Genomic DNA, 55,582 nt, shown 5'->3' with positions numbered 1-55,582 from the left:
TACGGATGACCTGGACGGCCACGATGACGAACAGCCACAGTACGGCGAGGAAACCCAACCGCATGACCGTGAGGGTCAGCTCTGACATTGCCCCCGCTTCACCCTTCGGCTTGCCGGTAAACGATGGTGGTGCTGCCCACGACGATGCGCGAGCCGTCGCGGAGCGTAGCGCGTGTGGTGTGCTGTCCGTCTACCACGATGCCGTTGGTCGAGCCCAGATCCTGGATGGTGGAGGGCGATCCGACCCGGATCTCGCAGTGTCGGCGCGAGACTCCGGGGTCGTCGATCCGCACGTCGGCGTCGGTGCTCCGGCCCAGGACCAGGGTGGGCCGGGAGATCTGGTGGCGGGTGCCGTTGATCTCGATCCACCGGCGGGTCTGCCCGTACGACTGCGCACCGACGCCGGAGCCGCCGGCGCGGGGCGCGGAGCGGGCGCCGGACGGCGGCGCGGCGGGCATGGGGGGTGCGCCCGAGGGCTGCGGGGGGTAGCCGTAGCCGCCGGGGCGCTGCTGGGGCGCGGCGGGGCCGCGGCCCCCTTGCGGGCTCTGGGACTCGCTGGACGCCAGGGTGCGGCTGCGCACGCGGTACAGGCCGGTGTCGAGGTCGTCGGCCTTCTGCAGATGGACCTTGATGCCGCCCATGAACGTGTAGCGCTGCTGCTTGGCGTAGTCGCGCACCATGCCCGCGAGCTCATCGCCGAGCTGGCCCGAGTACGGGCTCAGCCGCTCGTAGTCGGGCGCGCTCAGTTCGACGATGAAGTCGTTGGGGACGACGGTCCGGTCGCGGTTCCAGATGCTGGCGTTGTTGTCACACTCACGCTGGAGCGCGCCCGCGATCTCGACGGGCTGGACCTCTGACTTGAACACCTTGGCGAAGGTGCCGTTCACGAGACCCTCGAGACGCTGCTCGAAGCGCTTCAGTACTCCCACGGGGCACCTCCTTCCTCAGTCGTGCTCAGTGTCGTCCTCATACTGCTTACTGATCGTATCCACGCGTCGGGAAATCGGGTGGTTCCCCTTCCTGGCCCTGCGGAGCAGTGTCACCTCTCACAGGGATCGTAGAGGTGCCTTCATGACAGTGTCCCGCAACCGGGTCGCTATCCGGTCGGGCGGGTGCTGGGGCGTCGGGAACGCGTGTGAATCCACCCTGGACGGCGTGCTAATGTTCTGGATGTCGGAAGGCGCACCGCACAGCTCGGTCGAACCGGAAGGTTCGGTTCGGGAAATCGGCGGTGATTCGGTCGGCAGCACCCATGCGCGGGTGGCGGAATAGGCAGACGCGCTGGATTCAGGTTCCAGTGCCCGAAAGGGCGTGGGGGTTCAACTCCCCCCTCGCGCACCAGTCGGAGCGGGCCTCTCCTGTGTGACGAAAGTCGCGCCGGAGGGGCCCGTTTCGCGTTTGGGCGCGCTGTTTCGGGCGCCCGCTGTTTCGGGTGGGTGGGTTTCGGCGTGCGGGTTTCGGTGCGCGGGTTTTGGCGTGTCTCTTCCCCTGTGCCGCAGGTCACGGCGGTTTCGGTGAACCGGCCCGGTGGCGCGGTGCGTACACCCCGATGCCGGCCGCCAGGACGGCCGTGAGTGGGGCCTCCCCCGCTGCGCGCTGTCGCAGTCCTCGCGGTGCGTGGCGGTGCCGGCGGACGGAGGAGGCCCTGGGGCCCGCCGGGCGGTCGGGCCGGGGCCGGCGGGTGGTGGGGTAGTGGTGCGCTACCCGGTACGGGTCAGGCGGCGAGGCGTGCGGTGACGGTCTTGGCCTTGGCGGCCGCCTCCTCGTGCGCCTTCGCCTTGGAGGCGTCGGAGAGGTCGACCAGGTCGGCCATGGCCGGGTTGGTACGGGCCAGGGTCAGCTCCGGGACGATGAACTCGACGTCCAGAGAGAGCATTTCGGTCAGCGTCTTGCCCAGGTAGTTGAGGACGAATTCAAAGCTCTCGCGCGGGGTGCCGGGGCCGTAGCCGCCGCCACGGCTGGCGACGACGACCGTCGGGGTGCCCGCCGTGGTGGACGGCTGGGCCATCGACGTACGGCCCGCGATGATCACGTGGTCCAGCCAGGCCTTGAGGGAGGAGGGGATCGTGAAGTTGTACATCGGGGCGCCGATCACAACCGCGTCCGCCCGCTCCAGCTCGGAGGCCAGGCTGTCCCGCAGGGCGAAGGCGGCCTCGAGTTCCGGCGTGCGCTGCTCGGCGGGGGTGAAGCCCGCGGCGGCGGCGAGGCCGTCCAGGTGTGGCAGGGGCTCGGCGGCCAGGTCGCGGTAGATGACCGTGCCGTCGGGGTGCTGGGCCTCCCATTCCTTGCGGAAGGTGGCCGTGACGGCGCGGGAGGCGGAGGCGTCGGCAGGGAAGAGGGAGCTGTCGATGTGCAGAAGCGTGGGCATGAGGACCTTCCGGATAACGGGGCTCGGTGCCGGGGCGGCTTGGTGGCCGGACCGGCAGTGAGCGCGAAATATTTCTACGTAGCTATGAATAGCACAGGAGCTTACTTTTCTGCAGTGTGGGTTGGAGTGGCAGTACGCTGTGCTCCATGGCGGGTGGCGGCGGGCGCGCGGAGCACGACGAGAAGACGTGCATGAAGGTCGACGGGACGATGACCCGCGTCTTCGAACTGCTCGGCAAGCGGTGGACCGGGCTCATCGTGACCGTCCTGATGACGCGGCCCGCGTACTTCGCCGAGCTGCGGCGGGCCATCCCGAAGATCAGCGAACGCATGCTGACCGACCGGCTCACGGAACTGGTGGCGGCGGGGCTGGCGCTGCGGGAGGTCGATGCGGGGCCGCCGTTGCGGGTCACCTACCGGCTGACGGAGAGCGGCAGGGCGCTGGAGCCCGCGCTGAGCGAGCTGGCTCGGTGGGCGGAGCGGTACATGGCCGAGGACGAGGAGTGCCGGTAGTCGGCCCTCACCTGCTGAGCGGGTTCTGAGCAGGGCGTTCGTGGCGGTCGGCGAGGTTATCCACAGGCCGTGACGGGTTTTCGCGGCGGGCTGTACGGTCATGGCAGTCGAAGTCTTCGGGCCTGCGTCCGGGGCCGGTTGTCGGTCTGGTCGTCGGTCTCGTCGTCTTCGACGTCTGCGATATCTGCGACATGGCCGGTGGTTGTGCCGGCGGGGAAATGGGGGGCGCGTGTTGAACGGGGGGCGCGTGATGACGGACGGCGGACGCGGCGAGGAGGCGGTGCGGCGGCTGCCGCATGTCCCGGGGTTCTCCCAGTGGCCGGGGAGCGGCGCGGCCCGGCAGGAAGGGAAGGCGCTGCGGGAGCGGGTGCCCCGCTCGGCCCATCGCGAGCTGCCGCGGGGCGCGGGGCGGCCGGACGCGGTGGAGGCGGTCGAGCGGTCCAACACCGGGCGGCTGCCGGAGCTGACCCCGATCCGAGTCGGGCGAATGGCCGCCTCCCCGTTCTCCTTTCTGCGCGGGGCGGCCGGGCTGATGGGCCACGATCTGGCGGCCACGCCGGTGACCGGCGTCGGCGCGCAGCTCTGCGGGGACGCCCACGGCGCCAACTTCGGTCTGTACGGGGACGCCCGCGGCGGCCTGGTCATCGATCTCAACGACTTTGACGAGACCATCCACGGCCCGTGGGAGTGGGATGTGAAGCGGCTCGCCGCCTCGCTGGTGCTGGCCGGGCGGGAGGCGGGAGCGGACGAGGACACCTGCCGGGCGGCGGCCCATGACACGGTGGGTTCCTACCGGCGCACGCTGCGGCTGCTGTCGAAGCTCCCCGCCGCCGACGCGTGGAACGCGATCGCGGACGAGGAGTTGGTCTCGCACGCGGACGCCAAGGACCTGGCCGGTACGTTGCAGCGGGTCTCGGAGAAGGCGCGGCGGAACACGAGCGCGCGGTTCGCCGCCAGGTCGACGGAGGCTGTGCCGGACGGGGAGAATCCGTCCGGGCGACCGGTGGCGCGGCGCTTCGTGGACGCGCCGCCGGTGCTGCGGCGGGTGCCGGACGCGGAGGCTGCGGCCGTGGCGTCGGCGCTGGGCGAGTATCTGGGGACGCTGCCGGAGGACCGGCTGCCGCTGCTGGCCCGTTATGCGGTGCACGATGTGGCGTTCCGGGTGGTGGGCACCGGAAGCGTGGGGACGCGGTCGTATGTGGTGCTGCTGCTCGACCACCGAGGTGAGCCGATGGTGCTGCAGATCAAGGAGGCGCGGCCGTCCGCGCTGCTGCCGTATGTGCGGCAGGTCGGCTTCGAGGTGCCCGCCGTCGAGCATGAGGGGCGGCGAGTGGTGCTGGGCCAGAAGCGGATGCAGGTGGTCAGCGACATCCTGCTGGGCTGGGCCACGGTCCAGGGGCGCCCCTATCAGGTGCGGCAGTTCCGCAACCGGAAGGGAAGCGTGGACCCGGTGGCGTTGGCGGCCGACCAGATGGATGACTACGGGCGGATGACGGGCGCGCTGCTGGCGCGGGCGCATGCGCACAGCGTGGACCCGCGGCTGCTGTCGGGGTACTGCGGAAAGGGGGACGAGCTGGACGAGGCGGTCGCCGAGTTCGCGGTGGCGTACGCGGACCGCACGGAGGAGGACCATGCGCGGCTTCTCGCCGCGGTGCGGGGTGGGCGGATAGCGGCCGAGTTGGGGGTGTGACTCCTCCCCGGCCCGATCGCCGCCGGACGTAGGGTGAGCGGGTGACGAACCCGGAAGCGCAGCAGCAGGCCCGGCAGCCGGTGCCGGAGGCAGAGCCCCAGGCTGAATCGCAGGAGCGATCACACACCCGGCCCGAAGCCCGATCAGAGGAGCCGTCGGAGTCGGCGGCGGGAGTGCCGTCGGACGCGGGTACGGACGCGCATGCGGAGGCCGGGGCGGCGGAGGCAGAAGCCACCGCGCGGCTTGAGCGGGCCGTGCGGGCGGCGGAGCAGGCGCTGATCGAGTTCGAGATCGCGGTGGAGACCTTCCGCATCGAGGTGGAGAACTTCTCCCGGCTGCACCATCAGCGGCTCGGGCCGATGTACTCCCGCCTCGACGAGCTCGACGCGCTGATCGCCGAGGCGGTGGCGGCGCGCACAGGTGACCCCGAGGACATCCGCAAGGCGCGGGAGGCGCGGGGGCTGGTGCTGCCGATGCCGCAGGTCGAGGAGCTGTTCCACGGCTGGCTCGACTCCGACGGGCTGTCGCCCGAAGGGGCGGCCATGCTCACCGAGCAGCCGGTGCAGCCGCCGCCGCGGGTGCGGCCGAGCGAGGAGGCGCGCCGCATCTACCGGGAGCTCGCCCGCAAGGCGCATCCGGACCTGGCGGAGGACGGAGCCGAGCGGGAGCGGCGCGGCGAGTTCATCGTGCGGGTCAACGCGGCGTACGCGGCCGGGGACGAGGAGCGGCTGAAGGCGCTGGCCGAGGAGTGGGCGGCCGGTCCGCCGCCGCCCGAGCGCCGGTGGAGCCGCAGCGAGGAGCTGTACGCCCGGCTGGAGTGGCTGGCCGCGCGGAAGGAGATGCTGGCCCAGGTCGCCGCCGAGCTGGAGTCCGGCGCGATCGGCGCGATGATCAAGATGGCGCCGGAGGACCCCGACGGGCTGCTCGATGAGATCGCCGAGCAGCTGCTGGCCAAGGTCGCCGAGAAGGAGAATCAGCTGGCGGAGCTCGTGCGGTAGTAGGTTTCCCTCAGCTGCCAGGTCGTGTGAGAGGTGTATGTGATGGGATTTGCCCCGCTTCCCGAGATGGAGGTCGCGGCGGTGCCGGCCGATGGGTTCCTGCTGGATGTGCGGGAGGACGACGAGTGGGCCGCAGGGCACGCCGAGGACGCCCTGCATATCCCCATGGGGCAGATCGTGGCCCGGTTCGGTGAGCTGACCGAGGCGCTGGGCGATGGCGGACGGGTGCATGTGGTGTGCCGGGTCGGCGGGCGGTCGGCGCAGGTGACGCAGTATCTGGTCGCCCAGGGTCTGGACGCGGTGAACGTGGACGGCGGCATGCTCGCCTGGCAGGCGGCGGGCCGCCCGCTGGTGAGCGGGCAGACCGCCGCGGCCGACGGGGCCTTTGTGCTCTAGTCGGATGCCCGGACAGGGCCCGCTGTGTACTGGCCGTGTGCGCTAGCCGAGCGGGTGGGCGGCGAGTAGGTCGCCCAGCGCCTCCTCGTGGGCGGCGGCGGGGCCGAGGGACAGCTCCAGCTGTTTGGCCCAGGCGTGGTAGCGGTGCAGCGGATAGTCGGTCGCCGCGCCGAAGCCGCCGTGCAGATGCTGTGCGGTCTGGACGACGCGGCGCACCCCCTCGGCGGCCCAGATCTTGGCCACGGCGACATCCCCCGCGACGGGCAGCGCCCCGGGCGCGGCCGGTGCACCCTCGCGGTCCGTGGCCAGCCGCCAGGCGGCCTGCCAGAGCGTGGCCTCCATCGCGCGCAGATCGATATAGCGGTCGGCGGCCTGGACGGCGACCGCTTGGAAGGTGGCGAGCGGGAAGCCGAACTGCTCGCGCTTGCTGGTGTAGGAGCTGGTCAGGGTGAGCACCGCTTCGCCGAGACCCAGCGCGAGCGCGCAGATGCCGGTGGTGAGGAGATGGCGCAGCCACTCCCAGGCGCCGTCCGCCGTCAGTACCTCTGAGCCGTCCAGCCGTACGGAGTCCAGGCGGATCTCGGCGAGCCGTTCACCGCTGGTGGAGATCTGTGGGCTGAGGGTGACACCGGTGAGGTCGCGGGGGACCAGCGCGAGAAGCGTCTGGCCCGCTTCGGTGTGGGCGGGGATGAGGATGCGGTCGGCGCTGTGGGCCCAGGGCACGGCGGTCTGAGCGCCGTCGAGGACCCAGGGGCCGCCGTCGCCGTCCGCGCCACTGTCTTGGCGGGCCTGTACGGCGAGTTCGGCCGCGTCGTGGCCGGTGCGGCCGTGGGGGGCGACGGTCAGCACGAGCTCGCCCCGGCCGACGCCGGGCAGCACGGCGGCGCACAGCTCCTCCCCGCCGTACCGCTGGACGGCGAGCGCGGCCGCGGTGGACTCCAGCAGCGGCACACGGGCCAGGACCCGGCCGGCCTCGCGGAGCACCAGGCACAGGGCGATGGGGTCCAGTCCGGCTCCGCCGTACCGCGGGTCCAGCAGGAGTCCGAGCAGATCGGCGTCGGCGGCCTTGCCCCACAGCCGGCGGTCGAGGTCGTCGGCGACGGCGCCGGGCGTGAGCGCGGGGCTGGGCACCCCGTCCGGCGGGGCGGAGGAGAAGACCGCCTTCGCCGCCTCGGCGGCCGCCTGCTGCTCCTCGGTGAAGGTGAAGTCCACTGTCCGTCCTCCCGCGCCATGGCTTGGTCTGACGGCCCGTCAAGATAGAACAGGTTCTACAAGAAGGGAACGCCCGCGCAAGCCCGCCCTTTCGGGAACGCCGTCCACCCCGTCGGGCCGCGCTGCGGCGGTTCAGCGGTCGAAGTCCAGCTCCACGCGCTCGTCGACCGGGTGCGACTGACAGGACAGCACATAACCGGCCGCCACCTCGTCCGGCTCCAGCGCGAAGTTCCGGTCCATCCGTACCTCGCCCGAGACCAGGAACGCCCGGCAGGTCCCGCAGACCCCGCCCTTGCAGGCGTATGGCGCGTCCGGGCGGTTGCGCTCCACGGCCTCCAGCAGCGATTCGCCCTCCCGTACCGGCCAGGTGCCCGACCGGCCGTCCAGGGTCGCCGTCACCATGGAGCGGGACGGGGCCGCGGTCGGGCTCGGCCCCGCCGGGACGGCCTCGCTGTCCCCGGCGTCCACATGGAAGATCTCCTGGTGGATGCGGCGGCGGGCGACCCCGAGGGCGCGCAGCGCCCGCTCGGCGCCGCGCACCATCCCGTACGGCCCGCACAGGAACCAGCCGTCCACCGACTCCACCGGCAGCAGCGCCGGCAGCAGCCCGGTCAGCCGCTCCTCGTCGAGCCGTCCGGAGACCGGCCCGGCCTGCCGCTCCTCCCGGGAGAGGACGCTCACCAGCTGGAGCCGGCCGGGCCAGCGGTCCTTCAGATCGGCGACCTCCTCCAGGAACATCGTGGAGGCGGTGGTGCGGTCACCGCGGATCAAGGAGAAGCGGGCCTGCGGCTCGCGGGCGAGCAGCGTCGAGGCGATGGACAGAACGGGGGTGATGCCGCTGCCGCCGACCACGGCGGCGAAGTGGCCGGGCCTGGGGTCCAGTACGAACCGGCCGGCCGGGGCCATCACCTCCATGACCTCGCCGACCGCCAGCTCCTTGAGGGCATACGTCGAGAACTCGCCGCCCTCGACCAGCCGCACCCCGACCCGCAGGGCCGAGGGTCCCTCGGGCGCCGGCGCCGGTGTGCAGATCGAGTAGGTCCGCCGTATCTGGGCGCCGTCGGCGAACCGCCGCACCGCGATGTGCTGTCCCGGAGAGAAGCGGAAGGTCTCGCGCAGCGCGGGCGGGACCTGGAGGGTGACGGCCACCGAGTCGTCGGTGAGCCGGTCGACCGCGATCACCCGCAGTGGATGGAAGGCGCCATGGCGGGGCACGGGCGCCGCCACGCCTTCGGCGGCCATCACAACTCCTTGAAGTGGTCGAAGGGTTCGCGGCAGGTCTCGCAGCGGCGCAGCGCCTTGCAGGAGGTGGAGGAGAAGCGGCTGAGCAGCTTGGTGTCGGTCGATCCGCAGTGCGGGCAGCGCACCGTCAGGTCGACGGCGACCGGCCCGCCCGCGGCGCGGGGGCCGGGCGGTGCGATGCCGGACTCGGCCAGCTTGCGACGGCCTTCCGCGCTGATCTCGTCCGTCGACCAGGGCGGGGAGAGGACGGTGCGGACCGTCACCTCGGGTATGCCGTGGTCGTGCAGCACCTGCTCGACGTCCGCGGCCATCGACTCCAGCGCGGGACAGCCGGTGTAGGTGGGGGTCAGCTCGACCTCGACCCGGCCCGGCGCCATGACGCGCAGCGCGCGCAGCACACCGAGCTCGGCCAGGCTCACCATGGGCAGTTCCGGGTCCGGCACGGCGCCCGCCAGCTCGCGCAGCCGGGTCTCGAGCGGGGTCGCGGGCGCGGGCGTCACCATGACGCCCCCGGGTGGCTGCGGTGCAGATGCTGCATCTCGGCCAGCATCCGGCCGAACGGCTCGGTGTGGACGCCCTGCCGCCCGGCGCCGGCCGCCCAGGCGCCGCGCCGCGGGCCCTCGGGCACGGCCAGGGTGGCCCGGTCCAGCACGGCCGTGATCCGCGCCAGCCACTCGTCGTGCAGGGCGGTCCAGTCCACCTCGCACCCCTCGACCGGCTCGAACAGCTCGCCGGTGAACCGCCACAGCGCCTCCAGGCCGCGCCGTATCCGCTCATGGCTCTCGGCGGTGCCGTCGCCCAGCCGCAGGGTCCAGTGCTCGGCGTGGTCGCGGTGGTAGGCGACCTCCTTGACCGCCTTGGCGGCCAGCGGGGCGAAGGGGCCGTCACCGCGCGCCAACCGGTCGTACAGCAGCTGCTGATAGGTGGAGAAGTACAGCTGGCGGGCGATGGTGTGGGCGAAGTCGCCGTTGGGCTGCTCGACGAGCTGGACATTGCGGAAGGCGCGCTCCTCCCGCAGATAGGCCAGCTCGTCCTCGTCGCCCGCCAGGGAGAGCAGCACCCGCGCCTGCCCGAGCAGGTCCAGGGCGATATTGGCGAGGGCGACCTCCTCCTCCAGCACCGGGGCGTGCCCCGCCCACTCCCCCAGCCGGTGGGAGAGCACCAGGGCGTCGTCGCCGAGGGCGAGTGCGGCGGCGGTCACAGGTGCCGCACCCCCTCGGGGATCTCGTAGAACGTCGGATGGCGGTAGGGCTTGTCGGCGGCCGGCTCGAAGAACGGATCCTTCTCGTCCGGCGAGGAGGCGGTGATCCGGTCGGACGGCACGACCCAGATGGAGACGCCCTCGGAGCGGCGCGTATACAGATCGCGGGCGCTGCGCAGGGCCATCTCGGCGTCCGGCGCGTGCAGGCTGCCGGCGTGGGTGTGGGACAGGCCGCGCCTGCCGCGCACGAACACTTCCCACAGGGGCCACTCACCGCTGGTGCCGCCGCTCATGCTCCGGCCTCTCCGTGCTTGGCCGCGTACGCCGCGGCCGCCTCGCGCACCCAGGCGCCTTCCTCATGGGCCCGGCGCCGCTGGGAGATGCGCTGGGTGTTGCACGGCCCGTTTCCCCGGAGCACTTCGCGGAACTCCTCCCAGTCGATCGGCCCGAAGTCGTAGTGGCCCCGGTCCTCGTTCCACCTCAGGTCGGGGTCGGGGAGGGTCAGGCCGAGCGCTTCGGCCTGCGGGACGCAGATGTCGACGAAGCGCTGGCGGAGCTCGTCGTTCGAATGGCGCTTGATCTTCCAGGCCATGGACTGGGCGGAGTGGGCCGATGCCTCGTCGGGCGGGCCGAACATCATCAGCGAGGGCCACCACCAGCGGTCCACCGCGTCCTGCGCCATCGCGCGCTGCGCCTCGGTGCCCCGGCTCAGGGTCAGCAGCAGCTCGAATCCCTGGCGCTGGTGGAAGGACTCCTCCTTGCAGATCCGGACCATCGCCCGTGCGTACGGCCCATAGGAGCAGCGGCACAGCGGCACCTGGTTGGTGATCGCCGCGCCGTCCACCAGCCAGCCGATGGCGCCCATGTCGGCCCAGGTGAGAGTGGGGTAGTTGAAGATCGAGGAGTACTTCTGGCGGCCGGAGTGGAGCTTGTCGAGCAGCTCGTCGCGGCTGGTGCCCAGAGTCTCGGCGGCGCTGTAGAGATACAGGCCGTGTCCCGCCTCGTCCTGGACCTTGGCCATGAGGATGGCCTTGCGGCGCAGCGAGGGCGCCCGGCTGATCCAGTTGGCCTCCGGCTGCATGCCGATGATCTCGGAGTGTGCGTGCTGGGCCATCTGTCTCACCAGCGAGGCGCGGTATTCGTCGGGCATCCAGTCGCGGGGCTCGATGCGCTCGTCCGTGGCCAGGGCGGCGTCGAACACCGTCTGATACGCCTCCGCGTCAGCCGCCATCGTCGTCATGCGAAGCCCCTTCGCCGTCCCCGCCGGGCTGTCGCCCGCGCCCGACCGACCGATCGTTCGGTTCAATGGTGTGCCGGGGGAACGTGGGGTGTCAAGCCTGTGGATAACTCCGGGGCGCTGTGCCCTGCGCGCGCTCATCGGTACCGTTCCGGGGCGTAAGGGCCGCGGAAAGCGCGGAAGGCGCGGAGAGCGCAGCGTGCTGCGCGCGGCCGGGGACCACGGGATCGGGGCGGGAATGGCGGATACGGGGCAAATCTTGGAGGAAGGGGAGAAGGGGGAGAAAGGAGAGAGAGCGGAGCAGGGGGAGGAAGGGGAGCATGAAGAGGGGGAGACGAGAGCGGGGAGCCTGCTGTCGCTGCCCTCGCAGCTCGTCGTGGCCGTGGGCCTCGCGGTGATCGTGGCCGCCGTGGCCGTCCACCTCGGGATGGCCTTCCTGAACGTCTCCCCGGCCAACACGGCCAGTAAGCAGTACAGCGAGGCGATAGACGACTACATATATCCAGAATTCGAACGGAACTGGAAGCTCTTCGCCCCGAACCCCCTCCAGCAGAACATCGCCGTCCAGGTGCGCGCCGAGATCCGCACCCCCGAGGGCGGTACCGCGACCACCGGGTGGCGAGACCTGTCGGCCCAGGACGGCGCGGCCATCAGGCACAATCCGCTGCCCAGCCACACCCAGCAGAACCAGCTGCGCCGCGCCTGGGACTTCTACCTTCTCTCGCACGACGCCCAGGAGCGGCCGAACGGGCTGCGCGGACAGCTCTCGGCGCAGTATCTGCGGCGGCTCGCGATACTCCGCCTGGGCCTGAAGCAGGACGGCGGCACGGTGCAGCGGATCCAGCTGCGTTCGCTCACCCGGCAGTTGGCCGCCCCGTCGTGGAGCGAGGAGAAGATCGACACCCGCCCCACCCGCCGGGAGCTGCCCTGGTGGCCGATTACCGACGCCGACCTGCCGGAGGCGAAGCGCCGGTGACGACCCCAGCCCTCCCGCCGCAGCCGCCGCTGCCCCCGCACCCTCCCCGCCCCTCCCTGCCCCCGGCGGCGCCCCGCGCCAAGGCCGCCGCCCGCGTCGAAGCAGCCGTCATCCGCGCCCACGGCCGCGTCACCGGATCGGCGCTCGGCCCGTACCAGACCGCCGTGGTGCGGATCGGCTTCTCCTTCACCTGGCTGCTGTTCCTGCTGCGCGAATGGCCCCACCGCCAGGAGTTGTACGGGCCCGAGGGCCCATGGAGCTGGGAGATGGCCCATCAGCTCATGGAGGGCAACGGCGCCTTCAGCGCGCTCATGTGGTCCGACAGCGGCCTGTGGTTCGACACCGTTTACGCCCTCGCCGTCGTCTCCAGCGCGCTGCTCCTGCTCGGCTGGCGGACCCGCACCATGTCCGTGCTGTTCATGCTCGGGGTGATCTCCCTGCAGAACCGCAGCGTCTTCGTGGGGGACGGCGGCGACAACATCATCCACCTGGTGGCGATGTATCTGACGCTGACCCGGTGCGGGCGGGTGTGGTCCCTGGACGCCCGCCGCGCGGCGCGGCGCGGGCCCGGGGCGCCGGAGCCGCGCGACACCACCGGGATCGTGCTGTGGGCGCTGACCGGGTCGGCCCTGCTGTGGGCGCAGCTGTTCACCGAAGCCCGTCTCGACTGGTCGGCCTACGGCCCGCTCCCCGGCGTCGGCTGGGCCATGGCGCTGTGGGGCGTCTGGGCGGTCCACGGCGCCTGGTGGCTCGTCCGGCGCTACGCACCCGGCGAGCCGCGCACCCTTCTGGACATCCTCGCCAACCTTGTGCACAACGGTGCCGTGCTGGTGATCATGGGCGAGGTCTGTCTGCTGTACGCCTCCGCCGGGTGGTACAAGGTCCAGGGCTCGCGCTGGCAGGACGGCACCGCGCTCTACTACCCGCTGCACCTGGACTACTTCTCGCCCTGGCCCGCGCTGGCCGATGTGCTGGCCGGCAGCGGCCTTGTGGTCATGGTGCTCACCTACGGCACCGTCATCGTGCAGGTCGCCTTCCCCTTCACGCTGCTGAACCGGCGGGTCAAGAACGTGATGCTCGTCCTGCTGGTGCTGGAGCACATCGGGATCGCGGTGCTGCTGGGACTGCCCTTCTTCTCCCTGGCCATGATCGCGGCGGATGCGATCTTCCTCCCGACGAACTTTCTGCGCTGGGTCGGGAGGCGGGCGGACAAGGTCCGCGACCGCGTCCGGGCGCAAACGGTCCGGCTGCCGCGCCAGCGGACGGAGAAGGGTGTCGAGGGCCGACCGTAGGCTGTGGGCATGGGTGACGACGAGGCCGTGACGGTCGTGCGGCGGTGGCATGAGGCCGCTGAGGGGACCGTGCTGCTGGATGGCTTCCATGCGCTGAAGCACGCGCTCCGGTTCGGCGCGGAGGTGCGGATCGCGGTCACGAGCGACAAGGCCGCCGCGCTCGCTCTCGCGGACGACCTGGCCGGGGACCTGACCGCGGTGATCGAGGAGCGCCTGGTCGAGGTGGCGGCCAGGACGCTGCGCGACCTTGTGCCGAGGGTCCATCCGACGCAGGTGGCCGCGCTGGCGGTCAGGCCCGATCGGCGGGGGAATCTGGACGAGCTGGCGGGGCCGTCCAGATCGGCGCCGGTCGTGGTGCTGGACAACCCGCGCAACCTGGGGAACGTGGGGGCCGTGGTGCGGCTCGCCGCCGGGTTCGGGGTCGCGGGGGTGGTCACCACCGGCGATATCGACCCCTGGCACCCGAACGCGGTCCGGTCGGGTGCGGGGCTGCACTTCGCCACCGCCGTGGAGCGGCTGGCGAGCGATGACCTTCCGCCGGGGCCGTTGTACGCCCTGGATCCGGAGGGGGAGGACATCCGGTCCGTGGTCATCCCCGATGACGCGCTGCTCGCGTTCGGATCCGAGCGGCACGGGATCTCGCCGGAGGTGCGCAAGCGGGCCAGCAGGCTGGTGGCCCTCCCCATGCGGCCTCAGGTGTCCAGCTACAACCTGGCCACCAGCGTGGCCATGGCGCTGTTCCACTGGGGAGGGCCGGCCCAGACCCCGCCGGCCCAGCCCGGGTGAGCGGCTGAGCCGGCGACGCGGAGAGCACCGGAGGCGCCGCGGTGCTACAGCGGGCGGCGGACCTCGATCATGCGGAAGCGGGAGGCCACGAACGCCCCGTCGCACAAGGTGGCGTTGGCCGAAGGGTTGCCGCCCGCGCCGTGGAAGTCCGAGAAGGCCGCCGTCTGGTTGACGTAGATCCCGCCGGTCAGATTCAGCGACAGCTGGGCGCACTCCTCCAGACACGCCTCCTCGATCAGCCGCTCGGCGTCCGGGGAGGTGGTGTACGCCCCGACGGTCATCGCACCCTTGTCGCGGATGGTGCGGCGCAGCAGGTCGACCGCGTCCGCCGTGGAGTCCATGGCGACGGCGAAGGACACCGGGCCGAAGCATTCGGAGAGGTAGGGCGCTTCCGCGTCGGCCGCCTCCCAGAACTTCCGGGCGCCGTCGGCCTTGACGATCACGGGGGTGCGGACCGTGGCGTCGGGGAAGTCGGGGTGGGTCACCGGGCGGGAGGCGAGGGCGGTCGCGCCGAGGCCGGGGGCGGCCTCGAGCCGCTCCTTGACCCCGGGGTTCACGATCGCGCCGAGCAGGGCACTCGCCCGCGCGTCGTCGCCCAGCAGCCGCTCGACGGCCGCCGCCAGATCGGCGACCACCTCGTCGTACGACTTGGGGCCGGCGTCCGTGGCGATGCCGTCCCGGGGGATCAGCAGGTTCTGCGGGGTGGTGCACATCTGGCCGCAGTACAGGGACAGGGAGAAGGCCAGGTTGCCGAGCATGCCCTGATAGTCATCGGTGGAGTCGATCACGACCGTGTTGACCCCGGCCTTCTCGGTGAAGACCTGGGCCTGGCGGGCGTGCGTCTCCAGCCAGTCGCCGAAGGCGGTGGAGCCCGTGTAGTCGATGACGCGGATCTCGGGGCGCACGGCGAGCACCTTGGCCAGGCCCTCGTCCTGCTGCTCGGCGGCCAGGGCCACCAGATTGGGGTCGAAGCCGGCTTCCCGCAGCACCTCGCGCGCCACCCGGACGGTCAGGGCCAGCGGCAGCACGGCCCGGGGGTGCGGCTTGGCCAAGACCGCGTTTCCCGTGGCCAGGGAGGCGAACAGGCCGGGGTAGCCGTTCCACGTCGGGAACGTGTTGCACCCGATGACCAGGGCGATGCCGCGGGGGACTGCCGTGAAGGTCTTGCGCAGCCGCAGCGGATCGCGCTTGCCCTGCGGCTTGGTCCACTCGGCCGCGGCGGGGGTGCGCGTCTGCTCCGCGAAGGCATAGGCCACCGCCTCCAGGCCGCGGTCCTGGGCGTGCGGCCCGCCGGCCTGGAACGCCATCAGATACGCCTGCCCGCTGGTGTGCATGACGGTATGGGCGAACTCATGGGAGCGGGCGCTGATCCGGGCCAGGATCTCCAGGCAGACCATGGCGCGCGCCTCGGGACCCGCGTCCCGCCAGGCCGGCATCCCGGCCCGCATCGCCGGGAGCAGCACCTCGATGTCCGGGTGCGGATACTCCACCCCCAGCTCGATGCCGTACGGCGAGGTTTCGGTGGCGGTCCAGCCGTCCGTGCCGGGCTGGTCCAGCTCGAAGCGGCGGCCGCGGAGCTCGTCGAAGGCCGCCTGGCCCTCGGCGGGGCTCAGGCTCTCCCGCCCGCTCGCGTCGGCCCCTCCGTAAGCCTTTGGGTGCTCGGGGTGCGGCGACCAGTACGCACGGGTACGGATGGCCTCCAGAGCCTGGTCGAGGGTGGGGCGGTGCTGCTCGGTCAACTGCGCTGTGGTGAGTCCGGCGGTCACGACTGACCAACTCCTCGTCGAGCTGGGATTGAGCTGAGCGTGAGACGACGGCCTGGCCGTCAGAGTTAGAGTAACCGAACGATCGGTCGGGACAAGAGGGCCTGGCGCACCTGTGGATAACTTCGTCCGAGAGGATCAGCGGCATGACTGCGATCGACCGGAGGATCGGACCCGCCGGCACCGTCGCCGTGGTCGGCACCGGCACCATGGGCCAGGGAATCGCGCAGGTCGCGCTGGTCGCCGGGCACCCCGTACGGCTCTATGACGCCGCTCCCGGCCGCGCCGCGCAGGCCGCCGACGCCATCGCCGCCCGCCTGGAGCGGCTGGTCGACAAGGGGCGGCTCGCGCCCGCCGCCCGGGACGCCGCCCTGGGCCGGCTCACCCCGGTCGCCGGGCTCGCCGGGCTCGCGGACGCCGAGCTGGCGATCGAGGCGATCCTGGAGGACCTGGGCGCCAAGCAGCAGCTGTTCACCGCCCTCGAATCGGTCGTCTCCGACGGCTGTCTGCTCGCCACCAACACCTCCTCCCTGTCCGTCACCGCCGTCGCGGGCGCCCTGCGCCGCCCCGGCCGCCTCCTGGGCCTGCACTTCTTCAATCCCGCACCGCTGCTGCCGCTGGTCGAGGTGGTCCGCGGCTTCGCCACGGACCAGGCCGCCGCCGACCGGGCGTACGAGACCGTCGCGGCCTGGGGCAAGACCCCGGTGCGCTGCGCCGACACTCCCGGCTTCATCGTCAATCGGATCGCCCGCCCCTTCTACGCAGAGGCCCTTCGCGTCCACGAGGAGGGCGCCGCCGCCCCGGCCACCGTCGATGCCGTGCTGCGCGAATGCGGCGGGTTCGCGATGGGCCCGTTCGAGCTGACCGACCTGATCGGACAGGACGTGAACGAGGCCGTCACCCGGTCGGTGTGGGACGCGATGTTCCACGATCCGAAGTTCACCCCCTCCCTCGCCCAGCGGCGGCTCGTCGACGCGGGCCTGTACGGACGTAAAGCGGGCCGGGGCTGGTACGACTACGCCGAGGGCGCGCCGCCCCCGAAGCCGCACACCGCCGAGCCGTGCCGGGCCCCTTCGATGGTTGTGGTCCACATGGGACGGCCGGGGTCGGGATCCGGGCCGGCGGGGGAGCTGCCGCGGCTGATCGAGGAGGCGGGTATCACGGTCACCTGGGAGGACCCGGCCGCCGACGCCCCGCCCGGAGGCTTCATCGCCCTGCCCGACGGCACCCGCCTGGCTCTCACCGACGGCTCGTCGGCCACCGTCGGTTCCCCCGTCCCGTGCATCCGGTTCGACCTGGCGCTGGACTACCGCACCGCCACCCGGATGGCCCTCGCCCCCGGCGAAACCGTCTCTCCTGAGGCCGTGCGGGCCGCGACCGGGCTCTTCCAGGCGCTCGGGAAGACGGTCAGCGTCATCCAGGACGTCCCCGGCATGATCGTGGCCCGTACGGTCGCGATGCTCGCCGACTTCGCCATGGACGCCGCCGCGCGCCGGGTGGCGAGCCCGGAGGACATCGACACCGCGATGCGGCTGGGCGTGAACTACCCACTCGGGCCGCTGCGTTGGGGGAGTGAGCTCGGTGCGCGCTGGGTGTGCGACATCCTGTTGAATCTTCACCAGGCCTATCCCACCGGCCGTTACGCCCCGTCCCAATCGCTGATGCGGCGCGCGGCCGCCGAAGAAGAACAGTTCTCATCATGACCATGCCGAAGCGCGACACCTACACCCCCGAATCGCTGCTCGCGGTCGCCGTGGAGGTGTTCAACGAGCGCGGCTACGACGGAACCTCCATGGAGCATCTTTCGCGCGCCGCCGGGATCTCCAAGTCATCGATCTACCACCACGTCAAAGGCAAGGAAGAGTTGCTGCGGCTGGCCATAAGCCGCGCCCTCGACGGGCTGTTCGGCATCCTCCAGGAGCCGGAGGCGCGCGACGGGCGGGCGGTCGAGCGGCTGGAGCATGTGACCCGGCGCACCACCGAGGTGCTGATGGCGGAGCTGCCGTACGTCACCCTGCTGCTGCGCGTGCGCGGGAACACGGACACCGAGCGGTGGGCCATGGCCCGGCGGCGGGATTTCGACCACGAGGTCGCCGAACTGGTCAAACAGGCCGTGGCGGACGGGGACCTGCGGCCGGACGTGGACGCCCGGCTGGCGACCCGGCTGCTCTTCGGCATGATCAATTCGATTGTGGAGTGGTACCGGCCGGGTCGGGGCGGTGCCGCGACCGTGGATGAGGTGGCCGACGCGGTGGTCCGCACGGCCTTCGCGGGCCTGCGTGTCTGAGGCCCTCGCCCTGGCGAGTGAGCCGAAGGGGCGCGGCCGCTGTCGAAAGGGAGAGCGCGCAGAGGCCGCGAGGAACGAGCGGGCGAGCACGGTCGACCGTCGACAGGGGCTGTAGCGCCCCGGAGGCGAACCGAGCCTTAAAAGAGCTCGGAGTCGAGGTCGGTCTCCTCGAAGACCAGCAGCGTCCGCGTGCTCAGCACCTCGGGTATGGCCTGGATACGGGTGAGGACCAGCTCGCGCAGTGAGCGGTTGTCCTCGGTGTGGACCAGCAGCAGCACATCGAAGTCCCCGCTGACCAGGGCGATATGCGCGGCGCCCGGAAGCTGCCTGAGCTGTTCGCGGACCGTGCGCCACGAGTTCTGCACGATCTTCAACGTGATGTACGCCGACGCGCCCTGCCCGGCCCGCTCCTGGTCCACCCGGGCGCTGAAGCCGCGGATCACCCCGTCGTCGATGAGGCGGTTGATGCGGGCGTAGGCATTGGCGCGCGAGACGTGTACCCGTTCGGCCACGGAGCGTATCGAGGCGCGGCCGTCCGCCCGGAGCATGCGCACGATGTCGCGGTCGATCGAGTCCAGCGGACGGGCGGGAGGCTTGTCGTCCGGATTGGCCATCTGTTCGCCCGGCATACCGCCCCGCCTCCCCTTCATGGACGTCCTGGCCACATCTCATGTCCTGCTGAACCGTTTGTCCACAGGCTGAGGCCGCCTGTAGCCAAAATGCGTCATCGACCGAACAATCGGTAGGGAGGGGCCTGCCCGCCCCATCAGCTCTCTGCCCGCAGGAGGTCGCGCCATGACGGTCCTTGAGCAGCCCGGTGCCTATCGGCCTACTCCCCCGCCCGCCTGGCAGCCGCGGGTCGACGCCGCGCCGCTGCTGCCCGATGCCGAGCCGTACCGCCTGCTGGGCACCGATGCCGCGGCCGATATCGACCCGGCCCTGCTGACCCGGCTCTACGGAGAGCTGGTGCGCGGCCGCCGGTACAACACGCAGGCCACCGCCCTGACCCGGCAGGGCCGGCTCGCCGTCTACCCCTCCTCCACCGGGCAGGAGGCCTGCCAGGTCGCCGCCGGGCTTGTGCTGCGCGACCAGGACTGGCTCTTCCCCAGCTACCGCGACACCCTCGCCGCCGTCGTGCGCGGGCTCGACCCGGTGCATGCCCTCACCCTGCTGCGCGGCGACTGGCACTCCGGCTACGACCCGCGCGACCACCGGGTGGCCCCGCTGTGCACCCCGCTGGCCACCCAGCTGCCGCACGCGGTCGGCCTGGCGCACGCCGCCCGCCTCAAGGGCGACGACGTGGTGGCGCTGGCCCTGGTCGGCGACGGCGGGACCAGCGAGGGCGACTTCCATGAGGCGCTGAACTTCGCGGCGGTGTGGCGGGCCCCCGTCGTCTTCCTCATCCAGAACAACGGCTTCGCGATCTCCGTCCCGCTCGCCAAGCAGACCGCCGCCCCTTCCCTCGCCCATAAGGCCGTCGGTTACGGCATGCCCGGCCGGCTCGTCGACGGAAACGACGCGGTGGCCGTGCACCAGGTCCTGGGCGAGGCCGTCCGCCGGGCGCGCGCGGGCGGTGGCCCCACCCTGGTGGAAGCCGTCACCTACCGCCTCGAGGCCCACACCAACGCCGACGACGCCACCCGCTACCGCTCCGACGCCGAGGTGGAGGCATGGCGCGCCCACGACCCCATCACGCTGCTGGAGGAAGCGATGCGCGACCGCGGCCTGCTCGACGACCAGGCCGTACAGGCCGCGCGCGACGCCGCCGAGCGGATGGCCGCCGATCTGCGGACGCGGATGCACCAGGACCCGGCCCTGGACCCGATGGACCTCTTCGAGGATGTCTACGCCGCGAAGACCGGCCAGCTGCGCGAGCAGGCGGACGCGCTGCGCGCGGAGCTCGCCGCGGAGGAGGGCGAGTGATGACGACGACCGCGGTCAAGCCCGCCACCATGGCCCAGGCCCTGGGCCGCGCGCTGCGCGACGCGATGGCCGCCGACCCGGCCGTGCACGTCCTCGGCGAGGACGTCGGCACACTGGGCGGCGTCTTCCGGATCACCGACGGGCTCGCCAAGGAGTTCGGCGACGACCGCTGTACGGACACCCCGCTCGCGGAGGCGGGCATCCTCGGCACCGCCGTCGGCATGGCCATGTACGGGCTGCGGCCCGTCGTCGAGATGCAGTTCGACGCCTTCGCGTACCCGTCCTTCGAGCAGCTTGTCAGCCATGTCTCCCGGATGCGCAACCGCACCCGCGGCGCCCTGCCGATGCCCATCACCGTGCGGGTGCCCTACGGCGGCGGCATCGGCGGGGTGGAGCACCACAGCGACTCCTCCGAGGCGTACTACATGGCGACGCCCGGCCTCCATGTGGTCGCCCCGGCCACCGTCGCCGACGCATACGGGCTGCTGCGCGCCGCCATCGCCTCCGACGACCCGGTCGTCTTCCTCGAACCCAAGCGGCTCTACTGGTCCAAGGCCGAATGGTCACCCGACCACCCCGAGGAGGTCGCCCCGATCGGCCGCGCCGTGGTGCGGCGCCCGGCCACCGGCGGGCGGGCCGCCACCCTCATCTCGTACGGGCCCTCGGTGCCCGTCTGTCTGGAGGCCGCCGAAGCGGCCTCGGCCGAGGGCTGGGACCTGGAGGTCGTCGATCTGCGGTCGCTGGTGCCCTTCGACGACGAGACGGTGTGCGCCTCCGTCCGCCGGACCGGGCGGGCCGTCGTCGTCCACGAGTCCACGGGCTTCGGCGGCCCCGGCGGGGAGATCGCCGCCCGGATCACCGAGCGCTGCTTCCACCACCTGGAGGCGCCGGTGCTGCGCGTCGCCGGGTTCGACATCCCCTACCCGCCGCCGATGCTGGAGCGGCACCATCTGCCCGGCGTGGACCGGGTGCTGGACGCGGTGGCCCGGCTGCAGTGGGAGTCGGAGTGGACCGAGGGGAGGGCGGTGTGATGGCGGAGGTGCGCGAGTTCACCCTGCCCGATCTGGGCGAAGGGCTCACCGGGGCGGAGATCGTGCGCTGGCTGGTGGAGGTCGGCGAGGTCGTCGCGGTCGACCAGCCGGTCGTGGAGGTCGAGACCGCCAAGGCGCTGGTGGATGTGCCCTGCCCGTACGGTGGGGTGGTGACCGCCCGCTTCGGCGAGGAGGGCACCGAACTGCCGGTCGGCGCGCCGCTGCTGACGGTCGCCGTGCCGACCGGGGAGGGCGGGACGCAGACCGTCGGGGGTGGGTCGTCGGCCGTCGGGGGTGGGTCCTCGGCTGTCGGAGGCGGGTCCTCGGCGGTTGACGGCAGGGCTCCGGCTGCCGAGGGCGGGTCCGGCAATGTGCTGGTCGGCTACGGCACCTCGGCCCCCTCCGCGCGGCGCCGCCGTGTCCGCCCGGCCCCGCCGGCCCCGGCCTCCGGCCCGGCCGAGGGCCTTGGCGGGGGAGCCGGCGGAGGCGTTGCCGAGGGCTTGGCCGGGGGCCTCGCACCGACAACGACCTCTGGCCCGGCTGCCGCGAGCAGCCCGGCCGCCGAGGCCAACCCGGTCGCCGCGCACCCCGTGCCTCCCGCGCCGGTGTCCGGCCCGGAGGCCAACGGCGCGGCACGGCCGGCGCCCGGCCCCGTCTCCGTCATCTCGCCGCTCGTCCGGCGGCTGGCTCGCGAGCACGGACTGGACCTGCGCGAGCTGCGGGGCTCCGGGCCCGACGGGCTGATCCTGCGCGCAGACGTAGAAAAGGCCGCGCAGGCCGCGCGCACCGCACAGGCCGCACAAGCCGCACCGGCTCCGGCTGCCGTCGCCGCGGGCGTCGCGCGGACGGGCGCGCGCGAGGCCGAGGGGACGCGCGTCGCGGTGCGTGGCGTACGCGGGGCCGAGAAGCTGGCCCGCAGCCGGCGGGAGATCCCCGACGCGACGTGCTGGGTGGACGCCGACGCGACGGAACTGCTCGCCGCTCGCGCGGCCATGAACGCGGCGGGGCCCAAGATCTCCCTGCTCGCCCTCCTCGCCCGGATCTGCACGGCGGCCCTGGCCCGCCACCCCGAGCTGAACGCGACCGTCAGCGAGGGCGAGATCACGCGCCGCTCCGATGTCCACCTCGGTTTTGCCGCACAGACCGACCGGGGCCTCGTGGTCCCCGTGGTGCACGACGCACACGCGCGGGACACGGCCGGGCTGTCAGCCGAGCTGACCCGCCTCACCGAGGCCGCCCGCTCCGGCACCCTCACCCCCGCCGAACTGACCGGAGGCACCTTCACGCTCAACAACTACGGCGTTTTCGGCGTCGACGGTTCGACGCCGATCATCAACCACCCCGAGGCCGCGATGCTCGGCGTCGGCCGGATAGCGGCGAAGCCGTGGGTGCACCAGGACCAGCTGGCCATACGGCAGGTGGTGCAGCTGTCGCTGACCTTCGACCACCGGGTCTGCGACGGCGGCATCGCGGGCGGCTTCCTGCGCTACGTGGCCGACTGCGTGGAACATCCGGCGGTTCTGCTGCGGTCCGTGTAGGTCGTGGCGACGGAGGCGGTACTCGGCCGTCACCGGGACATACTCATGGGGTGACGTATGACGCTGTGATCCTGGCCGGAGGCGCCGCCCGGCGGCTGGGCGGCGCTGACAAGCCGGCGCTGCGGGTGGGCGCCCGGCCGCTGCTCGACCGGGTGCTCGACGCCTGCCGGGGCGCCGAGCGAACCGTCGTCGTCGGCCCGCGCAGACCGACCGCGCGGCCGGTGCACTGGATCCGCGAGGAGCCGCCGGGCGGCGGGCCGGTCGCGGCCGTCGACGCCGGACTGCGCCGGACCACGGAGCCCGTCGTCCTGCTGCTCTCCGCGGATCTGCCGTTCCTCACGGGCGAGACCGTCGGGGCGCTCGTCAACGGCCTCGGCGAGGCCGAAGGGGTGCTGCTCACCGACTCGGACGGCCGCGAGCAGCCGCTGGTCGCGGCGTACCGGGCCGAGCCGCTGCGCCGGGAGATCGCCCTGCTCGCGGCGGAGCACGGCGGCCTCGCCGGGCTGCCCCTGAGGCTGCTCACCGCCGACTTGAAGCTCGGCCGTCTGCATCACCCCACCGCCTCCTTCGACTGCGACACCTGGGAGGACATCACCACTGCCCGCGCACGGATCAGGGAGCATGGACACGTGTTGGACGAATGGATCGCCGCAGTCAAGGCGGAGCTGGGCATCGACCTCGATGTCGACACCGCCGCCCTTCTCGACCTCGCCCGCGACGCCGCGCACGGCGTCGCCAGGCCCGCCGCGCCGCTGACCACCTTCCTCGTCGGCTACGCGGCCGCCCAGCAGGGCGGCGGCCCCGAGGCGCTGGCCGCCGCCACCGGCAAGGCGGCCGCGCTGGCCGCCCGGTGGGCCGAAGAGGCCGAGTCGACGGGATGACGGACCGGGAGCCCCGCGGCGGCGACGCGCTGGACCGCGAGTTCGACGAGGCCCTGGCGCTGGCCAAGGACCAGGGCACGTATCGGCGCCGTCCTGAGACATGGCCCGAGCAGCCCGAGCCCTCCGGCCGCCCAGAGCGCCCAGAGCGCCCCGAGCCCCCCGAGTGGACCGATCCTTGGGACCCGACACCCCAGGACGCGGCGCCCCAGGCCCCGGCATCCCAGAGCCGGGGGGCGCTGCACGAACCGCCGTCCACAGACCGGACGCTCCACGACCCGACGGCGACAGCGACAGCGACGGACCGGGCACGGGCACCCCGGGGCCCCGGCCCCACCTCCCCGGCCCCAGCCCACCACCGGCCCGGCACCTCCTGGCCCGACGCCCGCGCGATCGCGGCCCGTGCCCCCCGGAAGGCCCGCCCGTCGCCCACCACCACCCTCAACGGAACCCCCCTGGCCCGCCCGCTCGCCGACGCCCTCGGCCACGTCCTGGCCGCCCCCCTCACCGCCCTCACCGACCTGCCGTCCTTCGATACCTCCGCCATGGACGGCTGGGCCCTCGCCGGCCCCGGCCCCTGGCGGCTCCCCGCCGCAGGGCACTCGATCCTGGCCGGCCACGCCGAGGCCGATCCGCTCCCCGACGGCCACGCGATCCGTATCGCCACCGGAGCCCGCGTCCCGCCCGGCGCCACCGCCGTGCTGCGCACCGAACACGGCACCGCACACGGCAGCGCGGGCGACGGCTGGCTGTACGCCGCCCCCGCCCACCCCGTCAGCCCCGGCCAGGACATCCGCCCCCGCGGCCAGGAGTGCCGCAGCGGCGATCTGCTGCTCCCCGCGGGCGCCCTGATCACCCCCGTGATACTGGGTCTGGCCGCCGCCGCCGGATACGACGAGCTGCCGACCGTGCCCCGGCCCCGCGTCGAAATCCTCGTCCTCGGCGACGAACTGCTGCGGCAGGGCCTCCCCCACGACGGCCGCATCCGCGACGCGCTCGGCCCGATGCTCGCCCCCTGGCTGCGCGCGCTCGGCGCCGAGCCGCTGGCGACCCGTCGGCTGGCCGACGACGCGGAGTCGCTGTACGAGGCCGTGGCCGGATCGACCGCCGATGTCGTCCTGACCACCGGCGGCACGGCCGCAGGACCCGTCGACCACGTCCATCCCACCCTGCGCCGACTGGACGCCGAGCTGCTGGTCGACGGGGTGGCGGTGCGCCCCGGCCACCCGATGCTGCTGGCCCGTCTGGCCCCGGACAAGCACCTCGTGGGGCTGCCCGGCAATCCGCTGGCCGCCGTCTCCGGCCTGCTGACCCTCGCCGAGCCGCTGCTGCGGACGCTGACGGGCCGCCCGACGCCCGCCCCCTGCCCGGCCCCGCTGACCGCCGCCGTCCACGGCCATCCGCGCGACACCCGCCTGGTCCCGGTGGTCTTCCAGGACGACGAGGCGCGTCCGCTCCGCTTCAACGGCCCGGCCATGCTGCGCGGCGTCGCCGTCGCGGACGGCCTGGCCGTCATCCCGCCCGGCGGCGCGGACCGGGGCAGCGAGGTCGAGGTCCTTGACCTGCCCTGGTCCACAGCCTGGCCCGGAACGTGAGGAGTAGCCTCGCCGCCATGTATGCGATCACCATCCCCGAACCCGGCGGCCCCGACGCCCTCGTGTGGGCGGAGGTCCCCGATCCCGTACCCGGCGAGGGCGAAGTCCTGGTCGATATCGCGGCCGCCGGCGTGAACCGCGCCGATCTGCTGCAGCGCCAGGGCCACTACCCACCGCCCCCGGGCGCCCCCGACCACCCCGGTCTGGAGTGCTCGGGCCGGATCGCGGCGCTGGGCCCCGGTGTCAGCGGCTGGGCGGTGGGCGACGAGGTGTGCGCGCTGCTCGCGGGCGGCGGTTACGCCGAGAAGGTGGCCGTGCCCGCGGGGCAGGTGCTGCCCGTGCCTCCCGGCCTCGACCTGGTCACGGCGGCGGGCCTCCCTGAGGTGGCCGCGACCGTCTGGTCCAACGTCTTCATGCTCGCCCACCTCCGGCCGGGCGAGACCCTGCTGGTGCACGGCGGCTCCAGCGGCATCGGCACCATGGCGATCCAGCTCGCGAAGGCGGTCGGCGCGCGGGTCGCGGTCACGGCGGGCAGCGCGGACAAGCTGGCGGCCTGCCGTGAGCTGGGCGCCGACATCCTGATCGACTACCACGAGCAGGACTTCGTCGAGGAGGTGCGCACGGCCACCGAGGGCGCCGGAGCCGATGTGATCCTCGACATCGTCGGCGCGAAGTACCTCGCCCGGAACGTGGCGGCCCTCGCCACCAACGGACGGCTGGCGATCATCGGTCTGCAGGGCGGCGCGAAGGCCGAGCTGAACCTTGGCGCGCTGCTGGCCAAGCGCGGCGCCGTCATGGCCACCAGCCTGCGCGCCCGTCCCCTCGAGGAGAAGGCGGCGATCGTCGCGGCGGTGCGCGAGCACGTCTGGCCGCTCGTCGAGAGCGGCCGGGTGCGCCCGATCGTCGACCGTACGATGCCGATCCGCGAAGCGGCCGAGGCGCACCGCGTGCTCGAGCAGAGCGGCCATATCGGCAAGGTGCTGCTGACGGTCTGAGACGGCTGGATGGTCTAAATCTTCGGTGGCCCCGGGTGCCGTGCCCATGCCGTCGTGTGACGCTGAAATCGTCATGCGACGGCTCGGCACGGGAGGGTGACGACCGTGAGACCTGCGCTTCGTAGGCTGCGCACGCTGCCGGCGGTGCTGGTGATGGCCGGTGTGGCGCTGCCGGCCGTACCCCTCGTGGCGCGTGCCGACGACAACGACGAGCTGGCCGGGACCCGCGCCGGAGAGGGCCGGGCGCACCCCGGGCGCACCGATGCGCCCGATGCCGCACCGCCCGCCGCGTCGGTGGGGCCCGCGCCCTCGCGGCGGGCCGGCGAGGGCGCGGGGGAGGGGCGGGAGGGGCAGCGCAAGCAGGGCGAGAGGACACCGACGCAGGGGCCGCAGGGCTCGTACGAGGACGCGTACGACCCCGCCGACGCCGCGCGGACCGACGCCGTGCCCACCGGGCGGACGCTGCGCGTGCTGCCGCTGGGCACCGGCCTGGCCCTGATGGGGCTCGGCCTGGGGCTGGCGTTCCTCGGGCTGAGGCTGCGCCGTCAGTGAGGTTGCCGTCAGAAAGACCACAGCAGCCACGGCGGTTGCCGAAGGCGCCGGAGAACGGTGCCTGATCCTGACCACCCTCCCCCTCCGCACGGGTGCTCGTGCGGAACAATGGGGGTTATGAACCAGCCGATGAACGAACGATCGCAGGAGAGCCCGCACGTCCTGGTCGTCGGCCCGGACGGCATGGCCCTCGGGAGCGCCACTTCTGGCGACGGCGGCGGTGACGACGAGTCGCGCGAGGTTCCCGTGACGGACATGGTCGAACAGCCGGCCAAGGTCATGCGCATCGGCAGCATGATCAAGCAGCTTCTGGAGGAAGTCCGCGCGGCGCCTCTCGACGAGGCCAGCCGGGTCCGTCTCAAGGAGATCCACGCCAGCTCGGTGAAGGAGCTGGAGGACGGCCTCGCGCCCGAGCTGATCGGCGAGTTGGAGCGCCTTTCCCTTCCCTTCACCGATGATGCGGTGCCGACCGAGGCCGAGCTGCGGATCGCCCAGGCCCAGCTGGTCGGCTGGCTCGAGGGCTTGTTCCACGGCATTCAGACGACGCTGTTCGCCCAGCAGATGGCGGCGCGCGCGCAGCTGGAGCAGATGCGCCGGGCCCTGCCGCCGGGCCTCGGCGGCGAGGACGGGGAGGGCGGGCCGCAGCACGGCGGGGCCCGTTCGGGCCCGTACCTTTAGCCGTCAGCCGACCCCTTTTACCCACGGCTTTACCTACAGCGGGCCGTCTCCGGGACTCATGAGCCCCGGAGACGGCCCGCAGCCGTCGTGCCCCGCGCCGCGAAATGGCCCATGGCCCCGCCCCCGGATTGTCCCCTGACAGTGGTCCGATCGCTTTCTAGCCTGGGCCTGGTCGTTGATCAGCCCAGAACAGAGAAACAGAGAGAGGTCCGCCACCATGCGCATCTTCGTCGCGGGAGCCACAGGCGCCGTCGGCCGCCGCCTCGTCCCGCTTCTCGTCGCGGCGGGACACGAGGTGACCGGCGGTACGCGCACCCCGCAGGGGGCGGAGCGGCTGTGCGCGCAGGGGGCCTCGGCCGTACGCGTCGACGTCTTCGACGCCGACAGCGTGCACCGGGCGGTCGCTGCCGCCGCCCCCGAGACGGTCGTCCACCAGCTGACCGACCTGGCGCACGGCGACCGCGCCGCGAACGGGCGGATCCGCAGGGAGGGCACGCGTCACCTCGTCGACGCCGCCAAGCGCGCCGGGGTGACGCGTATCGTCGCCCAGTCGATCTCCTGGGCCTACGCGCCCGGCGACGCCCCGGCCGACGAGTCCACCCCGCTCGATGTGGCGGCGGAGCCGCCGCGGGCCGGGATGGTCGGCAGTCTGCGGGCGCTGGAGGAGGCGGCGGCGGAGATCGAGACGCATGTCGTACTGCGCTACGGGACCTTCTACGGCCCCGGGACCTGGTACGCACGGGGCGGGCCGCTGGAGGCCGCGCTGCGGGGCGAGCAGGCGACGGGGAATCCGGCGACGGGAGATCCGGCGGTGAGGGATCCGGTGACGGGTGGTCCAGTAGCGGGGGACCCGGTGGCGGCGCTGATCGGCCCGGTCGTGGCGGGCGACGCGGTCAGCTCGTTCGTCCATGTCGAGGACGCCGCCCGCGCCGCGGTGGCCGCGCTGGACTGGCCGAGCGGCACGGTCAACGTCGTGGACGACGAACCGGCGCCGGCCCGCGCATGGCTGCCGGCGTTCGCGGCCGCGGTGGGCGCGCCGGCGCCCGTGCCCGCAGTGGACGGCGGCCGGGCGGGCTGGGAGCGCGGGGCCGACAACACCCGCGCCCGTAGGCTCGGTTGGCGGCCCCTCCACCCCACCTGGCGTACGGGCTTCACCACACTGTGATGCGGAAAGGGGCCCGGCGGATGCCGGGCCCCTTCGAGCCGGAGTCTGAGGAAGGAAGCGGGCTCAGCCCGGCAGCCCCGTGGAGACCGTCAGCTCGATGGTGTCGGTCTTCGGGTCGTACGGCTCGTAGTTGCGGTATGTGTAGTTGAGGACGGTGCCCTTGCCCCACAGGTTCTCGTCCTGGGTGGTCACGCGGTACTTCCAGCCCGCGTCCCGGATGCACTTCTTCACCGAGTCGATGTAGAGGTTCTGGAAGTCGGGCACGTTGTAGGCGCCCTTCTGCTCGTACGACTCCGAGGCGTCCTTGCACTTCTCCGGGTCGATGACCTTGCTCTTGTCGCCCTCGCGGAACCCGGACGGGGTCGAGGACGCCGTGGCGGTCTTGGTGTCCTTGCCGTCGTCGCGCGCCTGCCCCCCGTCGTCGGAGCCGCCGCCGCTGAGGGCGATCACCAGGACAACGGCGATGACCGCGATCGCCGCGACGACCGCCGAGCCGATGATCACGCGCTTGTTGCCGTTGTCACCGCCCTGGCCGCCGCCCGAGGCCGGGGCCGAGGCGGGCGAGACGGTGTACGGCGGCGGGGTGTTGGCGCCGCCCTGCGCGTACGGCGCGGGGGTCGGGGCCGGGGTCGGAGCGGGCGCCGGGGTGTTGTAGCCCTGCTGGGCCATCGGCTGGCCGGGCGGCGGCGGGGTGGAGGGGCCGAAGCCGCCGAAGCCGCCCGAGGACTGCGGCTGGTACGGGGTCTGGACGCTCCCCATGCCCGGGCCGGGCGGCTGCTGGTTGATCGGCGGGAAGACCGCCGAGCCCACGCCGGAGCCGCTGCGGGCGGGCGGGCCGCCGCTGATGATGATCGGGGTGGCGCCGGTCTGGCCGGTGCGCGAGACGCGGTCGCATTCGTCGCGCATGGCCTCGGCGGTGGGGAACCGCTCGTTCGGGTTCTTCTTCAGGGCGCGGGCGACCAGCGCGTCCACCGCCGGGGGGATGGACTGGTTGATCGTGGAGGGAGCGACCGGCTCCTCCTGGACATGCGCGTACGCGATGGCGAGCGGCGAGTCCGCGTCGAACGGCAGCCGGCCCGTCAGCAGCTCGAAGAGCATGATGCCGACCGAGTACAGGTCGCTGCGGGCGTCCACGCCGCGGCCGAGGGCCTGCTCGGGCGAGAGGTACTGCGGGGTGCCGACGACCATGCCGGTCTGGGTCATGGAGGTCACGCCCGACTGCATGGCGCGGGCGATGCCGAAGTCCATGACTTTGACCACATTACGCTTGGTCATCATCACGTTACCGGGCTTGATGTCGCGGTGGACCAGCCCCATCTCGTGGCTGATCTCCAGCGCGGCCAGCACGTCGGCGGTGATTTTCAGCGCCTTTTCCGTGGGCATCGCGCCGAACTGCCGGGCATCGGCGTCGAGGACGGCGCGCAGCGGCTGGCCCTCGACGTACTCCATGACGATGTACGGCATCACGGAGCCGTCGATCGTGTCCTCGCCGGTGTCGAAGACCGAGACGATGTTGGTGTGGGTCAGCTTGGCGACCGACTGGGCCTCGCGGCGGAAGCGCTCCCGAAAGGACTGCTCGCGGCCCAGTTCGGTGTGCAGGGTCTTGATCGCAACCTGGCGGTCGAGGACGCTGTCGTAGGCCAGGTGGACGGAGGCCATACCGCCCTCGCCGAGCAGGTCCCGCAGTTGATAGCGGCCGCCGGCGAGCGACATCCCTTCGTAGCGGCCTGGTGCGCCCTGCTGGCTCATTTCTTACGTCCCCCTCGGCGCACTCACTATCTTGACGCGCACGTTCTGACCCGTTGATCTTTTTGTAGTCGATACCCTGGCCCAGTCTGCCCCAGGCCGCGGACACGTCAAGCGACGTGCCCGTTCCGTGACCGGATGTGCAAGAACCCGTCACGCGATTTGCATGGCCTCACCTACAACAGGTTGGATGGCCGGTCCATCAGGAACCGGCGAGTGGCACGGACCCTGTAGCGTGCCCTAGCAGGAAACCGTACCGCCCGCGAGCGGGGCGATCACGAAGACCCCCACCCAGATCAGACGGCGAGGACCGATGGCACAGACCCAGAGCGCCCAGGGGCCCTCCGAACCTGACGCCACCGGGTCCGGAATGTCGGACTCCCCGGAAGCGTGGGGTAACGGCGGACTGGTCGGCGACGGACGCTACCGGCTCACCAGCCGGCTCGGCCGCGGTGGTATGGCCGAGGTGTTCGCCGCCGAGGACGTGCGGCTCGGCCGTACGGTCGCGGTGAAGCTGCTCCGCGCCGATCTGGCCGAGGACCCGGTCTCCAAGGCCCGCTTCACCCGCGAGGCCCAGTCGGTCGCCGGGCTCAACCACCACGCCGTCGTCGCGGTCTACGACTCCGGCGAGGACGTCGTCGGCCAGCCTGGATCCATTCAAAGCACTGTGCCGTACATCGTCATGGAACTGGTCGAGGGCCGTACGATCCGCGATCTTCTGGTCAACGCCGAGGCGCCGCCGCCGGACCAGGCGCTGATCATCGTCTCGGGGGTGCTGGAGGCGCTGGCCTACAGCCATCAGCACGGCATCGTGCACCGCGACATCAAGCCGGCGAACGTGATCATCACCCACAGCGGCGCCGTCAAGGTGATGGACTTCGGCATCGCCCGCGCCCTGCACGGGGCCGCCTCCACCATGACCCAGACCGGCATGGTCATGGGCACCCCGCAGTACCTCTCGCCGGAGCAGGCCCTCGGCAAGGCCGTCGACCACCGCTCCGATCTGTACGCCACCGGCTGTCTGCTCTATGAGCTGCTGGCGCTGCGCCCGCCGTTCGTCGGCGAGACCCCGCTGTCGGTGGTCTACCAGCATGTTCAGGACATGCCGGTGCCGCCGTCGGAGGTCTCGGGCGGCGTGGTGCCGCCGGAGCTCGACGGGCTCGTGATGCGCTCACTCGCCAAGGACCCGGACGACCGGTTCCAGAGCGCCGAGGAGATGCGCGGCCTGGCGCAGTACGCCCTGCAGATGCTGATCGACGCGGGCGGCCACACCGGCACCTGGAACACCGGCCCGGTCACCCAGCACCTGGGCGGCTCCACGGGCGCCATGGGCATGGCCGGCACCACCGCGCTGCCCCACCCCGGGCACGGCGACACCACCCAGCAGCCGATCCTGGGAGGTCGGCACCACGACGATGGTGCCGGTGGCTACGACGGCGGGTACGACAACGGCTCCGGGGGCCGCGGCGGCCGCGGCAAGCTGTGGCTGCTCGCCGTGCTCGCGGTGATCGCCATCGCGGCCGGGGTCGCGTTCGCCATGGACTTCGGTGGCGACAAGGGCGGCGGGAAGCAGCCGGGCAAGCCGGAGACTTCGACCTCGCAGACCCACTCCAAGGAGCCGACCGAGAAACCGACGGACGAGCCGACGGAGACGTCCTCGCCCACGGAGACCTCCGGGGACACGGGCGGCGGCTACCCCGGCAGCGCGGAGCCGTCCTCGCCCACCTACACCGAGCCCACGACGGACACGCCGACGGACGAGCCGACGGACACACCGACGGACACGCCCACGGACGATCCGACGACTCCGACCGACGATCCGACCACCCCGACGACGACTCCGCCCACGACGGACCCGGCCACGGATCCCACCGATCCGACCGCCGGGGGCGCCGGGCTCGGCGGCTGACGGGCTCACTGATCCTCCGATGGGGCGCGCCTACGCGTAGGCGCGCCCCATCGTGCGTTGTCCCGCTGTTTAAAGGGACTCAGCCGCAGAAGGCGTCGCGGACCGCCTCGTACTCCCGCGTCCACCACACTGCCAGGGCCGCCGCCGCGGGGAACAGCGGATCGGCGCGCCGGTCGCCGTCCTGGTAGCGCCAGCGCAGCATCCAGAAGTCGTTGAGCCGTTCCCACCACACCCGGTGTACGGCCGCCGCCATCTCGGCGGCTCCGGCGCCCGTCGCACGGCGGTACGCCCGCGCGTACGGGCGCACCTTGCCCAGCTCCAGTGGGCCGCCGGGCCGTACGAAGAAGATCGCGGCGGCGCGGACCGCCTCCTCGGCACGGGGCTGCACCCCGAGCCGGTCCCAGTCGACGATCGCGGCGGGTTCCGTACCGCGGTAGAGGAGATTCAGCGGGTGGAAGTCGCCATGGACCCAGCCGGTGGCCGGGATGGCCTCGGCCTCCGGGCGGCGGTGTGTGTGCCGCTCCAGCAGCGCGCGCCGTTCGACCAGGCGGTGTTCGGCGAGTTCGTCGAAGGGGTCACGCCGGCTGCGGCCACGGGTGAGGGTGAGCAGCCGGTCGATGAGCGCGAAGGTGTACTCGGGGTCGGCCGAGGCCTCGGGGGGCTGGCGGTCGGCCGCGCGGGCCACCACGACCTGCTCAAGGCAGGTGTGGACGCGTCCGAGCAGCCCGCCGAGCCGCGACGACTGGGCGGCGGTCAGCTCGCCGCCGACCCGGTGCCGTCCGTCGACCCAGGGGTGCAGGGCGTAGCAGCGGCCGCCGATGACCGCGACGGTGCGGCCGTCGGCGTCGGGGACGGCCGGGGCGACGGGCACCCCGAGCTCTTCCAGTCGTTTGGTCACGCGGTGCTGGTGGTCGATGGCGGCGCGGTCCCCGTCCAAGTGGTGCTTGAGGAAGAACCGACCGCGGGTGGTGGCCAGGCGGTAGCCGCGGTTGAGCAGTCCTTCGGCGACGCGCTCGCAGGACACCGCCTCGCCGGGGCCGTCGTAGCGGCGCAACAGCGCGCTCAGGGTTTCCCCGTCGGGAGCGGTCTTCTCGGCGGAGGTTACATGTGAGCGCGGCACGCGCCAGATGTTAGATCAACGGGCGTGGGCGGTACGGCGCGAGTTGACTCGGGGGTCCGCTCAGTGCTTCGGCTCAGTGCTTCTGGCCAGTGCGGTTCAGCGCTTCAGTTCAGTGCTTCTGCGGCTGGGTCTTCCGCTCCTCGGCCCGGGCCCGCTCCTGATCCCGCTCCTGATCCCGCGGTTGCGCCTGCGGCTGCGCAGGCGGGGGCGGCGGGGCGTGTGCCTGCGCCTGGGCCTGGAGCCGGGCCACGTACGCGGCGGCCTGCGAGCGGCGCTCCATGCCGAGCTTGGCCAGCAGCCCGGAGACATAGTTCTTGATCGTCTTCTCGGCCAGATGCAGCCGCTCGCCGATCGCGCGATTGGTCAGCCCCTCCCCGATCAGCAGGAGGATCCGGCGCTCCTGCACGGTGAGATCGGCGCTCCGGTCGTCGCCCAGTTCACCCGCGCCGGCGCCCACGCCCGTCGCAGCGTCTGTGCCGGTCTCGGAGTCCGTACGCATCCGCTCCAGCAGGCGGGCCGTGGCGGCCGGGTCGAGCAGGGAGCGGCCCGCGGCCACGTCCCGTACCGCCCTGAGCAGTTCGTCGCTGCCGACGTCCTTGAGGACATAGCCGTACGCGCCCGCCATGATCGCGTCGATGAGGGCCGCGTCGTCGGCGAAGGAGGTGAGCATCACGCACTTGACGTCCGGATGGTGGGCACGGATTTCCCGGCAGACCTCGACACCGCTGCCGTCCGGCAGCCGCAGATCCAGCAGGGCGACTTCAGGGTGCGCCGCGGGGATGCCGGCCAGGGCCTCGGCCACGGTGCCCGCCTCGCCGACCACGACCATGTCCGGCTCGCCCGAGAGGAGGTCATGAAGACCGCGGCGTAGGATTTCATGGTCGTCGAGTAGGAAAATGCTGATTTTTCCTTCTTCGCGCACGAATCCAGTCTCACACACTGCGTCTTCTGAGGGTCTTCTCAAGTCTTTCAATGTCTTTCCGTGCCGTTGGCCGGGGAGATAACGTGCGGTTGTTCCGGCGGGCTGCGGGGCTGTGACCAGTGGTTGTTCCGCTTCTGCGTGATTTACTTGGAAATCCAAGCAAAATTGCAGGTCAGAGGGGGTTTCGCAGAGATGCGACCCACTGGGTAACGTGCCCTTTGCAGGGCCAGCCGCCGGGATACCTGTCACGCCCGGTCGGTCTTCGGCGCACCCACCCCGTGCGCTGTCGTCGAGCGAGCGAGCCGCAACTGGCCGCCGGCGGACCCCGGGGGCCGGACAGACGGAGGAGCACACGTGACCGTGGAGAGCACTGCAGCGCGCAAACCGCGCCGTAGCAGCGGAGCCAAGCGCACCAGCGCGAAGCGGCGGACGGCCGACCAGCCCGAGCTCGTCCAGCTGCTGACCCCCGAGGGTGAGCGGGTCGAGCACCCCGAGTACTCCCTGGACCCCACCCCCGACGAGCTGCGCGCCATGTACCGCGACATGGTGCTGACCCGCCGCTTCGACGGTGAGGCCACCACGCTGCAGCGCCAGGGCGAGCTGGGGCTGTGGGCCTCACTGCTGGGCCAGGAGGCCGCCCAGATCGGCTCCGGCCGGGCCCTTCAGGACGACGACTACGTCTTCCCCACCTACCGCGAGCACGGCGTCGCCTGGTGCCGTGGCGTGGACCCGGTGAATCTGCTGGGCATGTTCCGCGGTGTGAACCACGGCGGCTGGGACCCGAACAGCAACAACTTCCACCTCTACACCATCGTCATCGGCTCGCAGACGCTGCACGCGACCGGCTATGCGATGGGCGTGGCCAAGGACGGCGCGGACTCCGCGGTCCTGGCCTACTTCGGGGACGGGGCCTCCAGCCAGGGCGATGTCGCCGAGGCGTTCACCTTCGCCGCGGTCTACAACGCCCCGGTGGTGTTCTTCTGCCAGAACAACCAGTGGGCCATCTCCGAGCCCACCGAGCGGCAGACCCGCGTCCCGCTCTACCAGCGTGCCCAGGGCTTCGGCTTCCCGGGCGTACGAGTCGACGGCAACGACGTACTGGCCTGCCTCGCGGTCACCAAGGCCGCGCTGGAGCGGGCCCGCACCGGCCAGGGCCCCATGCTCATCGAGGCGTTCACCTACCGGATGGGCGCCCACACCACCTCCGACGACCCGACCCGCTACCGCAGGGCCGAGGAGCGGGAGCTGTGGGAGACCAAGGACCCGATCTCGCGGCTGCGCACCTATATGACCGCCCAGGGCCTTGCGGACGACGCCTTCTTCGCCGATCTCGAGAAGGAGAGCGACGCCCTCGCCAAGCGGGTGCGCGACTCCGTACGGGCCATGCCCGACCCCGACGACATGGCGCTCTTCGAGCACATCTACGCCGACGGGCATCCGCTCGTCGACGAGGAGCGGGCTCAGTTCGCCGAGTACCAGGCTTCGTTCGTCTCCGCCGAGGAGGGCAACTGACATGGCAGCCCAGAAGATGTCGCTCTCCAAAGCGATCAACGCCTCGCTGCGAAAGGCGCTCGAGAACGACCCCAAGGTCGTGATCATGGGCGAGGACGTCGGCAAGCTCGGCGGGGTCTTCCGCATCACCGACGGCCTCCAGAAGGACTTCGGCGAGGACCGGGTCATCGACACCCCGCTCGCCGAGTCCGGGATCGTCGGCACCGCGATCGGGCTGGCGCTGCGCGGCTACCGCCCGGTGGCGGAGATCCAGTTCGACGGGTTCGTCTTCCCCGCGTACGACCAGATCGTCACGCAGCTCGCCAAGATGCACGCCCGGTCGCTCGGCAAGGTCAAGCTGCCGGTCGTCATCCGGATCCCGTACGGCGGCGGCATCGGCGCGGTCGAGCACCACAGCGAGTCGCCCGAGGCGCTGTTCGCGCATGTGGCCGGGTTGAAGGTGGTCTCGCCGTCCAACGCGTCCGACGCGTACTGGATGCTGCAGCAGGCCATCGACAGCGACGACCCGGTGATCTACTTCGAGCCCAAGCGCCGCTACCACGACAAGTCCGAGGTCGACACGGCCGCGATCCCCGACCCGCTGCACACCGCGCGGGTGGCCCGGGCCGGGACCGATCTGACGCTCGCGGCGTACGGCCCCATGGTCAAGGTCGCGCTCGACGCCGCCGGCGCGGCCGCCGAGGAGGGCAAGTCGCTCGAGGTCGTGGACCTGCGGTCGATGTCGCCGATCGACTTCGACACCCTTCAGCGGTCCGTCGAGAAGACCGGCCGGCTGGTGGTCGTCCATGAGGCACCGGTCTTCCTGGGCACCGGCGCGGAGATCGCCGCGCGGATCACCGAGAGGTGCTTCTATCACCTTGAGGCCCCGGTGCTGCGGGTCGGCGGTTTCCACTCCCCGTACCCGCCGTCGCGGCTGGAGGACGAATACCTCCCTGGCCTCGACCGGGTGCTCGACGCCGTAGACCGCGCGTTGGCGTACTGAAGGGCTTGAGGAGAGTCGTGACCATGACTGCAACCGATCAGCGCTTCCGTGAGTTCAAGATGCCCGATGTGGGCGAGGGACTCACCGAGGCGGAGATCCTCAAGTGGTACGTGGCGCCGGGCGACAGGGTCGCCGACGGCCAGGTGGTGTGTGAGGTCGAGACCGCGAAGGCCGCGGTCGAGCTGCCGATCCCGTTCGACGGTGTGGTGCACGAGGTGCGCTTCGGCGAGGGCACGACCGTGGACGTGGGCACCGCGATCATCTCGGTGGACACCCAGCCGGGCGCGGGGGACGCGGCCGTCCCCTCGGAGCCTGCCGCCGCCCCGGCCGAGCCCGCCGAGGCCGCTGAGGATGCCGAAGCTGCCGAGGCTGCCCAGCCGGAGGTTCGTCAGGCCAACCTGGTCGGCTACGGTGCGGCGCCCTCGTCCACCAAGCGCCGCCCGCGCAAGCCGCGGCCCGGCACCGAGTCGGCGCCCGCCCGGGGCGTCCCGGCCCAGCCCGCGCCCGCCGCCGCCCCGGCGGCTGCCGCGCCTGCCCCGGCGGCTTCGGCCCCCGCTCCCGCCCCTGCCCCGGCCGTCGCGCCGTCGCAGGCCGAGCTGAACGGCCACGCCAAGGCCGCGCGCCCGCTGGCCAAGCCCCCGGTCCGCAAGCTCGCCAAGGACCTGGGCATCGACCTGGCGACGGTCACCCCGACCGGCCCCGACGGCACCATCACCCGCGAGGACGTCCACGCGGCCGCGGCCCCCGCGCCCGCCGCCGTGGCCGAGCCCGTGGCGGAGCCCGCAGCAGCCGTGGCGGAGGCGGCCCCTGTCTCCGCCGTCGGCCGGGAGCGCCGGGTGCCGATCAAGGGCGTACGGAAGGCCACCGCCCAGGCGATGGTCAGCAGCGCCTTCACGGCCCCGCATGTGACCGAGTTCATCACCGTCGACGTCACGCGCACCATGAAGCTCGTCGCCGACCTCAAGCAGGACCCGGACATGGCCGGGCTGCGGGTGAACCCGCTGCTGCTGGTCGCCAAGGCATTCCTGGTGGCCATCCGGCGCAACCCGGACGTCAACGCGTCCTGGGACGAGGCCGCCCAGGAGATCGTCTACAAGGACTACGTGAATCTCGGCATCGCGGCCGCCACGCCCCGGGGGCTGATCGTCCCCAACATCAAGGACGCGGGCTCGCTCACCCTGCCCGAACTGGCGTCCGCCCTCGGCGAGCTGGTCTCCATCGCCCGCGAGGGCCGGACCAGTCCGGCGGCGATGTCCGGCGGAACGGTCACCATCACCAACGTCGGCGTCTTCGGCATCGACGCCGGCACTCCGATCCTCAACCCCGGCGAATCCGCGATCCTCGCCTTCGGCGCGGTCAAGCTCCAGCCGTGGGTCCACAAGGGCAAGGTCAAGCCGCGCCAGGTGACCACGCTCGCGCTCTCCTTCGACCACCGCATGGTCGACGGCGAGCTGGGCTCCAAGGTGCTCGCGGACATCGCGGCCGTCCTGGAGCAGCCCAAGCGCCTCATCACCTGGGGCTGAGGCCCCACCCCCTCCCGTACGGCCCGGCTGCCTCCCGCAGCCGGGCCGTCGGCATGATGACGGCGACATTCCATATCCCGGACGGTCCATGCCACGCATACGTGTTGTATCTATGATGTGCGCATGCCTCCCGCCCCCGTCCCCGTCAGCCCGACCGCCAAACAGCCGCCCGCCGCCGAACGCGTCTACGCGCATGTCAAACAAGCCGTCCTCGACCGCCGCTACGAGGGCGGCACACTGCTGACCGAGGGTGATCTCGCCGAGGCCGTCGGCGTCTCGCGCACCCCCGTGCGCGAGGCCCTGCTCCGGCTCGAGGTCGAAGGGCTGCTCAAGCTCTATCCGAAGAAGGGCGCCCTGGTGCTGCCCGTGTCCGCGCAGGAGATCGCGGACGTCGTCGAGACCCGGCTGCTGGTCGAGCGGCACGCCGTCGCCAAGGTCGTCCCGGCCGGGAAGAGGCTGATCGCCCGGCTCGAGGAGCTGCTGGAGGAGCAGAAGGAGCACGCGGCGGCCGGGGACCTGAACGCCTTCGCGGTCGCCGACCGGTGCTTCCACGCCGAGATCGTACGGGCCGCGGGCAACGGCATCCTGGCGCATCTGTACGACCAGTTGAGAGACCGCCAGCTGCGGATGGGCGTGGCCACCATGCACGCCGAGCCCGACCGCATCGCCAAGAACATCACCGAGCACACCGAGATCCTGGCCGCCCTGCGCTCCGGAGACGCCACGGCCGCCGCCGGGCTCGTCGAGCGCCACATCAGCTGGGTGAACAACCTCGCCCGGGGTGAGGAGCGATGAGCCACGTCCGGCTGCCCGGCGATCCGCCCGGAGGGCGGCGTGCCGCCGCCGTCTGGGGCATCGGGGTCGCCGTCTACTTCATGGCCATCACCTACCGCACCAGCCTGGGTGTGGCCGGCCTGGACGCCGCCGAGCGGTTCCACATCAACGCCTCGGCGCTGTCGACGTTCTCGATCCTCCAGGTGCTCGTGTACGCGGGCATGCAGATACCCGTCGGCCTGATGGTCGACCGGCTGGGCACCAGGAAGGTGCTCACGCTCGGCGTGGTGCTGTTCACCGCCGGCCAGCTCGGCTTCGCGTTCTCCCACACGTACGGCTTCGCGCTGGCCTCACGCGCGCTGCTGGGCTGCGGCGACGCCATGACGTTCATCAGCGTGCTGCGGCTCGGCTCGCGCTGGTTCCCGGCCCGCCGCGGGCCGATGATCGCGCAGGTCGCCGCGTTGTTCGGGATGGCGGGCAACCTGATCTCGACCCTGGTGATCGCGCAGGCGCTGCACACCCTCGGCTGGACCCCGACCTTCGCCGGCAGCGCGATCGGCGGTGCGCTCGTCCTCGTCCTGGTGCTGGCCTTCCTCAAGGACCACCCGGAGGGGTACGAGCCCGTCCCGGCCACCCACTCCGGCGCCGCCTTCGTCCGCCGGCAGATCGCCGCGGCCTGGCGCGAGCCGGGCACCCGCCTCGGCATGTGGGTGCACTTCACCACCCAGTTCCCCGCGATGGTCTTCCTGCTGCTGTGGGGGCTGCCCTTCCTGGTGGAGGCCGAGGGGCTGTCCCGCGCGTCCGCCGGCGAACTGCTGACCCTCGTCGTGCTCTCCAACATGGCGGTCGGCCTGGTCTACGGACAGGTCATCGCCCGGCACCACGCCGCCCGCGCGCCGCTCGCCCTCGGCACGGTCGGGGCCACCGCGCTGCTGTGGGGCGCCGTACTGGCCTGGCCCGGCGACCACGCGCCCATGTGGCTGCTGATCACGCTCTGCGTCGTGCTCGGCGCCTGCGGACCCGCCTCGATGATCGGCTTCGACTTCGCCCGCCCCGCGAACCCGCCGGAGCGTCTTGGCACCGCCTCGGGCATCGTCAACATGGGCGGCTTCACCGCCTCGATGACCACCCTGCTGGCCATCGGCGTGCTGCTCGACGCGACCGGGGGCAACTACCGCGCCGCCTTCGCCTCGGTGTTCGTCCTCCAGGCCCTCGGCGTCACGCAGGTGCTGCGGCTGCGCGGGCGGGCGCACCGCCGGGAGCGCGAGCGCGTCGTCGCGAGCCGCGTCGAGGCGGTGCACGTACCGGCGTGACCCCGCCTGTGCCGACGTGACCCTGCCCGTCCCGCCCCGACGGCTCAGGCCGTGACCGCGAAGTTGGTCAGGATCGCGTCGGCCAGCTGCTGATCGCCCTCGATCTTCAGCTTGTCGGCGACCGCCTCCGGCCGCACCCGCCCGCACGCCAGGCGCAGATACGTCTCCCAGTCCACCGTGATCGTCACGGTCGGCCCCAGCGAGACGCTGCCGTCGATGGTGGCCCGGCCCTCTGCGTTGACCCGCACCGTCCGCATAAACTCCAGCGCGCCGTGCACATCGAAGACCACCGCCGAGCCGGGCGCCGCGCCCGCGTCCTCGGCGACCACCTTCGGAAGCGCGGCCAGCAGACGGTCCCGGACGATGATCGCGCCCGGCGAGTCCAGATTGCCCGGCTTCCCGAGCGCCCGCCGCAGATCCTGCTCATGCACCCATACGTCGAAGACCCGCCCGAGCAGGGCCTTCTCCAGGGCCACCTCGCCCCCGCCGGGCCAGCGCACCATGGCGTCCGGCTGGCGCTTCTCGTTCCGCAGCTGCCGGCTGCGGCGGATGATGGTGTAGTCCAGCTCGGAGGTCATCTCCGGCGCGGTGTGGCAGCGCCGTACGTCGACCTGGACCTCCATATAGCGGGCGTGCTCGCTGGTGACGTGGAACAGGTCGCGCGGCAGCGAGTGGATCGGGCGCGGATCGCCGAGCATCTCGGTCTCGAGGCCGATGACATGCGAGACCACGTCGCGCACCGACCATCCTGGGCACTCGGTGGCCCGGTTCCACTCCCCTTCGACGAGCGGATTCACCAACTCGAATATCGCTTCGACGGAATGGGTCCAGGCGTCGATGGAAGTCTGCAGGCTGGGATGGACGGTCACGGGACCCCTCGGGCGGTTCGTACGCGGGCTGGGTGCTTGTGTGTGCGTTTAAGTTACGCTGCGCACGAGCACCCCGGGAGTGCTTTCGGGTCTGATCGTAGGCCCGGATTCGCCGCTCGGTCGCTGAGAGCGGTGGTATGGTGCGCGCCCGCCCGCCACAGATCCGGATGAATCCGGACGGTTCGGTTGAAATCCCTGGGGCGTTGCCTCAGCCCGCGATATGCCGGTAGCCGGTGACCCTTTCGGGCGCGGGCAGTGGGGCCAGCCGGACGGTGAGGCCGGTACCCGGGGCGTGGATGACCTTGCCGCCCCCGATGTAGAGGGCGACATGGCCGTCACCGTTGGACAGGACCAGGTCGCCGGGGCGCAGTTCGGCCCGGGTGGTCTCCTTGCCGGCGTACCGCTGGGCCCAGGTGGTGCGGGGGAGCTTGACCCCGGCGGCCTGCCAGGCGCGCATGATCAGGCCGGAGCAGTCATAGCCGCGGGGGCCGGTGCCGCCCCAGACGTACGGCTTGCCGAGCTGGGCGCGGGCGTAGCCGACGGCCTTGGCGGCGCGGCCCGTGGCGTGCTGCCGTTCGGGGTGCTTCTTGGTGGGCTTCTTGACGTGTTTCTTGACGTGTTTCTTGGTCTTGCCGGTCTTCTTTCCGCTGTCATCGGCGTCGTCGGTCCTGGGCCCGTCGTCGGCCGGCGCCGGTCGCTCCACCGCGTCCCCCGCGACCGTCCCGGGCAGATTCAGGGTGTCACCGGCGTAGATGAGGGTCGAACTGCCCAACTCGTTCAGATGCTGCAGCTTCTTGACGGTGGTGTGGTTCTTCTCGGCGAGGCCGTACAGCGTGTCGCCGGAGACCAGCACCACCTTCGTCGGCGCGGCGGGGCGGGTGGTGCCGGGCCGGGCGTCGGCGCCCCGGTCCGCCTTCGCCTCCTTCGGCCGCTCGGCCGGGGTCTTTGCCTCGGTCGGGGTCTTGGCCTCGGTCGGCGGAGCCAAGGTCGTCTGCCGAGAAGGCGCGGGCGACTGCGCGGAGGCGCGGTCGTCCGGTCCGTGCACGGCCAACAGCGCCCCCGCCAGGACCGCGAGGACGGTCAACACGGCCAGCGCGGCGGTGCGCACCGCCGCCCGTACCACCGTGACCAGCGGCCCTCGCCGCGCGGCGCGCGGCTTGGCGTGGGCGGCCGACGACGACGTGGTGCGGCGCTCGGCGGCCCGTATGCGCTCTCCCATCACAACCTCCTTCGCGGGGCCCCTGGCTCGGGGCATGGAAGGGAGGCTGCTGGGGCGCGAGGGTGTCCGGCAACGCATGGGCCGTCTGGGACAGTCCGGATCTGTCTGCGCAGCTCAGACCCCTTCGGACAGCCGCACCTCGCCTCTTGTCGGAGGGAGTTGGGACCATCCCGGTATGCAATTCGACGACTTTTCCGAGATGAGCCGAGAGTGCGCCGAACGGCTCGGCGAGCAGGCCGGCCGGCAGTTCGCGGCCATGGCCCGCCGTGGCTTTCGGCTGGAATCCCCCACAGACGACGCCCCGGCCACCGGCCGCTGCCGGCTCGGCGGCCCCGCCCTCCTCGAACCGGGCACCCCCTGGCCCGAAATCGGAGGCATCCCGCTGTCCCTGCACGCCGTCCTCGACACCGACGCCCTTGCCCCCTGGCTCGGGGACCAACTGCCCACGCGGCCGGGCCTGCTCAACTTCTTCCATCTCGATCCGGACCTGCCGTACGAGAAGTACTCGAGGCTGGAGGACGAGCCTGAGGCGTGCCGCGTCATTCCCGCCGATCCGGCACGGGCGGTCGAGACCGCCGCCCCCGCACCGGCACGGAGCTATCCGGCCACCCCCGTCCACGCGGTCGAGGTCACCATGCTGCCGGACGCCTGGGACGTCCAGGACCGCGATGTCGAGTACGACCGCGATGAGCACTGGGGGGCGTCCTCGCTCATCCTCGATGTGATGAGCGACCTCAACGGCAACACCTCCGGCAGCCACTGCGCCTTCGGCTGGCCCGACACCTCGTACGCGTTCTGGGTGACCCGCCGCGACGACGACGGCCCGGCCGTCCATCTGCTCCAGCTCCCGGAGGACTCGGAGCTCGGTTGGGGCTGGGGCGACTCCGGGACGATGTACTTCACGATCCCGGCGAAGGCGTTCGCGACGGGGGACTTCAGCAAGGCCCAGGCGGAGATGCGCTGCTGCTGAGCCCCGTCCTGGACGGCCGCCGTCGCCGCCGAGATCCCGTCCGGTCGCCCCGACCGGACGGGATCTCGGCTTTCCGGTGCGTCTCCCACGCCGCCGATACAAGCTCGGACACCCACGCTGATCTGCGCAGACGATCCGGGACGGGCCCGGACGCCCGAAACCGTTGCCGGACGTGCCGGACACCCCGAGGCTCTTGCCCATCGCCCCGCACCACCGGTCAGCGCCCCCGTCGAAGGCGCCTCCCGCGTGCTGCCGGGCCGGCCCTGCCGCTCACCGGTGTCGACGACCGCGGGCAGGCGCGACTGGATCCTCATTCCTTCAACGCAGGAGCATCAGCATGCGCATCACACGAGCCCGGCGCACCCGCACCCGCAACCTGGTGGTCGCGGCCCTCACCGGCAGCCTGCTCGCCGGCGGCGCGGCGGTCGCCGCCGGCGACGACCTCTTCACCACGGACGCCTCCGCGAAGCCCACCGACGCGGTCGTCAACGCGGCGGCGGCAATACCGCAGCCGGCCCCAGAGGCAGCGGGCTGCAAGACCACCACCGTGCGTTACGAGGTCCGCAATCACGTGGTGAACATCAAGACCGCTGATATCAAGATCCGTATCACGCGGTGCCTGGACTCGTCCGGGAAGTTGACGCCAAGCAGCACCACCCGCATCTTCGCCACGACGACGACGGCCGGCGACTTGCTCTACGGAGTCACGGTCACACCGGAGACCGCTCCCGCCATCATCAAAGCGACAGACAGCCAGTACGTCCTGCAACAGGACGTCGAGCACAAGACCTGCCTGGGGACCAAGTACGGCCCGTGGTGCGACCACAACAACATCACGTTCACGATCACCATGAACAACAAGAAGGGACTCGAGTGGGAGGTGAGCTCCAAGGACACGAGCCGCGACGACGACATCGTGGCTGCCGGGCATGAGTAGGGCTCGCCCCTGGCCGAGGCTCCCCCGTCCCAGGGGCGGGGGGCGCCCACGGGCGCACGAGTGGCACTCTTGACGTCATGAGCAAGCGAGCCCGTGTCCGCGCCCCTGAGCTGCAAGGACGTACCTGGATCAACACCGGCGGCAAGGAACTGTCCCTCGCGGACTTCCGAGGCAGCATCGTGATCCTGGACTTCTGGACCTTCTGCTGTGTGAACTGCCTGCACGTCCTGGACGAGCTGCGTGAGCTGGAGGAGAGGCACCGCGACACCGTCGTGATCGTCGGTGTGCACTCGCCGAAGTTCGTCCACGAGGCCGAGCACCAGGCGGTCGTCGACGCCGTCGAGCGCTATGAGGTGCATCACCCCGTGCTCGACGACCCCGAGCTGGCCACCTGGAAGCAGTACGCCGTACGGGCCTGGCCGACGCTGGTCGTGATCGACCCCGAGGGGTACGTGGTCGCCCAGCACGCGGGCGAGGGACATGCGCACGCGCTCGAGACGCTGGTGACCGAGCTGGAGGCCGAGCACGGCGCCAAGGGCACGCTGCGGCGCGGCGACGGCCCGTACGTGCCGCCGGAGCCGGTCGCCACCGAGCTGCGGTTCCCGGGCAAGGCGCTGCTGCTGCCCGGTGGCACCTTCCTGGTCTCGGACACCACACGGCACCAGCTGGTGGAGCTGGCGGCGGACGGCGAGAGCGTGCTGCGGCGGATCGGGGCCGGTGAGCGGGGGCTCGTCGACGGGCCCGCCGACCGGGCGCGGTTCAGCGAGCCGCAGGGGCTTGCGCTGCTGCCGGACGGCACGGTGATCGTCGCCGATACGGTCAACCACGCGCTGCGCGCCCTGGACCTGGCGACCGGCGAGGTGCGGACCGTCGCCGGGACCGGGCGGCAGTGGTGGCAGGGGTCCCCGGCCGCCGGGCCCGCCCGTGAGGTCGACCTGTCCTCGCCCTGGGACGTGGCCTGGTTCGCCGACCGGCTGTGGATCGCCATGGCGGGCGTCCACCAGCTGTGGACGTACGACCCGGCGGACGGGACGGTGCGCGCGGCCGCCGGGACGACGAACGAGGGGCTGGTCGACGGGCCGGCCGCCGAGGCGTGGTTCGCCCAGCCGTCCGGGTTGGCCGCGGCCGCCGACCGGCTGTGGATCGCGGACTCCGAGACCTCGGCGGTGCGGTACGTCGAGCGCGGCGGGGACAGCGAGGGTGGCTTTGTGGTGCGTACGGCCGTGGGCACCGGGCTGTTCGACTTCGGCCACCGCGACGGCCCCGCCGCCCAGGCGCTGTTCCAGCACCCCCTGGGTGTGACCGCGCTGCCTGACGGCTCGGTCGCGGTCTCGGACACCTACAACCACGCGCTGCGCCGCTTCGACCCGGCGTCCGGCGAGGTCAGCACCCTCGCCACGGATCTGCGCGAGCCGTCGGACGCCGTGCTGGTGGACGGCGACATCGTGGTCGTCGAGTCGGCGCGGCACCGGCTGACCCGGCTGCGGCTGCCCGAGGAGGCCGTACGCGTGGCGGCGGTGGCCCACCGCACCCAGCGGGCCGCCACCGAGATCGCCCCGGGGACGCTGCGGCTCGACGTCGTCTTCCAGACCCCCGCCGGGCAGAAGCTCGACACCCGCTACGGCCCCTCCACCCGCCTGCTCGTCAGCTCCACCCCGCCCGAGCTGCTGGCGGGAGGCGAGGGAGCCGGTACGGACCTGAGCCGCGAGCTGGTGCTGGCGGATGGCGTGACGGAGGGTGTGCTGCACGTCTCCGCGATGGCCGCCTCCTGCGACGACGACCCTTCCAACGAATACCCGGCCTGCCATGTGCACCAGCAGGACTGGGGCGTCCCGATCCGGATCACCGACGGCGGCGCGACCAGGCTGCCGCTGGTGCTCGCGGGGATGGACGAGGAGGGGTAGCGCCGTCAGGGCGTGAGCACCAGACGCCCGCGCAGGCCGCCCACCGCCAAGCGGCGGTGGGCTTCCTGGACCTGGTCGAGGGGCAGGATGTCGGCCACCCGCGGGGTCAGCCGGCCGGCGGCGGCCAGCGCGGACAGCTGGGCCAGCGCCGTGCCGTCCGCCGCGATCCAGTGGTTGGCCGATCGAATGCCCCGCAGCCCGACGGGTGCGTCGGCGGCCACCGCGACGAACGCGCCCGCGTTCCGTACGGCGGCGAGCGCCGGCAGCCCGGCGCCCGCCGCGTCCAGGGCCCCCGCCACACCGCCCGGGACGACCGCCCGCACCGCCGCCGCCAGGTCCGGTGCGTCCCGTGCGATGAACCACTCCGCGCCCAGCCCTCGCACCAGCTTCTCGTCCGCCGCGCCCGCGACGGCCACCACCCGCAGCCCGCGCAGCGCGGCCAGTTCGACCGCGAACCCGCCGACCGCACCGGCCGCGCCCGTCACCAGCAGCGTCGCCCCGCTCGGCAGGTCCAGCGCGTCCAGCGACTGCCAGGCCGTCAGGCCGTTCAGCGGCAGCGTCGCCGCCGCTGCCGCCGGTACGCCCTCCGGCGCCTGGGCCACGGCCGTCGCGTCCAGGACGACGTACTCGGCGTAGGCGCCCAGCGAGACGTCCAGCAGATCCCGCAGCCCGATCACCGGGTCGCCCGGGGCGAACCCCCGTACTCCGCCGGGCCCGGTGGCATCCACCACGCCCGCGACGTCCCAGCCGAGACCGGTCTGCACGCGCGGCGCCATCCGGCCGGCCGCGACCAGCGTCCCGGCGCGGGTCAGCAGGTCCACGGGGTTGACGGTCGCCGCCGCCACGCGGATCCGCACCTGCCCGGGGCCCGGTTCGGGCCGCGGCACCTCGGGGATCTCTATGGCTTCCGGTCCGCCGTACGTCCGTACCACGGCGGCGCGCATCACGGTCCGCTCGGTCATGGTTCCCAGCTCCTCACCTCGGTCGGGGTTGACCATGTGTGCCCAACGTAGGGAGAGTTGCTCCCCAGAGGTAAGTACGTACCTGGAAGTGCCCAACCCACGCCGAGGAGAGTGACCGTGCCCACCCGGACCGCCGCCCAGCGCCGGGCCGACGCCCGCGCCGCCTACGACGCCTTCATCGCCGAATGCCCCACCCGGCACCTCCTGGACCGCATCGCCGACAAATGGGTCAGCCTCGCCCTCGCCGCCCTGGCCGACGGCCCCATGCGCTACGGCGAGCTGTCGCGCCGACTGGCCGGAGTCAGCCAGAAGATGCTCACCCAGACCCTGCGCAATCTGGAGCGCGACGGTCTGGTCACGCGAACGGTCACGCCATCCGTGCCGGTCCGGGTGGACTACGCCCTCACCCCGCTCGGCGAGAACCTGGCCGGGCTGATGCGGTCGGTAAAGGAGTGGGCGGAGGCGCATATGGACGAGGTCCAGACCGCGCGAGCCGCCTATGACGACGACGCCGGGGCACCTGGCAGCGGATGACGGCCAGCGCGATGTCGCCGTCAGGAACCATCGCCGTCAGGAGTCGTCGTCAGGAGTCGAGGACGACGACCATCTTGCCTTTGGCTTCGCCCGCCTCCATGACGCGATGCGCCTCGTGTATGTCCTCGAACCGGAACACGCGTGAGGGCTTCGCCTTGAGGCGGCCCGCCGCCACCTGCTCGGCGATCGTCTGGAGTGGCACATCGGACAGCGGGAAACCGGGCGTCCCGAAGACAAAGCTGCCGAAGAAGGTCAGATAGACGCCGCTTGCCATCTGTAGCAGCGGGTTGAAGTCGGTGATCGGGTCGAGCCCTCCGAGCCAGCCCGCCAAGCAGGCGCGGCCGCCTCGGCGCAGCATGGCCAGAGAATCGAGGATGGTGCTGTTGCCCACGAGGTCGAGTACCGTGTCGAGCTGCTTGGCCTCGACGATCCGCTCGGAAAGGTCCGGCACCTCCAACTCGGCTCGCTCCACACCGAGTTTCTCCAGCAAGGCGAATCGCTCGCGGTTGCGCGAGGTGCCGATAACGCGCGCACCGGCGTTCACCGCGAGATTGACCGCGGCCTGGCCGAAGGCCGAGGTCGCTCCTCGGATGACCAGGGTCTGCCCCGGGGCGATCTCCAGATTTCGGAACAGGCAGGTCCAGGCGGTGGCGTAGGTTTCCGGGATGACGGCCAGTTCGGCCCAGGGCAGATCGGACTCGATGCTCGCCACATTCGGCGCCCGCACCCGGGTGTATTCGGCGTAACTGCCGTTGATGGTGCGCCCGAGGCCGCCCATCAGCGCCGCGACCTTCGCACCGAGGGGGAACTCGCCGCCGGGGCAGGATTTCACCAGGCCGACGCATTCGATACCGCTGACCTTGGCGGCCTCGGCCCATTCACCCCTGCGCATATGCATCTCGGCGTGGTTGAGGCCGAATGCCTTGATGTCGATGACGACATGACCGGCCTTCGGCTCGGGCTCCGGTAGTTCCGTGTAGACGAGGCTGTCCGGTCCACCGAACTTTTCGATGACGATGGCACGCACGATATTGCTCCGGGTGATAGCGGGCCCTCTTTTTCACGCTAGCCCAGGCGGTCGCCGCCCGCGATTGGACTGTCGGTGGCTGGTGGCAGGATCATCGGCATGGTCTTTGTACGTACGACTCCGCCGCGGCCTGTAGATGTGACCACGGTCTTTCCAGAGCTGGCTTCGTTGGCGCGTCCTGCGATTCGGCTGCATCCCCGCCCGGGGTCGCCTTCGGTCAGGGAGAGCTCGGTCGGGGGGCCGTTGCTGTGGCCGGCCGAGGAGCCGTGGCCGCACTGCGAAAGCTCGGACCTGCACTTTGACAGTTGGTTCCGCCAGTCGCCGGCCATAGTGCGGCTTGAGAGACGCATGCGGGCCCGGTGGCACCCTGATTCCGGTGATTTCGAGCCAACGCCCGAAGAGGAGGCGCTCAAGGAACGGAGCGCCGCGAGGCTCGCGGAGCGACTCGCTGCCAGCCCTCCGCCCGCGGAGTGCCCGGTCCCCATGTTGCCCGTGGCCCAGCTGTATCTGCGCGACATACCCCTGTTGCGGCCGCCCGGCCAGGCCGATCTGCTCCAGATTCTCTGGTGCCCCTACGACCACGAGCCGGATAACAAGCCGTCGACCGCGCTGTTCTGGCGGTCCGCCGCCGAGGTCGTCGACATCCTTCCCACACCGCCGGAACCGTACGAGGCGAACTATCCGGGCTATGTGCCGGAGCCGTGCGTGCTGGCACCAGAAGCGATCACCGAGTACCCCGACAGCCTCGATCTGAGCCCGGAGATGCGGCTGATGGTGGAGGACCGGAGCAGATGGCAGGCAGCCGGCGTCGGCGTGGACAGCGCCTACGGGGACTATCCGCGGGACTTCTATGACTGCGAGCTGGCTGACGCTCCCGGCTGGAAGGTCGGCGGCTGGCCCCCGTGGGGCCGCACCGACCCGTATCGCCGATACTGCACTGTCTGCGATGTGCAGATGGTCCCGCTGCTGACCATCGCTTCCTTCGAATGGGACGGTGGTGAGGGACGCAGCTGGGCGCCGTGCGAAGACCAGGCCGCCGCCTACGCCGCCCATTACGCCGGCCAAGACCCCTCGCAGCCGACTGCGGTCGAAGTGGGCAGCACCGACAACATGCAGCTCTACGTTTGCCCGGCCTCTCCCGAGCATCCGCACACCGACCTGATCCAATGAGCCATCGGGCCTGTCCGCACCCTCCGTAGCCGGTGACAATTACTGAGCCTCGGCACAACGGCATGATGCTGGTCGTGGGTGCTGATCGGTGATCCCCCAGCCACCGCTGGGAGGTACCCAGGCCCGGAAAGCCGATGGCCCCCGCCGCAGGGCAGCGGCGGGGGCCATCGGGACGGGAAGCCGGGGGGAAGTCGGCTCCCCGGGTCTGTGGGCCGAGCCCGGAGGGTGCTTTAGTCGAGGGCGTTGGTCAGGTCGCTCTGCCAGTAGGTGACCTGGGCGGTGTCGTCGATGTAGACGGAGCCGCCGGGGAGTTCGACGGACTTGGAGTCGTCGGAGCCTTCGAGGTAGACCTCCAGGGAGGTGGCCTTGTAGCCGTTCTGGCCCGAGCCGTCGGCGGAGGAGGTGCGGATTCCGGCGTAGGCGGTCTCGCCGGGGGCGAGGGTGGCGACGGCCTGCGGCTTGCTGTCCTCGTAGACCGGGGTGGCGGCCTGGGCGTCCTCGCCGAACTTCAGGATCGGGTAGCCGGGCATGTTGCAGTCCACGCCCGCGTGGTTGTTGACCTCGAGCACCATGTAGTTCACCGGCCGCTGAACGGACTTGACGCCGACCGTCAGCTTGTTGATGTCGCAGGGGCCGATCTCCTGCTCCGAGTTGTCGGACCCACCGGAGCCGCCGGAGCCCTTGGCGCCGTCCTTGGAGGACCCGGCATCCTGCGCACCGCCGCCCTTCTTCCCGTCGCTCGCGCCGCCCGTGGTGTCCGAGCCGCCGGAGCCGGAGGTCTGGTCGGCCGGGGCGGAGCTCGGGCTGTCCGCCTTGCCCTCGTTCTTGGTGCCGGTGCCCTCGTCGCTGTTGCAGGCGGTGAGGGTGAGGGCGGCGACCGCGGTCAGGCCGACGGCGGCCAGGCGCATGGTACGGGCGCGGCGGGTGGCGAAGGCGGTGATCGACATGGTGGGTTCCCCCCAGATGGACTTGGCCGTTTCCGGTGTGTCTTTCTCGGTACGGCTCAAGCCTCTCGTCCCCCGCTGTCGTGCCACTGCCGTGCGGCTGCCGAGCCGCTAACGTCCCACTAACGCCCCGCCCTCAGCGGCCCCTCGTCGCTCATTTCCCGTCCCCGTCGCCGTCCTTGCCGCCCTCGCTGTCCTGCGCGAAGAGCTTGACCAGGTCGCTCATCACGTAGCGGTTGGTGGCCTCTTCGTCCAGCAGATGCATCTCCGCCAGCCGATCCAGACCGTCCTGGATCAGCTCGGGGTCCGCACCGGCCAGCGCGGCGGCCTCCGCCGTGTTGACCTCCCGGGCGAAGCCGGTGCCCAGGGTGCGCAGCAGCCGGGCGTCGTCCGCGGACAGGCGGGCCACCGAGTTCCGCAGGGCCGCGGCGACCCCGGCGTCCTCCGCGGACAGCAGGGCGAGCCGCCGCCGTTCGTCGCGGAGCGCGGTGGCCAGCCGGGCCAGCCGCCAGCGGGGCCGGGAGAGCAGCTGGGCCGAGGCGGCGCGCAGCGCCAGCGGCAGCCCGTCGCACAGGGCCACCAGCTCATACGCGGCCTCCGGGTCCTCGGCGACCCGGTCGGAGCCGAGCAGGGTGCCGAGCAGGGCCACCCCGTCCTCCGGCCCGAGCGCGTGCAGGCGTACGGGGCGGGCCGCGTCGGTGGCGATCAGCCCGTCGAGCCGGCTGCGGCTGGTGACCAGGGTGGCGGACCGGGGCCCGCCGGGCAGCAGCGGCCGCACCTGCGCCGAGCTGCTGGCGTTGTCGAGCACGACCAGCAGCCGGCGGTCCGCGACGAGCGACCGGTACAGCGCGCCGGCCGCTTCCGGCGAGGGCGGAATGCGGTCCGCGGGCGTCCCCAGGGCGTGCAGGAAGTCGCGCAGCACCTCGGCGGGCGCCGCCGCCTCGCCGCCGCTGAACCCGCGCAGGTCCGCGAAGAGCCGCCCTTCGGGGAAGGCGTCCGCGTGTGCGTGGCCCCAGTACACGACCAGGCCTGTCTTGCCGACCCCGGCGGGACCGGTGACGACCGTGATGCCGCCCTCCGGGGGGAGACCGGTGGGGGCGCCGCCGTAGGCCGGGCCGTCCGGTCCGTCGGCGGGCAGGGTGAGCCGGGTCAGGCCGGTCAGCTCGCGGTCGCGGCCGAGGAAGCCGGCCGGGGGGCGGGGGAGCAGCTGTGGCCCGGACGCGGAGGGCTGGTGGGCAGCCTGGGCGGGCACCTGGGCCTGCCTCTGGCCCTGGTCGGGACCCTGGGCCTGGCCCTGGGCGGAAGCCTGGGGCCGGCCCTGCGCGGGGACCTGGGCCTGGGGCTGCGCCTGGGCCGGGTGGGGGTTCTGCGCGGTGGGCTCGGCGGCGGAGCGGGGGCGCCCTGCCGTGGGGGCGGCGCGCAGGATCTCCTCGTACGCGGTGCGCAGCCGCTCGCCCGGGTCGACCCCCAGGTCGTCGGCGAGGAGCTCCCGGGTGCGGTGGTACCAGGCGATCGCGTCGGACTGCCGTCCGATGCGGTACAGCGCCAGCATCAGGGCCGCGATGAGCCCTTCGCGCAGCTGATTGGCCACGGCCGCCGGATGCAGTACGTCGGCCGCCTTCTCGTACTGGCCGAGCGCCCCGTGGGCGCGCGCCAGCGCCTCGACGGCGGCCAGCCGCCGCTCCTCCAGGGCGTGGGCCGCCGCGGCGAACGGCGGGCTGGGCACCGTGCCGGTGAGGGCCGGGCCGCGCCACAGGTCGAGCGCCTGGCGCAGCAGATCCACGGCCTGCTCGGGGGCGCTCTCGGGCCGGGCGAGGGAGACCAGTTCGGAGAAGCGCTCGCTGTCCACGAGCTGTTCGGGCATGCGCAGCCGGTAGGCGGAGCCGTGGGTGATCAGCTCCACACCGTAGGCATCGGCGCCCGCCTCGGCGAGCGTCGCGCGCAGCCGCGAGACATGGCCCTGGATGACGGTGCGGGCGTGCTCGGGTGGCTCCTCCTCCCACAGACAGGTGATCAACTGTTCGACGGGAACAGTGGCGTTGGGCTGCAGCAGCAGCATGGCGAGCAGGCTGCGCCGCTTTTCCGGGCCCAGCGCGACCTCTCCGGTGCCGGCGGTCACGGCCACCGGCCCGAGTAGAGAGAAGTCCAAGTCAGCCCTCCAGGAAGGCGGTCATAGCCCTGGTCAGGAGCTGGGGGTCCCGGGCGCCGCACAGCTCGCGGGCCGAGTGCATGGACAGGATGGCCGCGCCCACGTCGACGGTGGTGATGCCGTGTCGGGCGGCGGTGATCGGTCCGATTGTAGTGCCGCACGGCATGGCGTTGTGCGAGACGAAGGTCTGCCAGGGCACGCCCGCGCGCTCGCAGGCGGCGGCGAAGACGGCGCGGCCGCCGCCGTCGGTGGCGTATCTCTGGTTGACGTTGACCTTGAGGATCGGGCCGCCGTTGGGCAGCGGGTGGTGGCCGGGCTCATGCCGCTCGGCGTAGTTGGGGTGGACGGCGTGTCCGGTGTCGGAGGACAGGCAGACCGTCCCGGCGAGGGCGCGGGCCTTGTCCTCGTACGCCCCGCCGCGGGCGAAGACCGAGCGCTCCAGCACATTGCCGAGCAGCGGGCCCTCGGCGCCGGTGTCGGACTGGCTGCCGTTCTCCTCGTGGTCGAAGGCGGCGAGAACGGGGATGTACGGCAGCTCGGGGCAGTTGGCGGCGGCGGCGAGCGCGATCGTGCCGGAGTGGACTGACAGAAGATTGTCCATCCGGGGCCCGGCGATCAGCTCCTGGTCCCGGCCGAGGTAGGCGGGCGGGTCGACGCTGTGCGCCATCAGGTCCCAGCCGCTCACCTCGGCGGCGGGGACCCCGGCCGCCTCGGCGACGAAGCGGATCAGAGCGCCCTCTTCCATGCCGCCGAGGCCCCAGATGGGCGTCATATGGCGCTGCTTGTCGAGCTTGAGCCCTTCGGTGTTGACGCCCCGGTCGAGGTGGACGGCGAGTTGGGGGACGCGCAGCAGCGGCCGGTCGACGGCCACCAGGTGGTGCGAGCCGTCCTTGAGGGTGAGCCGGCCGGAGATGCCGAGGTCGCGGTCCAGCCACGTGTTCAGCAGGGCGCCGCCGTAGACCTCTACGGCGATCTGCCGCCAACCGTGCGCCGCGGTGTCGGGAATCGGCTTGACCCGCAGATTGGGGGAATCGGTATGCGCCCCCACGATCCGGTAGGGAGTGAAAGGTCTCGCCCCGTCAGGCACGTACCAGGCGATGATGGCGCCGCCTCGCAGGACGTACTTACCGCCCGTCCCGCTGTCCCAGGGCGCAGTCTCCTCGACCTGCCGGAATCCCACCTTCTCCAGCCGCGCGGCAGCACTCGCCACCGCGTGGTACGGCGAGGGGGCGGCGGCGAGGAAGGACATCAGGTCGTCGGTATGGCCGCGGTCGAAGTCGGAGTGCGCGCTCATGTGAACAGCATAGATTCGAGAACCGCCTGGAGCCCGTGTTCGATTCGGGCCTGTGGAAAACGGCTGAGAGCGCGCGACGGGGCCCGGCGTGGCGTGGCGGGGGTGTAGTGCGGCTTCCGTGGGATTGTGCTGCGCCGATCAGATGAAGATCGGCCGCTCGGCGATAAGAAAGACACTTTCCCTCCCATATCTCCTGTGATCGTGCCATGACGCACTAAAGGGGATATCGGATGCGCGCTCTTCGTCACGTCCTCCTCGTTCTCGGGGCGCTTCTCCTGCTGTGCGCCGGCGCGCCGGCCGTGGCGCAGCCCACCGCCCCGTCCGTCGCAGCCCCGTCCGACGGCGCCCCGTACCCGAGGGAACCCGTCCCCTGTCCCACCACGGACCGGGTGGGGGCCCACACTCCCCCACCTGCCCCGTTCCAGAAGTACTACGAGGACGACTGGCGGCTGGGCCCCGCGCAGCTCCCCCGGAGCGGGCCGATCGCCGAGATGCTCAGGGGCTGGGAGCGGCTGGACGATCTGTCGTCCACCGAATTCCTCGACTGCTACTGGAACGACGAGACCTCCGGCTGGTGGTTCCCGGACCCGGACGGCTGGGTGCTCATCAACGGCACACCGCTGCACGTCACCGTCACCCTGCAGCCCGGGCAGAAGCTCGATCTCTTCGGCAGCGGCTTCGGCCACTTCCTCGCCCCGGCCGGTACGCCCTTCGCCGAGCGCGCGCTTCCGCCCAGCAACCTCAACACCCTCGATCCGGCGTTCCCCTTCGGCTACCACCTCTACGAGGTCCTGGAGCCCTTCACAGCGGAGGCCGGGCCCATCAGGCCCTGGTTCGCCCAGCCGGGAGGCGGTCTGCAGTACCTCACCACTCCCTCGATCCCCCAGCTCGTCGCCGCCGGTAAGCTCCGGCCCCTCAACTGACGCGCATGGACCGGCGGGAGCTCGTCCGGGCGCTGCGCGAGGACCGGGTCCCCGACGCGCTGTACGACATCCCGGGTGTGCACGACATCCCGATCCAGCCGGACGCGTACTACTTCCTGCGGCCCGCGCCGGACGGCTGGGTGGTGGGGCTGCGTGAGCGCTCCAAGGACCGGGACACGCGCTGGTTCGGCTCGGAGGACGCGGCCTGCCGCGATCTGCGCGCGAAGCTCACCGCGTCCCCGCCCCCGGCCGGGGGCGGGCGCGTAGCGGATGTGCTCGCGCACAGCGAGGAGATCCAGCGGCAGGCCTGGCGCGACTTCGAGCGCGCGCTGCGCGAGCAGAGGCGCGAGCGGCGGCGCGAGGACGGCGGGGACGCGCCGGGCCCCGGCTCCGACACGGGCGCCTGAGACGCGGACGCGTGAACGGAAGAGCCCGGGGGCCCCCCCGGGGGCCCCCGCCCGCGGCACAACCCGAAACCGGGGCCCCCCCGGGGGGGGCCTACCGGGTGGCCCGGGCGCCCCCCCGGGCCACCGACCCCGCCCCCCCCGGGGCGCCCCCCCACCG

Annotated in this window: 51 protein-coding genes, 1 tRNA gene and 1 pseudogene (1 of these 53 only partly in view); 32 read left to right on the top strand and 21 right to left on the bottom strand. The window is 72.1% G+C overall.

The window, feature by feature from the left end; translation table 11 throughout:
* Together ACFV2X_RS17930 and ACFV2X_RS17925 are read right to left on the bottom strand one after the other, a co-directional pair.
* A protein-coding gene (locus ACFV2X_RS17930; RefSeq protein ID WP_385617225.1) for an FHA domain-containing protein crosses the window boundary here: on the bottom strand, positions 1–88 show its 5' end (the start). It extends 437 nt beyond the left edge of the window; the window shows 88 of its 525 coding nt (coding positions 1–88); the start codon lies at positions 86–88; its stop codon lies off the left edge, out of view.
* A 10-nt stretch (positions 89–98) separates the two neighbouring features.
* Complete coding sequence (locus ACFV2X_RS17925; protein WP_385617223.1) at positions 99–929, bottom strand: FhaA domain-containing protein; 831 nt, start codon at positions 927–929, stop codon at positions 99–101.
* Between the two features lie 325 nt (positions 930–1,254).
* On the opposite strand from ACFV2X_RS17925, the gene ACFV2X_RS17920 reads away from it, so the two are divergent.
* Positions 1,255–1,341 (top strand) — tRNA-Leu (locus ACFV2X_RS17920).
* A gap of 373 nt (positions 1,342–1,714) precedes the next feature.
* On the opposite strand, the gene ACFV2X_RS17915 is transcribed toward ACFV2X_RS17920, so the two are convergent.
* Complete coding sequence (locus ACFV2X_RS17915; RefSeq protein WP_385617221.1) at positions 1,715–2,368, bottom strand: FMN-dependent NADH-azoreductase; 654 nt, start codon at positions 2,366–2,368, stop codon at positions 1,715–1,717.
* 146 nt (positions 2,369–2,514) lie between these two features.
* Between ACFV2X_RS17915 and ACFV2X_RS17910 the strand changes: the two genes are divergently transcribed.
* The 4 genes from ACFV2X_RS17910 (at position 2,515) to ACFV2X_RS17895 (ending at position 5,964) form a co-directional block, all read left to right on the top strand.
* Positions 2,515–2,880: a winged helix-turn-helix transcriptional regulator gene (locus tag ACFV2X_RS17910; protein WP_385617219.1), complete on the top strand. Its 366-nt coding sequence runs from the start codon at positions 2,515–2,517 to the stop codon at positions 2,878–2,880.
* A 250-nt stretch (positions 2,881–3,130) separates the two neighbouring features.
* The gene (locus ACFV2X_RS17905) at positions 3,131–4,570 is read left to right on the top strand and encodes a DUF2252 domain-containing protein (RefSeq protein WP_385617217.1); all 1,440 of its coding nucleotides are present in this window, start codon (positions 3,131–3,133) and stop codon (positions 4,568–4,570) included.
* A 173-nt stretch (positions 4,571–4,743) separates the two neighbouring features.
* Entirely contained in the window at positions 4,744–5,568 is an 825-nt protein-coding gene (locus tag ACFV2X_RS17900; RefSeq protein ID WP_385617314.1) for a hypothetical protein, read from the top strand.
* A gap of 42 nt (positions 5,569–5,610) precedes the next feature.
* Entirely contained in the window at positions 5,611–5,964 is a 354-nt protein-coding gene (locus ACFV2X_RS17895; protein ID WP_385617215.1) for a rhodanese-like domain-containing protein, read from the top strand.
* Between the two features lie 42 nt (positions 5,965–6,006).
* Here the strand turns inward: ACFV2X_RS17895 and ACFV2X_RS17890 are convergent, their stop codons facing one another.
* The 6 genes from ACFV2X_RS17890 to paaA form a co-directional block, all read right to left on the bottom strand.
* Positions 6,007–7,176, bottom strand: coding sequence for an acyl-CoA dehydrogenase family protein (locus ACFV2X_RS17890; RefSeq protein ID WP_385617213.1), 1,170 nt, complete (start codon positions 7,174–7,176; stop codon positions 6,007–6,009).
* Between the two features lie 132 nt (positions 7,177–7,308).
* Positions 7,309–8,418 carry a 2Fe-2S iron-sulfur cluster-binding protein gene (locus ACFV2X_RS17885; protein ID WP_385617211.1) on the bottom strand — a complete coding sequence of 370 codons (1,110 nt, stop codon included), beginning with the start codon at positions 8,416–8,418 and terminating at the stop codon, positions 7,309–7,311.
* The gene (paaD, locus tag ACFV2X_RS17880; protein ID WP_089507439.1) at positions 8,418–8,921 is read right to left on the bottom strand and encodes a 1,2-phenylacetyl-CoA epoxidase subunit PaaD; all 504 of its coding nucleotides are present in this window, start codon (positions 8,919–8,921) and stop codon (positions 8,418–8,420) included. The genes ACFV2X_RS17885 and paaD overlap by 1 nt, the downstream gene beginning before the upstream one ends.
* A complete protein-coding gene (paaC, locus tag ACFV2X_RS17875; protein WP_385617208.1) occupies positions 8,915–9,619 on the bottom strand; it encodes a 1,2-phenylacetyl-CoA epoxidase subunit PaaC in 705 nt (234 codons plus the stop codon). The genes paaD and paaC overlap by 7 nt, the downstream gene beginning before the upstream one ends.
* Positions 9,616–9,912: a 1,2-phenylacetyl-CoA epoxidase subunit PaaB gene (gene paaB, locus ACFV2X_RS17870; RefSeq protein ID WP_385617206.1), complete on the bottom strand. Its 297-nt coding sequence runs from the start codon at positions 9,910–9,912 to the stop codon at positions 9,616–9,618. The genes paaC and paaB overlap by 4 nt, the downstream gene beginning before the upstream one ends.
* The gene (gene paaA / locus ACFV2X_RS17865) at positions 9,909–10,859 is read right to left on the bottom strand and encodes a 1,2-phenylacetyl-CoA epoxidase subunit PaaA (RefSeq protein ID WP_385617204.1); all 951 of its coding nucleotides are present in this window, start codon (positions 10,857–10,859) and stop codon (positions 9,909–9,911) included. Before paaA ends, paaB begins: the two co-directional genes overlap by 4 nt.
* A 235-nt stretch (positions 10,860–11,094) precedes the next feature.
* On the opposite strand from paaA, the gene ACFV2X_RS17860 reads away from it, so the two are divergent.
* Genes ACFV2X_RS17860 through ACFV2X_RS17850 form a run of 3 tightly spaced genes read left to right on the top strand, consistent with a single transcriptional unit; the run spans position 11,095 to position 13,910 of the window.
* On the top strand, positions 11,095–11,832 hold the full coding sequence (locus ACFV2X_RS17860; RefSeq protein WP_385617312.1) for a DUF5819 family protein: 738 nt from the start codon (positions 11,095–11,097) through the stop codon (positions 11,830–11,832).
* Complete coding sequence (locus ACFV2X_RS17855) at positions 11,829–13,124, top strand: HTTM domain-containing protein (RefSeq protein ID WP_385617202.1); 1,296 nt, start codon at positions 11,829–11,831, stop codon at positions 13,122–13,124. The genes ACFV2X_RS17860 and ACFV2X_RS17855 overlap by 4 nt, the downstream gene beginning before the upstream one ends.
* A gap of 9 nt (positions 13,125–13,133) precedes the next feature.
* On the top strand, positions 13,134–13,910 hold the full coding sequence (locus ACFV2X_RS17850) for a TrmH family RNA methyltransferase (protein ID WP_385617200.1): 777 nt from the start codon (positions 13,134–13,136) through the stop codon (positions 13,908–13,910).
* Positions 13,911–13,954: 44 nt separating this feature from the next.
* Here the strand turns inward: ACFV2X_RS17850 and paaN are convergent, their stop codons facing one another.
* Entirely contained in the window at positions 13,955–15,676 is a 1,722-nt protein-coding gene (paaN, locus tag ACFV2X_RS17845) for a phenylacetic acid degradation protein PaaN (RefSeq protein WP_385617198.1), read from the bottom strand.
* Positions 15,677–15,819: 143 nt separating this feature from the next.
* Here paaN and ACFV2X_RS17840 point away from each other — a divergent pair, with 143 nt between their 5' ends.
* Together ACFV2X_RS17840 and ACFV2X_RS17835 are read left to right on the top strand one after the other, a co-directional pair.
* Positions 15,820–17,376, top strand: a complete 1,557-nt coding sequence (locus tag ACFV2X_RS17840; RefSeq protein WP_385617196.1) for a 3-hydroxyacyl-CoA dehydrogenase — start codon at positions 15,820–15,822, stop codon at positions 17,374–17,376.
* A complete protein-coding gene (locus ACFV2X_RS17835) occupies positions 17,373–17,960 on the top strand; it encodes a TetR/AcrR family transcriptional regulator (protein ID WP_385617194.1) in 588 nt (195 codons plus the stop codon). The genes ACFV2X_RS17840 and ACFV2X_RS17835 overlap by 4 nt, the downstream gene beginning before the upstream one ends.
* 137 nt (positions 17,961–18,097) lie before the next feature.
* On the opposite strand, the gene ACFV2X_RS17830 is transcribed toward ACFV2X_RS17835, so the two are convergent.
* Entirely contained in the window at positions 18,098–18,589 is a 492-nt protein-coding gene (locus ACFV2X_RS17830) for an Lrp/AsnC family transcriptional regulator (protein WP_385617192.1), read from the bottom strand.
* A 166-nt stretch (positions 18,590–18,755) separates the two neighbouring features.
* Here ACFV2X_RS17830 and pdhA (ACFV2X_RS17825) point away from each other — a divergent pair, with 166 nt between their 5' ends.
* From pdhA (ACFV2X_RS17825) to ACFV2X_RS17785, 9 genes are all read left to right on the top strand, one after another.
* Positions 18,756–19,883, top strand: a complete 1,128-nt coding sequence (pdhA, locus tag ACFV2X_RS17825) for a pyruvate dehydrogenase (acetyl-transferring) E1 component subunit alpha (protein ID WP_385617191.1) — start codon at positions 18,756–18,758, stop codon at positions 19,881–19,883.
* Positions 19,883–20,914, top strand: coding sequence for an alpha-ketoacid dehydrogenase subunit beta (locus ACFV2X_RS17820; RefSeq protein WP_089507456.1), 1,032 nt, complete (start codon positions 19,883–19,885; stop codon positions 20,912–20,914). Before pdhA (ACFV2X_RS17825) ends, ACFV2X_RS17820 begins: the two co-directional genes overlap by 1 nt.
* On the top strand, positions 20,914–22,452 hold the full coding sequence (locus ACFV2X_RS17815) for a dihydrolipoamide acetyltransferase family protein (protein ID WP_385617310.1): 1,539 nt from the start codon (positions 20,914–20,916) through the stop codon (positions 22,450–22,452). The genes ACFV2X_RS17820 and ACFV2X_RS17815 overlap by 1 nt, the downstream gene beginning before the upstream one ends.
* 50 nt (positions 22,453–22,502) lie before the next feature.
* Positions 22,503–23,333 (top strand): NTP transferase domain-containing protein, encoded by an 831-nt coding sequence (locus tag ACFV2X_RS17810; protein WP_385617189.1) that lies wholly within the window; start codon positions 22,503–22,505, stop codon positions 23,331–23,333.
* Positions 23,330–24,925 (top strand): molybdopterin molybdotransferase MoeA, encoded by a 1,596-nt coding sequence (locus ACFV2X_RS17805; protein WP_385617187.1) that lies wholly within the window; start codon positions 23,330–23,332, stop codon positions 24,923–24,925. Before ACFV2X_RS17810 ends, ACFV2X_RS17805 begins: the two co-directional genes overlap by 4 nt.
* A 17-nt stretch (positions 24,926–24,942) precedes the next feature.
* Positions 24,943–25,920, top strand: a complete 978-nt coding sequence (locus ACFV2X_RS17800; RefSeq protein WP_385617185.1) for an NAD(P)H-quinone oxidoreductase — start codon at positions 24,943–24,945, stop codon at positions 25,918–25,920.
* A 105-nt stretch (positions 25,921–26,025) separates the two neighbouring features.
* The gene (locus ACFV2X_RS17795; RefSeq protein WP_385617183.1) at positions 26,026–26,472 is read left to right on the top strand and encodes a hypothetical protein; all 447 of its coding nucleotides are present in this window, start codon (positions 26,026–26,028) and stop codon (positions 26,470–26,472) included.
* A gap of 117 nt (positions 26,473–26,589) precedes the next feature.
* Complete coding sequence (locus ACFV2X_RS17790) at positions 26,590–27,150, top strand: bacterial proteasome activator family protein (RefSeq protein ID WP_358637851.1); 561 nt, start codon at positions 26,590–26,592, stop codon at positions 27,148–27,150.
* Positions 27,151–27,367: 217 nt separating this feature from the next.
* Positions 27,368–28,315 (top strand): NAD-dependent epimerase/dehydratase family protein, encoded by a 948-nt coding sequence (locus ACFV2X_RS17785; protein ID WP_385617181.1) that lies wholly within the window; start codon positions 27,368–27,370, stop codon positions 28,313–28,315.
* 63 nt (positions 28,316–28,378) lie between these two features.
* On the opposite strand, the gene ACFV2X_RS17780 is transcribed toward ACFV2X_RS17785, so the two are convergent.
* Positions 28,379–30,064, bottom strand: coding sequence for a protein kinase (locus ACFV2X_RS17780; RefSeq protein WP_385617178.1), 1,686 nt, complete (start codon positions 30,062–30,064; stop codon positions 28,379–28,381).
* A gap of 310 nt (positions 30,065–30,374) precedes the next feature.
* Between ACFV2X_RS17780 and ACFV2X_RS17775 the strand changes: the two genes are divergently transcribed.
* The gene (locus ACFV2X_RS17775; RefSeq protein WP_385617176.1) at positions 30,375–31,970 is read left to right on the top strand and encodes a protein kinase; all 1,596 of its coding nucleotides are present in this window, start codon (positions 30,375–30,377) and stop codon (positions 31,968–31,970) included.
* A 79-nt stretch (positions 31,971–32,049) separates the two neighbouring features.
* Here the strand turns inward: ACFV2X_RS17775 and ACFV2X_RS17770 are convergent, their stop codons facing one another.
* Complete coding sequence (locus tag ACFV2X_RS17770; protein ID WP_385617174.1) at positions 32,050–33,090, bottom strand: phosphotransferase; 1,041 nt, start codon at positions 33,088–33,090, stop codon at positions 32,050–32,052.
* Between the two features lie 229 nt (positions 33,091–33,319).
* A pseudogene (locus tag ACFV2X_RS17765) lies at positions 33,320–34,012 on the bottom strand (response regulator); the annotation flags it as partial.
* 354 nt (positions 34,013–34,366) lie between these two features.
* Between ACFV2X_RS17765 and pdhA (ACFV2X_RS17760) the strand changes: the two are divergent.
* The 5 genes from pdhA (ACFV2X_RS17760) (at position 34,367) to ACFV2X_RS17740 (ending at position 40,116) form a co-directional block, all read left to right on the top strand.
* The gene (gene pdhA, locus ACFV2X_RS17760; protein WP_385617172.1) at positions 34,367–35,524 is read left to right on the top strand and encodes a pyruvate dehydrogenase (acetyl-transferring) E1 component subunit alpha; all 1,158 of its coding nucleotides are present in this window, start codon (positions 34,367–34,369) and stop codon (positions 35,522–35,524) included.
* 1 nt (position 35,525) lies between these two features.
* On the top strand, positions 35,526–36,506 hold the full coding sequence (locus ACFV2X_RS17755; protein WP_385617170.1) for an alpha-ketoacid dehydrogenase subunit beta: 981 nt from the start codon (positions 35,526–35,528) through the stop codon (positions 36,504–36,506).
* A 23-nt stretch (positions 36,507–36,529) separates the two neighbouring features.
* Positions 36,530–38,029, top strand: a complete 1,500-nt coding sequence (locus tag ACFV2X_RS17750) for a dihydrolipoamide acetyltransferase family protein (protein ID WP_385617168.1) — start codon at positions 36,530–36,532, stop codon at positions 38,027–38,029.
* 123 nt (positions 38,030–38,152) lie between these two features.
* On the top strand, positions 38,153–38,824 hold the full coding sequence (locus ACFV2X_RS17745) for a GntR family transcriptional regulator (RefSeq protein WP_385617166.1): 672 nt from the start codon (positions 38,153–38,155) through the stop codon (positions 38,822–38,824).
* Entirely contained in the window at positions 38,821–40,116 is a 1,296-nt protein-coding gene (locus tag ACFV2X_RS17740; RefSeq protein ID WP_385617164.1) for a nitrate/nitrite transporter, read from the top strand. The genes ACFV2X_RS17745 and ACFV2X_RS17740 overlap by 4 nt, the downstream gene beginning before the upstream one ends.
* A 44-nt stretch (positions 40,117–40,160) precedes the next feature.
* Here the strand turns inward: ACFV2X_RS17740 and ACFV2X_RS17735 are convergent, their stop codons facing one another.
* Positions 40,161–40,985, bottom strand: coding sequence for a maleylpyruvate isomerase family mycothiol-dependent enzyme (locus tag ACFV2X_RS17735; RefSeq protein ID WP_385617162.1), 825 nt, complete (start codon positions 40,983–40,985; stop codon positions 40,161–40,163).
* 208 nt (positions 40,986–41,193) lie between these two features.
* Positions 41,194–42,204 (bottom strand): NlpC/P60 family protein, encoded by a 1,011-nt coding sequence (locus ACFV2X_RS17730; RefSeq protein WP_385617160.1) that lies wholly within the window; start codon positions 42,202–42,204, stop codon positions 41,194–41,196.
* Between the two features lie 175 nt (positions 42,205–42,379).
* Between ACFV2X_RS17730 and ACFV2X_RS17725 the strand changes: the two genes are divergently transcribed.
* The 3 genes from ACFV2X_RS17725 to ACFV2X_RS17715 all read left to right on the top strand — a co-directional run bounded on the left by ACFV2X_RS17725 (position 42,380) and on the right by ACFV2X_RS17715 (position 46,015).
* Positions 42,380–43,174 (top strand): DUF1963 domain-containing protein, encoded by a 795-nt coding sequence (locus ACFV2X_RS17725; RefSeq protein ID WP_385617158.1) that lies wholly within the window; start codon positions 42,380–42,382, stop codon positions 43,172–43,174.
* A gap of 337 nt (positions 43,175–43,511) precedes the next feature.
* Positions 43,512–44,111: a hypothetical protein gene (locus ACFV2X_RS17720; protein WP_385617156.1), complete on the top strand. Its 600-nt coding sequence runs from the start codon at positions 43,512–43,514 to the stop codon at positions 44,109–44,111.
* Between the two features lie 77 nt (positions 44,112–44,188).
* Entirely contained in the window at positions 44,189–46,015 is a 1,827-nt protein-coding gene (locus ACFV2X_RS17715; protein WP_385617154.1) for an NHL domain-containing thioredoxin family protein, read from the top strand.
* A 5-nt stretch (positions 46,016–46,020) separates the two neighbouring features.
* Here the strand turns inward: ACFV2X_RS17715 and ACFV2X_RS17710 are convergent, their stop codons facing one another.
* Positions 46,021–46,977 (bottom strand): NADP-dependent oxidoreductase, encoded by a 957-nt coding sequence (locus ACFV2X_RS17710; RefSeq protein WP_385617152.1) that lies wholly within the window; start codon positions 46,975–46,977, stop codon positions 46,021–46,023.
* A 117-nt stretch (positions 46,978–47,094) separates the two neighbouring features.
* Between ACFV2X_RS17710 and ACFV2X_RS17705 the strand changes: the two genes are divergently transcribed.
* Positions 47,095–47,511: a winged helix-turn-helix transcriptional regulator gene (locus tag ACFV2X_RS17705; RefSeq protein ID WP_385617150.1), complete on the top strand. Its 417-nt coding sequence runs from the start codon at positions 47,095–47,097 to the stop codon at positions 47,509–47,511.
* Between the two features lie 49 nt (positions 47,512–47,560).
* On the opposite strand, the gene ACFV2X_RS17700 is transcribed toward ACFV2X_RS17705, so the two are convergent.
* Positions 47,561–48,538: a zinc-binding alcohol dehydrogenase family protein gene (locus ACFV2X_RS17700; protein WP_385617148.1), complete on the bottom strand. Its 978-nt coding sequence runs from the start codon at positions 48,536–48,538 to the stop codon at positions 47,561–47,563.
* 99 nt (positions 48,539–48,637) lie between these two features.
* Here ACFV2X_RS17700 and ACFV2X_RS17695 point away from each other — a divergent pair, with 99 nt between their 5' ends.
* Positions 48,638–49,708: a hypothetical protein gene (locus ACFV2X_RS17695; RefSeq protein WP_385617146.1), complete on the top strand. Its 1,071-nt coding sequence runs from the start codon at positions 48,638–48,640 to the stop codon at positions 49,706–49,708.
* A 230-nt stretch (positions 49,709–49,938) separates the two neighbouring features.
* On the opposite strand, the gene ACFV2X_RS17690 is transcribed toward ACFV2X_RS17695, so the two are convergent.
* The 3 genes from ACFV2X_RS17690 to ACFV2X_RS17680 form a co-directional block, all read right to left on the bottom strand.
* Positions 49,939–50,655, bottom strand: coding sequence for a DUF4232 domain-containing protein (locus ACFV2X_RS17690; RefSeq protein WP_385617144.1), 717 nt, complete (start codon positions 50,653–50,655; stop codon positions 49,939–49,941).
* A gap of 151 nt (positions 50,656–50,806) precedes the next feature.
* The gene (locus tag ACFV2X_RS17685) at positions 50,807–52,801 is read right to left on the bottom strand and encodes a BTAD domain-containing putative transcriptional regulator (protein ID WP_385617142.1); all 1,995 of its coding nucleotides are present in this window, start codon (positions 52,799–52,801) and stop codon (positions 50,807–50,809) included.
* Position 52,802: 1 nt separating this feature from the next.
* Positions 52,803–54,095 carry a M18 family aminopeptidase gene (locus ACFV2X_RS17680; RefSeq protein ID WP_385617140.1) on the bottom strand — a complete coding sequence of 431 codons (1,293 nt, stop codon included), beginning with the start codon at positions 54,093–54,095 and terminating at the stop codon, positions 52,803–52,805.
* A 230-nt stretch (positions 54,096–54,325) separates the two neighbouring features.
* On the opposite strand from ACFV2X_RS17680, the gene ACFV2X_RS17675 reads away from it, so the two are divergent.
* Together ACFV2X_RS17675 and ACFV2X_RS17670 are read left to right on the top strand one after the other, a co-directional pair.
* On the top strand, positions 54,326–55,018 hold the full coding sequence (locus tag ACFV2X_RS17675; protein ID WP_385617138.1) for a TNT domain-containing protein: 693 nt from the start codon (positions 54,326–54,328) through the stop codon (positions 55,016–55,018).
* A gap of 5 nt (positions 55,019–55,023) precedes the next feature.
* On the top strand, positions 55,024–55,425 hold the full coding sequence (locus ACFV2X_RS17670) for a hypothetical protein (protein WP_385617136.1): 402 nt from the start codon (positions 55,024–55,026) through the stop codon (positions 55,423–55,425).
* Positions 55,426–55,582 lie beyond the last annotated feature (157 nt).

Origin of the sequence: Streptomyces sp. NPDC059679, assembly GCF_042734105.1 — a bacterium.
In the GTDB taxonomy this organism is placed as follows: Bacteria; Actinomycetota; Actinomycetes; order Streptomycetales; family Streptomycetaceae; genus Streptomyces.
This window is presented reverse-complemented; position numbering and strand designations above follow the sequence as displayed.

Coding starts and splice junctions, on each gene's coding strand:
- ACFV2X_RS17725 (WP_385617158.1), top strand. CDS start 42,380: ATGCAATTCGACGACTTTTCCGAGATGAGCCGAGAGTGCGCCGAACGG.
- ACFV2X_RS17850 (WP_385617200.1), top strand. CDS start 13,134: ATGGGTGACGACGAGGCCGTGACGGTCGTGCGGCGGTGGCATGAGGCC.
- ACFV2X_RS17790 (WP_358637851.1), top strand. CDS start 26,590: ATGAACCAGCCGATGAACGAACGATCGCAGGAGAGCCCGCACGTCCTG.
- ACFV2X_RS17730 (WP_385617160.1), bottom strand. CDS start 42,204: ATGGGAGAGCGCATACGGGCCGCCGAGCGCCGCACCACGTCGTCGTCG.
- paaB (WP_385617206.1), bottom strand. CDS start 9,912: ATGAGCGGCGGCACCAGCGGTGAGTGGCCCCTGTGGGAAGTGTTCGTG.
- ACFV2X_RS17670 (WP_385617136.1), top strand. CDS start 55,024: ATGGACCGGCGGGAGCTCGTCCGGGCGCTGCGCGAGGACCGGGTCCCC.
- ACFV2X_RS17710 (WP_385617152.1), bottom strand. CDS start 46,977: ATGACCGAGCGGACCGTGATGCGCGCCGCCGTGGTACGGACGTACGGC.
- ACFV2X_RS17860 (WP_385617312.1), top strand. CDS start 11,095: ATGGCGGATACGGGGCAAATCTTGGAGGAAGGGGAGAAGGGGGAGAAA.
- ACFV2X_RS17800 (WP_385617185.1), top strand. CDS start 24,943: ATGTATGCGATCACCATCCCCGAACCCGGCGGCCCCGACGCCCTCGTG.
- ACFV2X_RS17805 (WP_385617187.1), top strand. CDS start 23,330: ATGACGGACCGGGAGCCCCGCGGCGGCGACGCGCTGGACCGCGAGTTC.
- ACFV2X_RS17715 (WP_385617154.1), top strand. CDS start 44,189: ATGAGCAAGCGAGCCCGTGTCCGCGCCCCTGAGCTGCAAGGACGTACC.
- ACFV2X_RS17915 (WP_385617221.1), bottom strand. CDS start 2,368: ATGCCCACGCTTCTGCACATCGACAGCTCCCTCTTCCCTGCCGACGCC.
- ACFV2X_RS17910 (WP_385617219.1), top strand. CDS start 2,515: ATGGCGGGTGGCGGCGGGCGCGCGGAGCACGACGAGAAGACGTGCATG.
- ACFV2X_RS17695 (WP_385617146.1), top strand. CDS start 48,638: ATGGTCTTTGTACGTACGACTCCGCCGCGGCCTGTAGATGTGACCACG.
- ACFV2X_RS17745 (WP_385617166.1), top strand. CDS start 38,153: ATGCCTCCCGCCCCCGTCCCCGTCAGCCCGACCGCCAAACAGCCGCCC.
- ACFV2X_RS17750 (WP_385617168.1), top strand. CDS start 36,530: ATGACTGCAACCGATCAGCGCTTCCGTGAGTTCAAGATGCCCGATGTG.
- pdhA (WP_385617191.1), top strand. CDS start 18,756: ATGACGGTCCTTGAGCAGCCCGGTGCCTATCGGCCTACTCCCCCGCCC.
- ACFV2X_RS17785 (WP_385617181.1), top strand. CDS start 27,368: ATGCGCATCTTCGTCGCGGGAGCCACAGGCGCCGTCGGCCGCCGCCTC.
- ACFV2X_RS17840 (WP_385617196.1), top strand. CDS start 15,820: ATGACTGCGATCGACCGGAGGATCGGACCCGCCGGCACCGTCGCCGTG.
- ACFV2X_RS17720 (WP_385617156.1), top strand. CDS start 43,512: ATGCGCATCACACGAGCCCGGCGCACCCGCACCCGCAACCTGGTGGTC.
- paaD (WP_089507439.1), bottom strand. CDS start 8,921: ATGGTGACGCCCGCGCCCGCGACCCCGCTCGAGACCCGGCTGCGCGAG.
- ACFV2X_RS17740 (WP_385617164.1), top strand. CDS start 38,821: ATGAGCCACGTCCGGCTGCCCGGCGATCCGCCCGGAGGGCGGCGTGCC.
- ACFV2X_RS17835 (WP_385617194.1), top strand. CDS start 17,373: ATGACCATGCCGAAGCGCGACACCTACACCCCCGAATCGCTGCTCGCG.
- paaA (WP_385617204.1), bottom strand. CDS start 10,859: ATGACGACGATGGCGGCTGACGCGGAGGCGTATCAGACGGTGTTCGAC.
- ACFV2X_RS17895 (WP_385617215.1), top strand. CDS start 5,611: ATGGGATTTGCCCCGCTTCCCGAGATGGAGGTCGCGGCGGTGCCGGCC.
- ACFV2X_RS17820 (WP_089507456.1), top strand. CDS start 19,883: ATGACGACGACCGCGGTCAAGCCCGCCACCATGGCCCAGGCCCTGGGC.
- ACFV2X_RS17830 (WP_385617192.1), bottom strand. CDS start 18,589: ATGCCGGGCGAACAGATGGCCAATCCGGACGACAAGCCTCCCGCCCGT.
- ACFV2X_RS17775 (WP_385617176.1), top strand. CDS start 30,375: ATGGCACAGACCCAGAGCGCCCAGGGGCCCTCCGAACCTGACGCCACC.
- ACFV2X_RS17885 (WP_385617211.1), bottom strand. CDS start 8,418: ATGGCCGCCGAAGGCGTGGCGGCGCCCGTGCCCCGCCATGGCGCCTTC.
- ACFV2X_RS17680 (WP_385617140.1), bottom strand. CDS start 54,095: ATGAGCGCGCACTCCGACTTCGACCGCGGCCATACCGACGACCTGATG.
- ACFV2X_RS17815 (WP_385617310.1), top strand. CDS start 20,914: ATGGCGGAGGTGCGCGAGTTCACCCTGCCCGATCTGGGCGAAGGGCTC.
- ACFV2X_RS17690 (WP_385617144.1), bottom strand. CDS start 50,655: ATGTCGATCACCGCCTTCGCCACCCGCCGCGCCCGTACCATGCGCCTG.
- ACFV2X_RS17755 (WP_385617170.1), top strand. CDS start 35,526: ATGGCAGCCCAGAAGATGTCGCTCTCCAAAGCGATCAACGCCTCGCTG.
- ACFV2X_RS17780 (WP_385617178.1), bottom strand. CDS start 30,064: ATGAGCCAGCAGGGCGCACCAGGCCGCTACGAAGGGATGTCGCTCGCC.
- ACFV2X_RS17675 (WP_385617138.1), top strand. CDS start 54,326: ATGCGCGCTCTTCGTCACGTCCTCCTCGTTCTCGGGGCGCTTCTCCTG.
- ACFV2X_RS17905 (WP_385617217.1), top strand. CDS start 3,131: ATGACGGACGGCGGACGCGGCGAGGAGGCGGTGCGGCGGCTGCCGCAT.